The sequence below is a fragment of the Acinetobacter sp. ANC 4204 genome, from assembly GCF_002135205.1.
Classification (GTDB): domain Bacteria; phylum Pseudomonadota; class Gammaproteobacteria; order Pseudomonadales; family Moraxellaceae; genus Acinetobacter.
In genome coordinates, this window is sequence record NZ_NEFZ01000016.1 from 1 (window position 1) to 47,435 (window position 47,435).

Sequence of the window (47,435 nt, forward strand, 5' to 3'; positions counted from 1 at the left end):
GTAAGATGAGTATAGTTCATGATGCAACTTTGACTTTGGTCGGTCGGAAGCAAAATGCTAGCTCATCTTGCTTCTTTCCAATAATTTAATCTCTGTTGCACTTCATTTGAGAATCTAAGAAATATTTAAAGGTTTAAGTTCAACGGCTATTCGGAAAACCTTGCACCCTTCAAATAATTACAATGATAGGCTGATACATAAGATTCAGAAAATGGGACAGCATTTAGGCTATGACACCTTTGTGAGACAGTCTCTGCTGAATAGAAATGAGCAGGATACAACAAAAATTTTATGCCCCACTTTGATTATTTACAGTGAGCAAGACCAAATCCGTTCAGCAGATGAAGCCAACGAATTACATCAACAAATAAAGGGTTCCGACTTGGCTGTGATTGAAAATACGGGGCACATGATACCTATGGAACAGCCCAAAGCATTGACACAGGTTGTTTTGAAATGGCTCAATCGTGATTACCTTTCAAGTCAGTTCGAAAAATAATTGACCTATCAATATAATAGAGACTGAAAAGAGCCCTTTAGTAAAGTCTAAGACAATTCATCATCAGATAAAAAAGGCATATTGTGGAATATGCCTTTTTTATTTACTTAAACGTATTTCTTAAAAATTCACAGTCCATGAAAACTGCGCTGTACGTGGTGTGCCCAGAAATAAATAATCATCCCCGAAGAAGCTTCCTGCATCGCGCCAGTATTTTTTATTGAACAGGTTGTCCACGTTCAGACGCAGCATATTTTCATAACCATAAGCACGGAAGTTATAAGCTGCACCCGCATCGAATACGGTATAGCCTGAAACTTTAACCGTACCCGTTTTATTGGCGTATTTACTGCTGCTGTATTGCATACCTGCAAGTAAACGTAAGCCCTCGACTTGAGGCATTTGGTAAGACACATGACTGGCAAAACGTAGCTTTGGTACGTTTTGGGTCTGATGCCCTGCATATTCATTTGCTTGTACATCTTCTAAACGTGAACGGGTCAGTGCCAACGTCGATGTCATATCTAGATTCTCAGCAACACGACCTTGCAATCCCAATTCCAAACCTAAGTTGTGTTGTTCACCATCGGTGACATAATTACTAGCACTATTGGTATATTGATTGTCTTGTCTTAAATCGAATAATGCCGCTGTGAACAACATCGTTTGCCATTGCTGTTTAAGGCCCAACTCGTACTGAGTTGAATGTCTTGGCGCTAAGGTAGCATAAGCATTATTGGCATACCACGGCGCTTGACTACCATCGCTTATCCCTTTTGCATAAGAAGCATAAAGATGAGTATTTTGCCAAGGCTGGTACATCAGAGCGAGTTGCGGTAAGAAACGATTAAAGTCGGTCTCGCGAATATTGTTACCATCCGCAGCATAGGCACTTTCATTTAAATGTAAAAGCTTACCGCCCAACAAAACTGACCATGCATCATTCAATTTGATTTGATCTAGTAGGTTTAAAGCAGTTTGTTGACTATCCAATGATTTGTAATGATTACCTAAGGCTTTATCTGTAGGTGTATAGGTAATAGGATCATGATCAATATTTCCTGAACCTATCCATTCATTGATTGCATCATACTGAGTATGACGTTTGTAAGCATGTGACAACTCTAAACTCAGGCTATGTTGCCATGCTCCAGTGCTGAATTTTCCGTTCAAACCTGTTTTAAATTGATTGGTGAGATAACTGTCATCTGGGCTGCGGAAATCATAAATGTCATAGTTACCCTGTTGGTCAAAGGTATAGGCAAAAGCAGAGTAATCATCTACGATCACACGGCTTTGTGAAGCTGACAGATTGCTACTCCAGTTATCATTGATTTGATAACTATATTTAAGACTCGTATTTAGACTTTCATTGGTGATCGGTTTGCTCCAGCTTTGATAACCCAGCAAACGATCCCATTCCACTCCTGTCGGTACAGTTTCACCACCCAATAGCTGATAGCCCGGTACCGAACGCTGTTTTTGACGCTGTGATTCAATATCAAATTCGAGTTTTGAACGATCTGAAATTTTCCAGTCTAAAGCCAAGGAACCAAACAAACGTATACCGTCAGCATGTTCAACATAGGGATGAATGTCTTCATACGCTGCATTCACACGATAACCAAACTGTTGATTGTCTCCAAGCCATCCACCAAAGTCTGTTGCCACACGACTACCGCCATGACTATCTGCTTCAAGAGTTAAAGATTGGACATCTTTGGGGCGTTTACTTACATAATTCACGACTCCACCTGGGGTCGACATCCCACTTTGAATCGCGCTCATGCCTTTGAGTATTTCGACTTGCTCTTTATTTTCAAGCGCTACATTTTGCTCACCACGAAGCAAATTACCGTTCAGTAAATAACTTGATCCGGCATTTAGGCTAAATCCCCGCATTACAAAGTTTGCATAGTAGCCAATCGGTGCATAGCCATCACCAACAGATGCATCGTTTTTTACTACATCGCTGAGTGTTTTCGCATGTTGATCTGCTATCAGTTCAGCAGTAACGGTGTTAATAGATGCAGGAATGGCTGCAAGGTTTTGCTGGGCAAAACCAGACAAATTAACTTTGGGTTGATAATACGCAGCTGGTTCAGCTTGAGCAGTCGCTGTTATGGTTGCAAGTTGTGCCACATCACTGTCTTCTGCCGCATGTACCCATACCGAGTTCAGCCCTAGACATGAAAATGAACCAACCGCCAGTAATGCTTTTTGTAAACGAGAAAAAGGATACGTTTTCACAGTAGTTGCTAACCCCAAAAAATAATATTACAGCCCAAGTTTTGCGGCTTGAGTATTCACAATTTTCTTAGAATGAACAAGCACATTATTCAACATATCTCAGCTTTTTAAATAATTTTGAAATAACCTTAAAAATAAAAATCTCATACAGCTTTTAGTCTGGCCTTAAGGTCTACAAGAAATATACGACTTGACAACGTCATCTGTAATCTGAGTAAACCTGAATTTTGGCTCAGGCATTAAATAAATGGCTAAGAATGAAATGAAAAATTAAACCCATTTTTTTAATTGTGTCATGATGAATATTTATTTCTATACTTTTTGATTTATTTCATTTTTTTAGAGATTAAACCAATATTGCTAACACAAACCCAATAAAATGTTATAACATAACAATACAACATCTAAACTACGCTCCATCATGATGAATAAATTTACACTTCTTTCTTCCAGTTTATATTTAAGCCTATTAAGTTCTTTTACATGGGCTGAAACCTCTACAGAAGTACTCAAGACCATCCAATTGCAAGCCGAAACTGAAGATGAAAGCTTGCAACAAAGTACCGCAATGACTAAGTTTTCTCATGACATTTTAGACGTACCTTTCAGTCGAAGTTTGTTATCTAAAGCTCTAATTCAACAACAAGATGTACAGCGTATTGATGACGCACTAACACAAGTAAGTGGTGTTTATAATCAAACCAATTATGGTGGCGGATTTTGGGATAACTTCTCATTCAGAGGTTTTAGTACAGACCCAAATATTGGGGCACAAATTATAAGAAATGGCCTAAGTGTCAACCGTGGACTCAGTGCGCCGCGAGACATGGTGAATATTGAATCACTCGACTTTTTAAAAGGCCCTATGGCCGCTTTATATGGTCGCGGGGAAGCTGGTGGTTTACTCAATATCAACACCAAAAAACCGCAGTGGGAAAGCTCTTCAGAAGTTAATTTACGTGCTAACAGTTTAGAAAAGTATCGTGCCAGTTTTGAACATACTAGCCCAATAAATGATGCTGTGGCTTATCGTATTGCGGTAGCACATGAAGATAATCAAAGTTTTCGTGATCATGTGCACAGTGAGCGTTGGTTTTTCTCCCCTCAACTTACATGGAAAATTTCAGATTCGACCCAATTGGACTTTGATAGCGAATTTACCCGACAAGATGGAACTTTTGATCGTGGTGTGAGCAGTTATCAAAAACAATTTGTGATGGACCCAAAAACCTTTACAGGCGAACCTGATGATGGTGATCATATTCAAAAAGATCATTTTTATCAGCTTCGACTTGCGCATCAGTTTAATGATGACTGGAAAATGAATAATGCACTCAGCGTAAAAGATACTCAACTCAAAGGATTTTCCAGTGAACCTCGTCGTATTCAGAGTGATGGACGGACATTAGAACGTCAACGTCGCTATCGTGACAATAAAAGTGATGATGTTCTCTTTCAAACGGAGCTACTTGGGAAAATCCAACAAGGCTGGGCACGCCATGAAGTACTTTTGAGCACTGAACTTGGGCAAATGAAGTACCGTCAATTACAACTGCGTCGAAACCACAGCAGTAGCGTGCCAAATAGCATTGATATCTATGATCCAAATTATGGACAGTATTCGCCAGAGCTTCCACTTTTCATTAATACCGAAGAACAGCAACGCTATTTTGCACTGAATTTACAAGATCAAATTTTTCTGAATGATCAATGGAGTGTGCTGTTCGGTGCGCGTTTTGATCACATTAGCCAAGATTTTCAAAATAAACTTGCACATACATCCAACCAACAAGACTTGCAACAAACCAGTCCACGCTTGGGGTTGAATTACCGACTGAATGATCGTTGGTCATGGTACGCCAACTACGGAAAATCCTTTGCCCTCAACAGTGGAATGGACAAAAATGGCAATGTTTTTAATCCTGAAAAAGGCAAAAGCTATGAAATTGGTGGGAAATATCAAATAAACCCACAAAGTTTAATCAGTTTAGCCCTGTTTAAAATGGATAAAGAAAATGTACTGACTACCGATCCAACAGATAGTAGTTATCAGATCACCGCTGGAGAAGTATCTAGTAAAGGCTTAGAGTTCGATATTGAAACCCAACTGAGTGATCGACTCTCTGTCCGTGCAAATTATAGCTATACAGATGCACAAGTGGAAAAAGACCAGAGCCTTGTTAAAGGTTCGAGGTTGAGTAATGTGCCAAAACATAGTGGTTCTGTGAGTAGCAACTACGAATGGGATCTTGCCAATGCAGACAAAGTTGGAGTTGGCGCAACGGCAGTCTATGTTGGTAAACGTAGTGGACACAGTACAGATAATGGCTTCAACTTACCTGAATATACGTTACTCAACTTAAACGCTTACTATGCCCCATCAGATCAGCTACGTTATCAGCTCAATGTGCATAATCTTTTAGATGAAACTTACTATGTCGCAAGCTATAGCGATATGTGGATTCAACCAGGCGATCCTTTAAATGCATCGCTCTCGGTGCAATGGAGGTTTTAAGAGCCAAAACCAGACATGATCTATGCTAGATCATGTCTGGTTTCTCAGTCATTTTTATAGATTTGAGGCTAAATAAATTGATTCACTAAGCTGTAAAACCACCATCTACAGCATACTCAGCGCCAGTCACAAAACTGGCTTCATCTGATGCTAAAAATGCAACGACCGAAGCAACATCATCAGGTTGACCAAAATACCCCAACGGAATCATTTGGCTGACTTTATCAATATGGGCCTGAGATTCTTCAAAAGATAAATCCGCTTTTTCATAAATTGGGCTATCAATTGGGCCAACTGAAACAGCATTTACTCGAATTTTTTCTACAGCCAACTCTCTTGCCAAAGACTTTGTGATTGCTGAAAGTGCTGCCTTACTGGCCGAATATAGAGCCATGTTTGCAAGTGGTCGTTGGCTGACCGAAGAGCCAATATTGATGACGCTTCCTTTGGACTCCCGCAATAAATCTAAACTTTGACGAATAAACTCCACAGGACCACGAACATTGATATGAAAAATAGCATCAAAAGATAAAATATCTAAGTTTTCGATACTTGCAACGGGAGCAACACCTGCATTATTCACTAAAATATCCAAGCGACCAAAGCGGTGTTTAAGCTCAGCAATCGTGTTTGAAATGTCTTCCAAACATGCAATATCACCAACGACATAGTCAATATTTTGATGTTGACTTGTTTCAACTAAAGGCGCACGTGTTCGTCCCATAATCAAAACTTTTGCCCCTTCATTGGCTAAACGTTCAGCAATTTTTCGACCGATGCCAGAGCCGCCTCCCGTGACCAAAGCGACTTTATTCATTAGCTTCATTTTTATGTTCCATGGTATTATTTAAAAAGATGAAAATCTTTTGCAATTTTTAATGGAGAAAACTCTTCTATTTCATAGTTCGCACACCGATGTTTAACATAAGGGTCTAGTGCCTCAATCCGCTCTAATTCATCTTGATTTTCAGCTTGGGCAATAATAACCCCAGCACTGTTTTTTGAGAGATTTCGACCAAAAGTCAAAAAGACTTTATTGTCAAATTGCTGATTTAAAAATTCAATGTGTTGAGCATGGTATTGCTCGCTGATCTCACCGAGATCAACAGAAACATGGATTAAATACATTTGAACCATTTCCAAAAAATTAAAGCATAAGTATCAATTTAAAGTGCTGAGTAAAATCATGCCGTAAAGGCTGAATAACTGAATATTTACATCTCAATATAAGTTTTCAATTTGGCGCACTAAACGTTGTGCATGTTCCTGCGCGGCCATAGTCTGTTGCTGTAAACCATCTTCATCGCCACGTGCAAGATAGCTAACACCTGTTGTATAGACTGGTGCTTGTATGTCTAAATTGCATAATGCAGCAAGACTGTCGAAGGGTGCCAATAGCGTTTCAAGTGAGTGTTGCATGATTGCATTTGGCGCATAAGCAACTTCGGGAGCTCCCGTGGTAAAGGACAAAATCAATTGCTTACCGCCCAATTTCGCATTTGAGCCATGAGAAAAACCATGTAGAAAAACCTGATCTAGCCATTTTTTAAGCAGTGCTGGTAATGCATACCAATGAAATGGAAACTGCCACACAATGATGTCCGCAGCTAACAGTGCTTGTTGTTCAAGCTCAATATCGAAAACTTCATCTGGGTAAAGTTCATCTAACTTACGAATTTTTGCATGAGGGAGTGCAGTTGTTACGTGATTGAGAATGGCTGTATTCGCAACCGAATCTTGTAAATTGGGATGTCCTGAAATTACGAGTATTTTTTTCATCATATTTACCTTTAGAAAATTAAGCCTGCTGTTGAGACGCATACAATGCTTGTCTTAACCAGATTACCACTTAAGCCCACATCGGGTTGAACATGAATGAATGGTAGTCAGAAAAATTGTGATTGATAAGGTAGGTAATTGGTACTACATTAGTATCTAAAAGTTAATAGTTGTGCATTGATATGAATGGCTCAATTTATAATTATTTGGTTGTATTCCATGCCATCGTCAATGAGGGAAGTTTAGCTGCAGCTGCACGGCAGCTTGAAACTGCCCCACCTGCTGTCAGTAAGTCCTTAAAACTACTTGAGCAAACTATAGGCTTACCCTTATTTAATCGCACCACACGTCATTTGGAGCTTACAGAAGCGGGACAACATCTGTTTCAAAACACACAAGAACCAATTAAAGCGTTAACAATCGCGCTAGAAAGTGTTCAAGACTTAAAGAGTGAACCTGCTGGTATTGTGCGAATCACAACAGCTCGTTATGCCTATCTAAGTGTTTTACAGCCCTATTTAGGTGAGTTCTATCAACGATACCCACGTATTCAACTTGAAATTGCGATTAACGATGGAACGGTCAACGTTTCAAAAGAGGGCTATGATCTAGGTATTCGCTTTGGAAATAAAATTGAAGAACATGTGGTAGCACGTCAAATTTTACCCAAACAAACTCAAGGATTATTCGCATCAAAACATTATCTTGAACAGCATGGAGTTCCGCAAAAACCTGTAGATTTAAAACAACATCAGTTAATCGGCTATCGTTTTACAACAGCGAATACGCTTTCTCCATTGCTTTTACAAGAAGATGGAAAAGAAATTAGTGTTGAAATGCCTGTCTCTTTCATTGCTAATGATATAGAAGTCAATATGGATGCAATTCGGCAAGGTATCGGTATCGGTCGAATTTTTTTAATAAATTTAAAACAACAGCCTGATCAAGAAAACTTTATTCCTGTGCTCAAGCCATACTGGAGAACATTCCCTCCTGTTTATCTCTACTATTTACAAAATAGTCAAAAGTCTAAACGTGTAAGGACGCTCATTGATTTTTTACTGGAAAAAAATACCGCTTAAAAAAACGCTCTCCTTATCTGTGCTTTCGCTTTTTCATTATTTAAGTGTTCAACTAAGCCTCACTTTCAGATTCGGCATAGTATGTATTAAGTAGTCGGTGTGCATTTTCTTCGCAGCTTAAGTCTCGGGGCTTATTTTGTATCGAATCAATCAGGATCAGTAAGTTCTTTTTATTTTCAGCCAACATTTTTTGCATTTTTACAATTTCTTGTACTTTGTCCTTCAAGGTCTGAATCAATTTTTCATGATTCCAGTTAGCAATATTTGCAGGGATCAACGATTTGATCTCTTCTAAGGAAAAGCCAACTTGTTGTGCCTGCCTGATCAAATACAATTGTTTTAAATCCTCTTCTGAATATTGACGGTAACCATTCGATAAACGCTTAGGTTTAGGCAATAACTGGATTTGCTCATAATAGCGAATTGTAGGCGTACTCAACCCACTCAGTTTCGACAACTCACTAATATTCATACGAAATACCCTCTTTATATTCAAGTGAACTTGAAGCCTGTGATATACAAAAATCAATCATATTTAAGCATGCGGTAGAGAATAAAGAAAAATACCAGTGAGTTTATTCACGGACTGATATTTCTCACGATGATGACTTTTACACCCTCTTTTAGTCAGGACATAAGCAACTATTTTATGCTATGTGACGTTTGCTCTCTTAGACTTAAACCAAAGCTTTTGCACGGCGTTGCATACGATGACGATATTGCTTAGTACGTTTGCTCATTGCAAGTTGCTGTAAAATCAATGCCCAAAATGGTGATACTCTAGGGTTCGGTTTCTTACCTTGACTCAATTTGCGTAGCTGAAACTTTACAGTTGACAAGTTGGCAACCGAAGCGAGTGCCTTGTTTTCCCACTCTATTGGTTTGAGTTCAGGGGCAAGATTTTGACCTAGTTTCCACGCATTAGGTAAATTTGGCTCTAAGGCAAGCGCAGTCCCAATCCCCACCATTTCTACACCACTTTGTATGACCTGCTCAGCCACAGGCTGACGACGAATTCCCCCTGTGACCATAATCGGCATTCGAGCGATTTTACGAATTTCTGTAGCAAATTCTAAAAAGTAAGCTTCACGTGCAAGCGTTCTTCCATCACGGGCTTGGCCTTGCATTGCAGGGGCCTCGTAACTACCACCAGAAAGTTCAACCAAATCCACAGCAAGCTCATTCAACATTTCAACCACTTGCTTGGCATCGTCTGCACTAAAGCCACCACGCTGAAAGTCGGCCGAGTTAAGTTTTACCGCAACTGCAAATTGATCAGACACAACTGCACGTACCGCTTTCACAATTTCGAGTAAAATTCGAGCACGGTTTTCCAATGAACCACCCCACTGATCTTGGCGTTGGTTACTGAGTGGTGATAGAAATTGACTGAGTAAATAGCCATGTGCAGCATGAATTTCTACCCAAGTATGATAAAGATTAAATAAATCTTGTGATGGTGCTTGCTCTAAAGTTGCCATGTTCTCTTCCATTGCCGCTTTAGCAAGGCGGTTTGGAATCGTTGTCCCATTGGGTAGGGTTAATGCATCAAATATGTTCATCATGATCACCTCTTTTGATCTGATAACTACTTTAAGGTTAAAGTTAACTTTAATGTCAAGTGATTTTTATGCACTCTCAAAATAAAATGAGCAATCTTTAGGTCACCCATAGTTAAAGTGGATTTTGCATCTAGATACTAAATTTTTGGATTAGCTTTGCATAATGACCAATAATTCAAAGTCAAAGATTTCAGGATCACGGTCAACATTCCCTGAAAATACTTGAATACACGTTTAATCTCTCATTTTTATGGGCACAGCCATGTTATTTATTACATTTTGATGGGTAACGAATATCTAAGAATGTAATGCCTCCCTGTCTTACTGACATCATTGGCCTCTGCTTAAAGCAGTACTTAAGATCCAGCATATCTATTGTTAATGACATAGCATACTGTCAGAAAAAAGAAAGGTTATATTGAAATGTCAGCATGTGAAAATCTTTTCTAATGCTGTGATTCATGTAAAAGGTTGCGAATAAATAGCAATTTTATGTCTGTAAATATTTACACCTTTCCCGACTTGACATTCAAGTTCACTTAAAGCTTATAGTATTTATAGCAAACACAGGTGTACTACCGACCTTAAGCATGATTCCATGAGGAGTTTCTCCATGACGGCAATAAAAAACAAAAAATATGATTTGGTGGTATTTGGTGCAACCAGCTTCGTTGGACAAATTTTGACAACTTACCTAAGTGACTACCTCTCAATGCAAGGTGAGTCAGCTGAACAAATTCAGTGGGCAATCGCTGGCCGGTCATCAAGCAAACTCAATGCGTTAAAAAATAAGCTTGGTGAAAAAGCACAAAATTTGGACATTATGATTGCAGATGTCAATGATACTGACGCAATTCACACGCTATGTGAACAAACCCGTGTGGTTGTTTCAACCGTAGGTCCTTATGCACTTTACGGTGAACCGATGATCAAGGCCTGTGTTGAAACAGGTACAGACTATTGTGACCTTACGGGTGAAACACAATGGATTAAAAAAATGATCGACAAGTATCAAAGCCAAGCCGAACACTCTGGAGCACGGATTGTACATTGTTGCGGTTTTGATTCTGTCCCTTCTGATATGGGCGTGTATTTTTTACAACAGCAAGCACAGCAACTTTGGCATGCCCCAGCGACCAACGTCAAAATGCGAGTGAAAGTTTTAAAAGGCGGCGCTTCTGGCGGAACGGTGGCCAGTTTAATCAATGTCATACAAGAAGCCGCAGCTGATCCTGCACTACGCAAAGCTTTAGTGAACCCGTACCTCCTTGTGCCACAAAATCATACACTCAGTGCACGTCAACACTATGTAAAATCGGCTGAGTTTGACAGCGATTTTGATGCATGGATTGCCCCCTTTGTTATGTCTGCTGTTAATGAACGGGTTGTGCACCGTTCAAATGCACTTGCAAACAATGCCTATGGGGCAAACTTTAGCTATAACGAAGCCATGCTGACAGGCCAAGGTTGGAATGGTCGTGTCAAAGCTTATAGCTTGGTCGCAGGATTAGGTGCATTCATGCTTGCAGCGGTTACCAAGCCTGTCAGTAAATTGATGGAGCGCTATATGCTCCCAAAATCAGGCGAAGGCCCGACACCCGAGCAACAACGCTCTGGCCGTTTTGATTTACGATTTATTGGCAAGTCAGATGCAGGACAAAGTCTTCGAATCAAAGTCACAGGCGACCGTGATCCAGGTTATGGGTCAACAGGAAAAATGTTGGGGCAAGCAGCATTAAGTTTAGTTTTGGATCATCATAAAAATGGCGAGAAAACGGGACGAAATGGCGGTTTTTGGACCCCTGCAACGATGTTTGATGAGCGCTATGTTGAACGCTTAAAACAGCATGCAGGTATTGGCTTTGAAGTGATTTAAGTCTTTATCAACTCATTGATAGAAAAGTATGTAAGGCGCATCATGCATTTTAAATACACAGTGTTATGTATTTAGCTGATGATGATTAAAATGCAGACTACAAATAGAAAAGAATGAAGCAACACAGGCCTCATTCTTTTTTGTTGAATCTTAAAAAATATCTGTTTGAACATCATACAAAGCATTTTTTGTTGCGCCTTTGCATCGTGATGTTTAGCTTTACTTTAGAACATATTCCCAAATAATGAATCCGAGAAAAAATCCAAGAAATGAATATAAAGTAATGATAAAGAATACAAACCAAGCTTTATTTTTTTTCAGTAAAAAGTTCATTTCCAATACCTCAACGCTTTATCTATATTTGTTATTCTAAGGTTTAGGCTATAAATGGACAGATACAGTTCTTTATGAAAAAAATATAACAGACTATAACAGATTTGCCATTTTTAACTCCTAAATGCGATTAGGCTGATATCAAGTAGTATAAAAAAGCATGAGGGGTATATGTGCCTCCCCATGCTTCAGTTGATTAAAGAATTAAACTTCCGTTTCTTTCTTAGCATTCATCCAACGATACAACACTGGCAATAGTACCAAGGTCAATAACGTCGAAGAAATAATTCCACCAATTACCACGGTCGCCAGTGGACGTTGAACCTCTGCCCCTGTGCCCGTGGCAAGCGCCATAGGAACAAAACCTAAGGACGCCACACAAGCGGTCATTAAAACAGGCCTTAAGCGCAAAATCGCCCCCTGCCAAACAGCTTCATGTAAGTGGTATTGCCCTCTTAACTCTTTAATGAAGGTCAGCATGACCAAACCATTTAAGACGGCAACGCCAGACAAGGCAATGAAACCAATACCCGCCGACATCGACAAGGGAATGTCTCTTAACCATAAGAAAAGCACACCACCTGTTAAAGCAAATGGAACACCCGTGAACACCAGTAAGCTTTCTTTCATGTTATGGAAAACAGCCATCAGCAAAATAAAGATCGTCAATAATGCCAGTGGAATCACAATCTGCATTCGAGCCTGTGCCGAGGCCAGATTTTCAAACTGACCACCATATTCAATCCAATAGCCACTTGGTAGTGGATACTGCTTCAGTTGAGTTTGTACCTCTGTGACAAAAGAGCCCAAATCACGCCCTTCGACATTCGCAGTGACAATCACACGACGTTTGCCATTTTCACGGCTGACTTGGTTGATGCCATCCATCATTTTTACCGTGGCAATATCAGTGAGTAAAATACTGCCGCCATTTGGAAGTTGTATTGGCAGTTGCGCAATACCACTGACACTACGGTCTTGTTCACTGAGTCGAATCACAAAGTCAAAACGGCGGTCACCCTGTAAAATTTCACCGACATTTTGCCCACCAATGCTTGCTGACACATAGTCTTGTATGGTTTTAACACTTAGGCCATATTGCGCTGCCAAACTTTTATCAATTTCAACATTAAGCAAAGGTAAGCCCGATGTTTGTTCAACTTTAACTGCGGTACTGCCTGAAACTTGTTGAATCAATTTACTGATTTTTTCAGCTTCCGCATTTAATACTTGCATGTCATCACCAAAGATTTTGACACCGACATCACTACGTACACCCGATATTAACTCATTGAAACGCAGTTCAATTGGCTGAGAAAACTCACTGTTGTTACCGGGCAATGTCGCCAAATACGCCTGCATACGGCTACGCAGTTCATCCAATGTTTCTTTCGGGTTTGGCCACGCATCACGGGGTTTTAACATGACATAACCATCTGAAATATTCGGTGGCATTACATCGGTCGCTACCTCAGCAGTTCCTGTACGCGCAAAAATAGCGTGTATTTCAGGGAATTTTTTCAGGAGTAGCTTTTCCGTATTTTCCTGAATACGAAGTGATTCTTCTAAACCTGTGCTTGGGGAACGCAGTTGCTGTACAGCAAAGTCACCTTCACTCAGTTGCGGTGCAAACTCACTGCCGATCCGCGTTGCGAGTAAACCTGTTAATACCAATAAGCACAGTGCAAAAGTTAAAACTACCGCTTTGTACTGATAGGCACAGTCTAATACTCGCTGATATCGCTCTTTTAACCACAACATCCAACGGCTTTCCGTTTCTTTAATGTCACCTTTAACAAAAAGTGCAACAGCCGCAGGCACAAAGCTGATCGACAAAATAATGGCCGCAACCAGTGCAAGAACAACCGTCAAAGCCATTGGGTGGAACATTTTTGCTTCTACACCAGTCAATGCAAAAATCGGTAAATACACCACTAAAATAATCAGCTGACCAAAAATAAGTGGACGACGAGCTTGGCGCGCTGCTAAAAATACTTCCTTAAAGCGTTCCGACTGAGTTAACGGTCGTTTGAGCAGTTGTTGTGCATGGGCTAAACGGCGAATACAGTTTTCAACAATTACCACTGCACCGTCGACAATAATACCGAAATCCAATGCCCCTAAACTCATCAGGTTGGCACTGATGTTCTGTTGTGCCATGCCTGTTAAAGTAAACAGCATAGACAGTGGAATCACACAGGCTGTAATTAACGCAGCACGAATATTACCCAAGAATAAAAACAGGATCACAATCACCAAGATTGCGCCTTCAACCAAGTTCTTTTGCACCGTTTTAATGGCTTTTTCCACCAAAGTTGTGCGGTCATAAACTGTTTCGATTTTAACGCCTTGCGGTAAACTGCTTTGCACCTCTTGAATTTTGGCATCTACAGCTTTAGACACCGTTCGACTGTTTTCACCCATCATCATCATAGCGATGCCGAGTACAGTTTCTTCGCCGTTATAGGTTGCGCCTCCTGTTCTGAGGTCATGATCAATTGAAACCTGCGCAATATCCGCAACACGGATCGGGCTACCATTTGGGCTGGCAACTGTTGTATTTTCAATGTCTGCAAGACTGTTGAGTGTGCCAGGCACACGAACTGTGAGCTGCTGACCATTTTCCTCAATAAAACCTGCCCCACGATTTTCATTATTTTCCTGTAAAGCAGTTTGCAGTTGGCTCAAGGAAATATTTAACTGCTGCATACGGTTTAAGTCAGGAGCAACCACATAGGTTTTATTAAACCCGCCAATACTGTTGACCTCTGCAACCCCTGCAACACGTTGCAATTGTGGACGAACGATCCAATCTTGGATCTCCCGCAAGTCCATCGCGCTATAAGCTGTACCATCGGCTTTTTTGGCATTCGGTTCAGCTTTAATGACCCATTGATAAATTTCACCTAAACCCGTCGAAACTGGCGACATGGTTGGAGAAACATCACTGGGTAAATCCGCTTTGGCTTCTTGTACCCGCTGATTAATCTGCTGGCGTGCCCAATAGATGTCTGTACCATCCTTAAATACGATGGTGACTTGGGACAAACCATAGCGTGAAATAGAACGAGTCAACTGTAAATCTGGAATACCCGCCATTGCCGTTTCAATTGGATAGGTAATCCGCTGCTCAACCTCCAGTGCGGTAAAACCATTGGCTTGGGTATTAATTTGTACTTGCGTATTGGTAATATCGGGCACTGCATCAATCGGCAGTTTTTGATAGCTGTATACACCAACCGCAATCCAAGTGCAGACAAAGAGCATGACCCAAATGGCATTTTGAATAGAGAACTGAATAATTCGTTCAAACAAACCCTCAGGCTTGGGTAAATCATGATTAGTGTGCATGATCAGCCTCGCCTTTTTCGAGTTCAGATTTAAGAACAAAGCTGCCTTGACTGACATAGCGTTGTCCTGCTTTTATACCTGAAACGACTTCAATCCATTGACCATCATTTGACGCTTGTCCAAGTACAACAGGCTGTGCTTTCAAATGCACTTGCCCTTTTTGTTCAGCGTCGACCACAAATACTGACGTTTGACCTTCAATGTTTTGAATAGCACTTTTATGGACACGAAGCGCTGTTTTGGAACTGGTATTGTCTAAAAAGATATTCACCAAAACATTTGGACGTAATTCAGCCGCTTGGCTTTTTAATTTAGCGCGTACCACTAAGCGCCCCGTTTGGGCATCGGCCTGAGAGGTTAAGCTTTGGATGACGGCTTGATATTTTTGCTCAGAGGCATTTGGTTTGAACGTTACACTTTGATTGGTTTGTAATTGACTTGATAACTGTGCAGGCAGATTAAACTCAAGCCACAACTCTTTAAATTGTTCAATCACAAACAGTTGATCGGCCAATTGTACGTTTTCACCCACCACGATATCTTTTTGGCTAATCACCCCTGAGATGGGCGCTGTAATGGCAAAACGACCATTTATACCACCTGTTGCCCCCAGTGCATTTAAACGACTTTGCACGGATTGCACAGTAATCTGTGCCTGTCGGTAAGCATTTTCTGCCCGTTGGTAGTCTTGTTTAGCTGAAATGCCCTGTGACCATAACTGCTGTTCACGTTGATAATCTTGACGTGCCAAGTCCAAACTGGCTTGAGCCATCCGTAAATTGGCTTGTTGATCAATCAGTTCGGGAACGGACAGGACAGCTAAAGTTTGTCCTTTTTGTACGTTTTGACCAAGCTCCACGTTCACCCGCTCCACATGCCCACCAAAGTTTGGCGAAATGTGGGCTTGCTGATCGGTATTCACCACAAGCTTTCCAGGTAAAACAGTGACTTGAGACACCACGCCTTGTTGAGCCGAAGCGATTTGAATGCCTTGCTCTGTCAGTTGCTGCGCTGTCAGTTGAATTTCACCTTCCTCAGCATGTCCTTTTTCTGCCTCGGGCTCATCCGCATGTTCAGATTCTTCATGTTCCCCATGCTCATGTTCATCGGTGGTTTTATCTTTTGAGCTAAACCAAATTCCTATAGCAATCAGGAGCGTTGCTAGAAGCAAAAGCCCAATCATCAATGGCTGTGATATTTTTCCAAATTGGTTCTTCAGTTGCATATTATTGTGCTCCGCCAAGGATGAGGTCTTGTATTTGTGCGATTGAGTTTTTACTGATTTGGCTATAAGCATCTGAACTACTGATCTGTTCATAGCTGGTGCCGAGGCTAAGCGCTTCCGCGGTCAATGCGGTCTGCCACGCTTGACGTAATAACTGTAACTGCCCAAGGCGAATGCTTTGCAGTTGTAAGTTGGCTTGTTGAATGTCGGTAATGGATAGCTTTCCAGCTTTGAAACCTTGTAGTGTGCGTACTTGCACTTGTTCTGCCAAAGACGTTTGTTGACTGATCGCACCGAACTGCTGTTTTAGTCCTTTGAGCTCATGCATGGCATTGGCAATATCTAAAATTTGCTGCTTTAACTCGCGCTGCTGCTGCTGATTCAACAAGCTTTGCTGACGCTGGGCCATCGGAATGCTGTATTGCTGACGGTTAAAAATATTCAGTGGAATATCCACGCCGACACCTAATGTGGTATCGCTATTTTCATTCGGTGCTTGACTCCGTTTCATGCCGACATTTAAGGTCGGATTGGGACGGGCCTGCACTTTTAAACTTTCAATGTTTAAATTGGACTGTTGAATATTCAGGGCATACAGCTTTTCCAACCAACCTTCAGCAATATAACGCTGTACTGTGGCTTCACTTTGATCTGGCCATGGCATTGAGGTCGCATTGAGTTGAATATCGGCTTTGGTTTCGCCCCAAAGGTTTGAGAGTTGACGCTGTGCTACTTGTTCAGCCAGTATTGCTTGTTGATATAAACGTTGCATATCTAAGCTTTCGATTTGCGCACGTTCATAGTCAACCAAAGCAATACTGCCCGCCTGATAGCGCTTTTTGGCACTGTCTAAATTGTTTTGACTCACTTTGAGCTGTGCGGCATATAGCGATTTTTCAACTTGTGCTAAAGCCAACTGCGACCATGCAAATTTCACCACCAATTGGCTTTGTGCTGTCCACAGTTGTTGCTGTAATTGGCCTTGTTGGTGTGCTGTTTCTGCGAGTTTTTGATTGAGCTTACGCTGTCCAAAAACATCTAAAGGTTGGCTAATGGCAATGCTGAGCTCTTGATCGGTATTTGAACCAAAACCATCTTGATTGATATTTAAGCTAGGGTTTTGCCATAAACCACTGTTTTTGATGTTCAGCTCTGAAATGCTTTGACGCTGTTGCCCAATTTCACTTTGGTTTTGATAATGCTCTACTTTTACCAAAGCCTCATCCAAAGTCTTGACTGGTTCAGCAAAGCTCCATTGCATCGTAGCTGTTGTTATGCCCACAGCAAGAGCTTGGCGTATAAACGCCTTGAATTGATTCGACATGCTTTTTCCCACTAATTTTTAGAAGAAGTGGTGGGAAATATTTTAGGCTACCCCACCATTAGCGGGGAAAGTTCAGGGGGCGGATGTTGCCCCAGTAAATCAGGAGCTTGATAGGCATTATGCCAAAAAAATTGTGGCGGTTCTTTTATCTCAAGCGCGAGCGGCAGTTGATAGTTTTTTTCTTTCGGAATAATCAAATGTGCCATTGAGGGCAAATGATCTTGATGGTCTTCACCTAATTCAAACTGATCATTTGCCGTTTGAGTATGGTCATCAATACTACTTTGTTGATGTACTTTCGCATCCGATACACACAAAGTGGATTGATGATGCCCAAAATGAAAATTTTGTTGCGTCACGACTTGAGTTTTTTGTTCTTCATGGACGCAAAAAGCTGCCGCCACGTTCCAAAGACTTTGGAACATGAATAAAGCAACTAAGACGCTAATCCACGTGGTAGAACGCATAATGTCGTACTGAAAAAAACTGATGCTATTGTAAAGCCTAGACTAAGTCTAAGGTCAAGCCTTTTTTAATGACTATGTTCGTGTTGGTGTGGATGGCATTCATCATCTTCAATCTGTAAAGTCACTTGGGTAATGCCGTGCTCATGTCCTAATAACTCCACAGCTTGGTGGTATAAAGCTCTCTGATCTACATCAGGAGCGATCAAATGCGCGGTTAAATGCACATTTTTAGAGGTAATGGCCCAAACTTTAAGTTGATGAATCCCTTGTACACCGTCTAAAGCCAACAAGTCATTGCGTAGAGATTCGATATCAATTTCACTTGGTACACCTTCGAGCAAAATATTGATACTTTGCTTCAGTAGCACCCAAGTTCGAGGTAAGACCCAAAAGCCGATCAACACCGCAATAGCGGTATCTACCCACATCCAACCCGTGAAATAAATCACCAATGCGCCTATGATCACACCCACAGAGCCCAAGGCGTCACTCAGCACCTCAAGATAAGCCCCTTTCACATTTAAGCTGTCTTGACTGCTCGACACCAAAATTTTCATTGAAATTAGGTTAATGATTAAACCCAAAACAGCAACGACCAACATGCCCATACTTTGGATTTCGGGGGGCTGGCTAAAACGCTGATAGGCTTCATATAAAATGTAAATCGCTACCACAAACAACATCATGGCATTAAACAATGCTGCCAAGATTTCAAACCGTTGATAGCCAAAGGTACGTTTATCATCGGCAGGTTTTTGTCCAATTTTGATGGCGGCTAAGGCAATCGCCAAAGCAGCAGCATCAGTAAACATATGCGCCGCATCGGACAGTAAGGCTAAACTTTGTGTGATAAATCCAGCAATAACCTCAACAATTAAAAATGTCGTGGTCAAGGCAAGTGCAAGCGTTAATTTCTTGGCATTTTTTGCAGTCACTTCAACATGGCTATGATCATGGTTATGAGAACCACTCATGTAGGACTCCTTATCATTTTAATGGATGCAATGCTTTAACATTGAAATCGAAGCTTTTTTTGATTTGAAAAATTACTCGATTCAGCATACTCGGTTAAAACAATAAAATCATCCTTCAAGTTTGCCAGTCTTTATTTTTGACGCTTTTTCCCAGTCAAAAAGTTCATGGCTTGTGTATAACCTGTCGGTGTAATGCGTTGTACCAGATCCATAATTTTGGCATCTGTTCCAATTAAGACACGGCGCTCATTTTTTTCCACAGCCTTTAAAATGGACTGTGCTGCCACATCTGGCGGAGTTTTAAGCATTTTGTTGAAAGAACGGCTAGCACGCTCAGGGTTCATACCTAGCGTACGAATACTGTCACTCATTCGAGCACTATTGGCGATATTGGTTCGTATACCACCTGGGTGAACACAAGTCGCACTGACACCACAGTTTTCCAGGTCTAGTTCTTGACGTAGTGCTTCGGTAAAACCACGAACAGCAAATTTTGTCGCATTATAGGCACTCTGGGTAGGCTGTGCAGTGAGTCCAAATAAGCTTGAAATATTCACAATATGCCCAGCACCACTTTTCTTTAAGTAGGGTAAAAAAGCTTTGGTTCCATACACCACACCCCAAAAATTGATTTTAAAGATCCATTCCGCATCTTCATAGCTCAAGCCTTCAACAGTACTGGCTAAGGCAACACCTGCATTGTTGAAAATTAAATTGATCTGGCCAAAGTCTTGTTCACATTGTTTGGCCCAGTCTTCAACAGCTTTGCGGTCTGAAACATCTAGTTTTGTAAGTGTGACCGAAACAGGATAATCTTTGACAAGCTTTAATGTTTCTGCCAAACCTTGCTCATTGACATCACTGAGTGCTAAATGCGCACCTTGTTTGGCTAATTGAATAGCCAACTGCTGTCCGATACCAGAACCTGCACCTGTGATCGCAGCAACTTTATTCTCAAAATTTTTCATCATGCTCTCTAGCTATCATTTTAAACTTTATGCTTAGGTCAATTAGGCTAACTCTACACATACAAAGTACCACTGTATTTAATGTACAAAAATTTAGATCATGAATGAAATGGAATTCTCTCATGGTTCAGTATGTATCAAATTCATAGTGAATATTCTTTCACTTTTGCTTAACAAGCAATAATGAAAATCATAACAGTTCTATATATTTGCCAATACGCTGTTATATTTTTTTAATCATGTTCTGTATCTGTTTCATGCTGTCTGTGCTTTGCATAATGTACACATCACCTCAGTTGAGTGCAGTAACCATGAAAGATCTAGACCCTAAAAAACCAGCAAAATATGCGGATAGTTCTATTTCGGACAAAGCATTTAAAAACATGATTATCTGGTTTGCTATTTATTGTGGACTATTTTGCTTGGGCGTTATTTTTGTTATTGGAGCAGATAAAAACTATTTATCTTAAAGCAAAGCCATATAGTTGGAAAACATGTCTGTAGGCTAAGATGAGAGTTTCAAATCTACATTTTGACTTTAATCTATACTGGTACGAGCTTAAGCTACATATCCGTTTAAGCTCTTCACACGCAGATAGAATATGGGTTAATTCCGTATTCCATTTATTTGGTATAACCAATGTCATTACAAATAAATGACAAAGCTTTATTGATTAAGCCCAAATCACTAGAAAAGCAGCAATCACCACCAAAATAATGCCTAAATGTTCAGCTCGTGCCAGTTTTTCCTTAAAGAAAAAGGCAGAGATCAACATACTAAAAATGATCTCAACCTGCCCTAATGTTTTAACAATTGGAACAGACTGCATACTCATCGCGCTAAACCAGCCCAATGAAGCAAGGAAACTACATAAACTGACGCGAAATGTAAGTCCCACTCGCTGCCACATCGCCCATAAAGTAACACGACGAAATATACCTAAGTAAATTAAGAGCAATGAACACTGTGTACCAATCACACAGATAAGAACCCACGCCGCACGGTGAATAAACGGTAAATTAGTGAGTTCTAAACTGGCTTCACGTACCAAAAGCGATGTGATAGCAAAACATAAGCCACTACCGATACCTATACATAAGGTCTGTAATGAAAAATCGGAAAAGCCGCGACCTTTGGACATGAGGAATACTGCAAAACCGCCAATCACGACTCCTACCCAGCCTAAAATGCTCAAGTGATCAGATAAAAAGATAACTGCAACAATTGCTGCCAAAATGGCCTCACTTTTAGCAAGCCCAACACCAATTGCATAGTTTTTTTGTTTAAATAACTGAACCATTAATGCAGTTGCAGCAATTTGGCTAATTGCAGCAACAAAGATATAAGTGGCAAAACGTGGATTAAAATGAACAACTTCAACAATAGGTTGAAAATGATAAAGACTCACGATGTATATAAATGCCAAAGGTAAAGCAAAAATAAACCTTGCGAGTGTTACACCATATACATCGACAGTCGTACTGAGTTGCTTTTGGAAAGCATTTCGCCAAGCCTGCATAAATGCAGCCATAAGCGTAAAAAGAATCCATGTAACTCCCATCAAGCACCCAATATGTCATTACTTATAAAACATAATTTACCTGCTTAAAGGCAGAACATGTACTTTATTTTCATGACTTATTATTATGTGATGAATAACTTAAGTTCTCATCCAATTTCACGTTGTAACTCATTGACAGCATTCCCACGAAGACTAAGCCAATCTTCACGTCTTTTAAACAGTAATGGCGCTGCTCGATTCACCTGATCAATTAAATGCTGTAAGTCAGCATTCATTAGCTTGCCATTTTGTACGACTGTTTGACCTGCCACCATGGTCATGACAACATCTTGACCCTGAACTGCATGTACTAAATTATGATGTAAATTGAATAATTTCCCTTCACCAATTAAAGGGGTCATTCGTGGCGTTGCTGTTTTTATTGCAATAATATCTGCCTGCTTCCCTGTTTCAATAGAACCGATGCTTTCTTGCATACCTAAAGCTTTAGCCCCAAGAGTTGTCGCCATTTTACATACAGACCATGCATCTAGTGCGGAAGCATCTAAATTTGCAAATTTTGCCAACAATGATGCAGTTTTCATCTCTTCAAACATATCTAAATTATTATTTTCTTTTTCACCATCTGTTCCCAAACCAACCGCTACCCCTTTAGCTAACATTTCTCGAATAGGTGCTGCACCTGATGCTAATTTCATATTCGATATTGGATTATGTGCCACTCCCACCTGATAGTTTTTTAAGATGTCGATTTCTGTGGAGTTAGCCCATACACAATGCGCCAATAAGCATTGCGGTGCATCGAGTAAACCAAGTTGTTCTAAGGTTTGAATGGGGCGTTTGTTATAGCGTTTAAGGTTTTCTTCAACATCAAACTTACTTTCATTACTATGCGTATGAAAGCCTGTTTGGTAGTCCTGACATAAGTGTTGTATACGTTTTAATGCTTGCTCTTCTGCATAAAATAAATGCTCCAAACCCACCCAAACATTGATACGACCATTTGCACCTTGATGCCACTGCTGAATCAACACTTCATTGCTATGCAACGTTTCAAAATAATTATGATCAGGATGCTCTGCGACATAAGGCACCAGTACTGCACGAATACCTAGTTCCTTGGCAGCTTCAGCACTGCCATCCATAAACCGCCACATATCCACAATCGTTGTTGTGCCAGAAAGTAGCGCTTCCGCATAGCACAGATAAGATGCCATTTTCGCATCTTCAGGTAATAAAACCCGGTGCATTGGGTCGATAAACTGCTGTAACCAGTCCCATACAGGTAAACCTTCGGCAGTACCTCGCAGTAAACCTGAGTGACAGTGTGTATTCACAAGGCCTGGCATGAGCACAGCATCTGCATAATGTTCTACCACTAGATTAGGGAATTGAGCACGGATCTCTTCCAGTTTACCAACCTGCTGAATCAAAGTACCCTCTACAACAATGGCACCATTTTTGATGCAATCCAAATTTTGATTCATGGTGAGTACATAATCTGCACTTAATATTTTCATAGCTTTCTCAATGGATCCAATTTAAGGGGTAAATGTTTTGCCAAGTGATGCAGGTAAATTCAGCTTCAACAGTTTTTTATCTCGAGAAATCACCACCAAGACCACTATCGTTGCAACATATGGCAGCGCGGACAAAAGCTCATTGGGAATGCTTAAACCCAATGCTTGAGCATGAAACTGTAAAATTGTCACTCCACCAAAAAGATAAGCACCCAACATTAAACGTGCTGGTTTCCAAGCAGCAAAAACCACTAAAGCAATTGCAATCCACCCGCGCCCCGCAACCATGTTTTCAATCCACATTGGGGTATAAACAGTCGATAAAAATGCCCCCCCAATACCTGCCATTGCCCCACCAAATAAAACAGCACAGTAACGAATACCTAGAACGTTATAACCCATTGCATGTGCACTTTCAGGTGACTCCCCAACTGCTTTAAGTAACAGCCCTAAACGCGTCTTTGCCAAGACCCACCAAACAAATACAAAGGCCAAAATGGATAAATACACCACATAGTTTTGTTGAAATAAGATGGGGCCAATCAATGGAATATCTGACAACACAGGTATATTTAAATTTTGTAGTCCGGGTAAAGCCGTACTGACATAGTTCTGTCCAATAAATGCAGAAATACCGATACCAAAAATAGTAAGGGCTAAGCCACAAGCAGATTGATTGGTACTGAGTGAGAGTGTAAAAAATGCAAAAATCAAAGACATCAACATCCCAGCCAAAGCCCCGACTAACAATGCGCTGGCTACGCTGGCCTCATACTGGGCTGCAAAAGCAAAACCCGCAATTGCTCCGACCAACATCATGCCTTCGACACCTAAGTTAATTACCCCAGTACGTTCAGCAACTAACTCCCCCAAACCAGCAAAAACCAGAGGAGTTGCAGCTGCAATCGTACCTGCCAAAATAGCGGTTACTTCTATACTCATAATGAACTTTCCTCTCTAAGTTTACGCAACAGTTGGGTCAGTTTCTGACATCTTTGATTTGAGCTTCTTTTTTGCAAACCGATAACGTTTTTCTATCAACACATCTGAAGCTAATAAAAAGAACAGCAATAGACCTTGGAAAATCCCTGTAATAGCAACAGATAATTGCAGTTCCATTTGCGCCATTTCACCGCCCAAATAAAGTAAAGCCATTAAAAAACCAGAGAGTACAATTCCAATAGGATTTAAACGACCTAAATAAGCCACGATGATGGCTGCATAACCATAGCCTGGTGAAATATTTGGATTTAACTGTCCAATCGGTCCTGCAACCTCACAAAGACCTGCGATACCCGCCATAAAACCAGATAACCCTAAACTAAGCCAGACCGCTTTTTTTGATGAAAAGCCAGCATATTTTGCAGCCATCGGTGCTTGACCACTGACTTCTAACTTATAAGCACTCATGCTTTTTTTAATAAACACCCAAAAAATAACCACAGCAAGAAAGGTAATAAAAATCGAAGCATTCACACGAGTACCTTCAATGACAAAAGGCAAAGTCGCACTTTCATTGAACATGAATGATTGTGGAAAGTTCATACCATCTGGGTCTCGCCACGGCCCATTCACCAGATACAACAAAACAAAAAGCGCAACATAGTTCATCATTAAGGTCGTAAGGGTCTCTTCTGCATTAAAATGTGTTTTCAAAAATGCAGGAATCAGTCCCCAAAATGCACCACCAATGGCCCCCATGACCACCATTAAAGGGAGGATCCACCAACCTGTATGGTCATGAAATAAAATTGCAATTCCGCCACCAAAAATAGCCCCCATAGTCAGTTGACCTTCGGCACCGATATTGAATAGTTTTGCGCGAAAGCCAATCGCTAAGCCAAGTGCGATGAGAATTAATGGGCTGGCTTTAATGGTGAGCTCACTGAGGTTATATAGTGAAGTTAGCGGTTCAACAAAAAAGATATACAGTGCGCGCGCAGGATCTACCCCAAGCATCAGAAACAGTAAGCTACTGACCACTAGCATTGCACTTAGTGCAATAACAGGTGATAACCATTTCATGACTTGAGAAGGCTTTTCTCTAGGTTCTAATAAATACATGTGACCACCTTTAGATGAAATGATTAAGCTTGAACTTGTTGTGAATGAGCTAAATCTACAGTGTGTGCAACACTGGTAATCCCTGACATCAACAACCCAATTTGTTCTGCATTGGTACTACGGGTCTGCATAGGTTCGGATAGTTTTCCAGCAGCCAATACACAAATGTAATCACTAATTTCAAACAATTCTTCGAGCTCTTCAGAAATCACCAAAATCGCAACGCCTTGTCTAGATAAATCAATCAATGTTTGTCGAATAAACATTGATGCTCCTACGTCAACGCCCCAAGTGGGTTGAGAAATAATGAGAACTTTGGGCTGTTGTAAAATTTCTCGACCCACGATGAATTTTTGTAAGTTACCACCTGAAAGTGAGCGTGCTTCTGCTTGTGCACCAGAAGCCTTTACACTAAATTTTTCAATACATTTTTCTGCAAATAGTTTGGTTTTTTCAAAGTTAATCAGTCCAAATTTAGTCAAACCCTGCCTAAATGCAGTCAATAGCGCATTTTCAGACAGTGTCATATTGGGTACAGCACCTCGCCCTAAACGTTCTTCGGGGACAAAGCCTAAGCCCAAATCACGACGTGCACCTGCGGATATCTTGCCGACATTTTGCCCCTCTAGATAAATGCTGCCATTTGTGGTTATTTTCTCTCCAGAGATTAAAGACAAAAGTTCTGCTTGCCCATTGCCTGAAATGCCTGCAATACCGAGGATCTCTCCCGCTTTTAAGTTCAGGCTGATATTTTCTAGCGCAACACCGAAAGGATCATCTGTGGGTTGATTTAAACTCGAAACCTCAAACAATATTTGCTTCTCACCTAGATATTCATCGTGAATATACGTAGGTAACTCACGTCCAATCATTAAACGCGCCAGATCACTGGTACTATTTTCTTCTGGTCTAACATGGCCTGTAACTTTACCATTTCGTAAAATGGTTGCTTCATCACATAACTCTTTAATTTCATGAAGTTTATGACTGATATATAAAATAGAGACACCTTGTGAAGCGAGTAATTTCAATGTCTTAAATAATTGTTGAACCGCTTGTGGAGTAAGTACTGAGGTTGGTTCATCTAAAATAATGAGGGAGGGGCTTTGTAATAGACAGCGGATAATTTCCACACGTTGCCGTTCGCCCACTGAGAGTGAATACACTTCACGGCGCGGATCAACAGGTAAACCGTATTGTTCAGATACTGCAATGATTTTCTCATTGAGCGTTTTTATGTCAATTTTCTCATCGAGACCAAGTTGAATATTTTCTGCAACAGTTAAAGTCTCAAACAAAGAGAAATGCTGATAAACCATGCCAATGCCCAATTTTCTCGCTGTCGAAGGGCTATCTATTTTGACTTCTTTACCATTCCAAAGAATTTGGCCTTCATCGGCTTTGGTCGCACCATAAATAATTTTCATGAGTGTGCTTTTTCCAGCACCATTTTCGCCTAAGATGGCATGGATTTGACCCGCATGAACTTTGAGATGAATTTGATCATTTGCACGTAGCGAATTATAACTTTTGCAAATATTAATTAACTCTAAGCGAGTACTTGCTTGTTGAGGTTCTCTATGCATGACCTTAGTGATATGACTGTCTGGTGTATTCATGATTGTGATGCTCTTTCGAATCTCTGCATTGAATGTCCATTCAGCTCGTATCGTACTAAATGGACAAAACCGTGACGTCTCAAACGATGCGTTATTTCGGAAGTGAACCTTCTACACCTTTGACGTAATAGTTCATTTTGCTCAGCGTCGCATCATCTAAAGTTTTTCCTTTAGCAATCACCAAACTGCCATCTTGTTTATAAATCGGTCCTGAAAATGGGTGAAGTTTGCCTGAATGAATGTCATCACGTACTTTGAGTGCTGAGGCTTTAACATTGGCAGGAACAGAAGGTCCAAAATTTTCAATATTGACTGCACTTTGTTTGACGCCATACCAAGTTGCACTTGGTTTCCATGTTTTATTTGCCACTTGAGTCATGGTTGGAGTATAAATTTTTTCCCAATGCAAAACCGATGCAGCCAAGTGTGCTTTAGGACCAAATTTACTCATATCAGAGTCCCAGCCAAAGGCAAAAACACCCTTTTGTTGTGCCGCTTGTACAACTGCTGGCGAGTCAGTGTTTTGCATTAATACATCTGCTTTTTGTGAAATTAAGGCCAGTGCAGCATCACGTTCTTTACCTGGGTTAAACCAAGAGTTCACCCAAATGACTTTCGTTTTAACTTTTGGATTAACACTTTGTGCACCCAATGTGTAAGCATTGATATTGCGCACCACTTCGGGGATTGGGAACGAGGCAACTACACCGAGCACATTCGATTTGGTTTTTTGACCAGCGACGACTCCAAGCATATACGCCCCTTCATAAGTCCGCACATCATAGACCCCTAGGTTTTTACCCTGTTTGTAGCCAGTTGCATGCATAAATACAGTATTAGGGAACTGTTTCGACACTTTCTCCATGGCATTCATATAGCCAAAAGAAGTTGCAAAAATTACTTTATTACCTTGTTGTGCCAAATTACGAATCACACGTTCTGCATCAGCCGTTTCGGGTACATTTTCGATATAAGACGTCTTATATTTTCCAGCCAAGGCTTTTTCCGCCTTGATTCGTCCTTGATCATGTGAATATGTCCAACCATGATCGCTGGTCGGGCCAATATATACAAAAGCAGCTTTATCTACAGCAAATGCCTGTGTCGTCCCCATCAACCCCAATAGACTTGTGAGTACTATTTTTATAGCTGTTTTTTTCATCGAAAATTTATTTTCTAAACATTTTGACATCATTGGCTCCTTAGGTTTTAACCTAAAAATATATTGACTCGATATAAATGGATCTTTCATACCCTCTTTCTAATAATTAGCAATATTCGTTCCAACTATTTAGAAAAATAGAACTGCACCACTATAAATATATTTATTATTTTAATAATTTTTCAATAAAATAAAAAACCACCATTATTTATGGTGGTTTTTTTATTTTAAATACACATCAGTTATTATTTATATAAAATAAATTTTATAATAAAAAGTGAACATGAGGATTTTATTCATAAACAGGAATTTCTTGTGGTTTTACATCAAACGAACGTTGATACATCTCCTCCATATGTTCTCCTGCCGTACATGATGTGTAACTGGAGCGCTCTCCCTGTTGAATTGTTCCAGGAAGTGCATCAATTTGTGTGAAATAACTCGGACCATAGAAAAATGGAATGGAATAACGTGACTTTCCATTTGAATATAAGTTTCGAACTCGATGTGGATTGGACTTATATAAGCCATTGGTCCATCTTGGAATTAAATCACCCAAATTCACCACAAAGGTATCAGCAATCGGTGGTGCAGAAACCCAAACGCCATCAGGCATACAGACCTCTAAGCCGCCCAAATCATCTTGCGCTAAAATGGTGATTGAACCCCAATCTGTGTGCGCACCTGCACCAAAAGTATCAGCAGCGGCATCTTTCGGATGAGCGGGATAGCGTAGCATTCTTAGTGTTACCATTGGATCTATACAGCATTCATCAAAATAATGCTCTGGCAAATTTAATGATAAAGCCAAAAGCTGCATAATTCTCTCAGAGAGCCCCATCATGGCATCAATATATGCTTGGCAGAACGCCTCAGTTTCAGGCACTTCCGTATGCGGCCATTGATTTAAGCCATAATTTTGATATTTTGCGACCACAAAAGGATGATCTGGAGCATAGTTCTTACCACAATAAAATCCTTCTTTAATGTCGGCCTTAGCAGTAAAGTCGAGCTTTTGCGCTGCAATTTCCTCAAAACCTCTATGACTTGGACTATTATTTTGGTCATACTTTTTTTTGACACTTTGAGGTAAATCAAAAAGCTCCTTTGCAAGTTCAAACTGCCGTTGCACCAAAGCCAAATCTATCGAGTGATTTTTCACATAGAAAAAGCCTGAGCTCATTGCAGCAGTTCGGATTGATCGCACAATGTCATCTAACTGATTGGCATTTGGGTGGAAAGCATAGTGAAGATCTATAACAGGAATACTCATATTTAACCCTCATGTGTAAAGCCCAGAGTGTGCCATACAGCTCTAGGCGGTTATTTTTCGATTTAGTCATGACTATTTATTTAGGTAGTGAGCCGTCTACACCCCTGACGTAATAGTTCATCTTGCTGAGTTCTACATCTGTCAGCGTTTTGCCTTTGGCTATAATTAAACTGCCATCCTGTTTATACAACGGTCCTGAAAATGGGTGAATTGCCCCTGTTTTGAGTGAGTCTCGAACTGCTAGCGCTTTATTTTTTTCAGCGGTAGAAACTGCTACTCCAAAATTTTCAATATTCACTGCATTTTGTTTTACACCATACTTATAAACAGTTGATTTCCAAGTTTTATTCTGAACTTGTTTCATCACTGGCTCATAAATTTTTTCCCAGTGTAATACAGCTGCTGCCAAATGAGCTTTTGGTCCAAATTTGCTCATGTCTGAGTTCCAACCAAATGCATACACCCCTTTTTGCTGTGCAGCTTGCACAACAGCAGGAGAGTCTGTGTTTTGCATGAGCACATCTGCTTTTTGTGCAATGAGTGCCATTGCAGCATCACGCTCTTTTCCTGGATTAAACCATGTATTTGCCCAAATCACTTTGGTACTCACCTTTGGATTTACACTTTGTGCACCCAGTGTGTATGCATTGATGTTTCTAACAACTTCTGGAATAGGAAATGACGCAACAACTCCAATGATATTAGTCTTGGTTTTCTGTCCCGCTAGCACGCCCAACAAATAGGCCCCTTCATAAGTTCTAAGCTCATACACCCCTAAGTTTTTAGCTTGCTTATAGCCAGTTGCATGCATAAATACAGTATTAGGAAATTGCCTCGCAACTTTCTCCATAGCATTCATATAACCAAAAGACGTTCCGAATATGACTTTATTTCCTTGTTGTGCAAGATTACGAATCACCCGTTCTGCATCGGCTGTTTCGGGTACATTTTCGATATAAGACGTCTTAAATTTACCTGCCAATATTTTTTCTGCTTTGATCCGCCCTTGGTCATGTGAATATGACCAGCCATGATCACTGGTCGGTCCTAAATAAACAAAAGCGGCTTTATCCTGTGCATACACGGTATGACTCATCCATGTCCCAGCACTGACACAAAACAACATAACACTTTTTAATAATCTTCGTTTTAAATGCATTTTTGTTCCACCATAGATTATTTAACTAAGTAAAAATTATTATTAACTCCAAATTATTGCATTATAAAAAATCGACAATCAACTACATTTAAATAAATAATAATATTATCTATTGGCCCAAAAACTCATTTGCAGATCTACTGTTTCTTTTTCAAGTTCAAGAATTGGACCAATTAAATCAATATTTTTTTGCCCATGAGAAAATATATATTGTGAAGAAACATTCATGGTTGGGTTCTCATTATGATTACCTGTACACACTAAAAGTTTTTCCTCTGTCATGGCATAAACCACGCGTCCAATATTTGCCCAGTAAATCGTACCTGAGCACATGCAACATGGCTCTACAGCTGTATATAGTGTGCAGTTCCATAAATATTCTGGTGGATAATTGGTTGCAGCCACACGTGCTAAGGTCGACTCTGCATGATTTACAGTGTCAATATTGCACTGAGTTAACAGGACAGTCTCATGGTCAGGTGCAACCAATACTGCACCAAATGGGTGGTGCCCTAAACTGATTGCACGCCTTCCAACATCATTTGAAAGCTTTAAAAATCGAATAATCTGTTCATGGCTCGGCTGATTCACAATGATCTACTCCATTTCTAAAAACTAAACGATATAACGCTTACTTAAACCCCACTCCGCCAGAATACGACGATATGTGGTCGAAGAACGGTCTGCTTCAAAGTGCGCCTCCATACCAATATCAAGTGGTAGTTCTTCTGGTTTTTGGCTTTCAACCATGTCTTGATCTTCTGCAAAAATTTGTGCATTAAAGGCGTAAACAGCTTCTAAGTCTCCAGTGGTATCAAAGTTACGGGTCAGTGGTACAAATAAACGGGTTTTATTGTGCGAGACTGGGCAACAGGCGTTTAAAATTTTCAACACCCCATTTTCTGGGAAATATATGGTCAGGATCGCTGAAAATGGTGGATAAACATCAAATACCCGCTTCCATAAAAATCCTTCAGGTGCTAAATGCTGCATGCCATGTGGGTAATTGCTGACATCACTGACATATTCCGTATGTAAACCATAGTCTGTTCTTACTGTTGAATACTTTTGCACCACAGGATTATCGGCATCAGCAAAGGAAGCACTGTGTACCCAAGCAAAATGAGCGACATCAATAAAACCTTCAAGTTGACGTCCACTTGAACCACCGATATCTACATATGGCGGTAAAATTGCTTGATGTTCACCATGATCCCATGTATCTAAATTTGGGAAATTCGCATCTGTTTCATTGCGACCAAATAAACTGGTCCAGATCAGACCATACCTTAGAACCACAGGAAATTTAGTTAGAGAAAAACGGTCTGAAATTTGGGTTAATTCAGGTTGCGCAGGAATTTTGACGCACTTGCCATCAGTATTGTAGTGTAAGCCATGATATGGACAGACCAAGTCTTCGCCTTTAACCCAGCCTTTAGTCAAAGGTACACCTCGATGTGGACAGATATCTCGAACTAAATGAATACTGCCACTTTCCGTTTTATACAACGCCATCTTGACGTCTAAAAGAATGACTTGTTGCGGTTTATCTGTAACATCCTGAATGCGCGCTACTGGATACCAATGCTGCGCTAAAATATTCCAATCCGTTGGATCAAAGTTGCTGCCATGTGGTTGACTAAAGAGATTAAGCACTGGAATTGCATTCATATTTAACTCACAAAAGGTTCTTTATTTCATCAATTTATCTATCAACAAGCTATGTTTTCCTCGTTGATGAAACCGTTGTATTTGATTAAAAAATAAAGATTTTTATAACATTCTGTCTATTAGAATGTTTCGTACATTTCATTCTAAAAATAAGAACACCTTTTGTTTGTACATAGCGCATAACTCTGAGATTTTGCAGTTTTTGGCATGGAAATCGCTTAATTCTTATCATTGTTCCGGTCTAGGAAAATGCTCAATCATTTTCTACCTTGCTTTTAAACATACTTGGGGTATATCCATTTGACGATTAGCACTCCATTTTCACGTTTTTCAGACTATTTCATTGCTGTTGCCAGAACAGGAAGTCTAAGAAAAGCCGCAGATCAACTTTATATTTCAGTGTCTGCAGTCCATCGCCAAATTGCTCTTGCTGAAGAAGAGCTGGGAGTACCATTATTTGAACGCTTGCCCAATGGCCTAAAACTCACGCTTGCAGGTGAAATGTTATATGCTGACCTTTTAAAGTGGCAAAAAGAATTCCAAATGACACGAGTCAGGTTTGATGAAATTCAGGGCTTGTCACGAGGGAATATTGAGTTAGGATTAATTTCAGCATTAAGTGATGGTTTCGTGCTTGACTCTATTGAGTATATTTACCAGCAATATCCTTGGATCAATTTTAATATTCAAATTCAAGACAGTGATCAAGTTGCAAAAATGATTGCCAATGCCGAAATTGATTTTGGTATTTTGCTGAATCCCAAAGAACATCATCATCTAGATGTTTTGGCATTTATCGAAATCCCACTCGGATTTGTCATGTCCAAACAACATCCATTAGCTAAAGCCCCAAAAATCAATTTTTCAGATACAGTTAGCTTTAAGCATTTAATTCCGTGCGCACCACTCATTATTCATGACTATGCCAACGCATTGTATAAGCACCATAAATTTACGCCATCGCAGAAAACAGAGTGCAATGATATCCATATGTTGACATCACTGTTAAAACGTAATTTGGGCATTGGCTTACTGTCGTATATTGATGCATATCCCCTCATCCAAAATGAAAAGCTAATTTTTAGCCCAATCCATGAAAAGGGTCTATATCCTCTCACTATTGCACTTTGTGTTGCGCCTAAAAGACAAATTTCACGCATTTCTCAGGTCATGATTAAGCATTTAGTTGAGCAAATGGAGAAAGTCAAAAACAGTATGACGCTACTCTAATTTTTTGTGTTGATAAATTATAAGCTTGGTATAAAAGTTGCTGTAGTTCTATCAAATAAAATATTTAGGTTGATCTATGGCTTCAATATGGATTAAAAACCCAATGGCTATTTATACTGCAAATGCATTTGATGCGCGTGGGGGACTACTGATTTCAGATGGGAAAATCACTGAGCTGATTGCTCTAGGAGCCAGCCCTACTCAACCCTTTGAAGAAATATTTGATGCCAAAAATCTTGTCATTACGCCAGGGCTTATTAATAGCCATCATCATTTTTATCAAACTCTAACTCGGGCTTGGGCTCCTGTTGTAAATGCGCCACTTTTTCCTTGGCTGAAAACCCTTTATCCAGTTTGGGCTAAGCTTAATCCAGAACAACTGCATTTAGCGACACAAGTAGCTTTGGCAGAACTTGTGCTTTCAGGTTGTACCTTCGCAGCCGACCACCATTATTTATTTCCAGAACAATTAACTGACGCGATTGATATTCAAGTACAAGCTGCACAACAAATTGGTTTACGAGTTATGCTCACTCGCGGTTCAATGAGCTTAGGTTCAGATGCAGGTGGTTTACCACCACAACATACTGTTCAAGAAATAGATACTATTTTAAAAGACTCTGAGCGTCTGGTTCAGCGCTATCATCAGCGTAGTGAAGACGCCATGGTGAATATTGCACTTGCACCTTGCTCTCCTTTTTCTGTGACACAAGATATTATGCGCGAAAGCGCTAAACTGGCGGATTTTTACGATGTTCGTCTACATACCCATTTAGCAGAAACCCTTGACGAAGAAAACTTTTGCATGCATATGTTTGGTATGCGAACCGTTGATTATTTAGAAAGCGTAGGCTGGCTCAATAGCAGAACATGGCTGGCTCACGGTATTCATTTTAATGCCGAGGAAATTACACGCTTAGGACAAGCCCATGTCGGAATTTGTCATTGTCCGCATTCTAATATGCGTCTAGCTTCAGGTATTTGCCCAACCTTTGATCTCATACAAGCAGGTGTTCCTATTGGACTTGGTGTGGATGGTTCTGCTTCTGGCGATGCTTCTAATTTGATACTTGAGACGCGTCAAGCTATGTATTTACAGCGTTTAAAATACGGTGCCGAAACCATCACGCCTGAGCTAGCTCTTGGCTGGGCAACAAAAGGGTCAGCACAACTGTTGGGGCGTGAACAGCATTTAGGGCAAATTGCTGTTGGCTATCAGGCAGATCTTGCTTTTTATAGTCTAGATGAACTTCGTTTTTCAGGTGCACATGATCCACTTGCTGCACTATTACTTTGTGGCGCTGATCGTGCAGAACATGTAATGATCAAAGGTCAATGGATCGTAAAAAATCAAAACCTAGTCTCGGTAGATTTAGAACGCTTACAAGCTGAACATCGTATTGCAGCTAAACAGTTATTAGCCGCTTAAAAACCGAAACATTGAATAAAAAAATAAGAACTGAAGGGTTATTCCTTCAGTTCTTATGCGCGAAGTTTCATGTCAAAGACTAAAAGTTATAAATCGCAACCAAGTTCACACGGTTGTCTTCACCTTTCTTACTGCCATTTGCCGCAGGTGCAAACGCCTCACGCTCACCGTAGACATACTCAATCCCAAGACTAACAGGCTGAACAGGGCTATAGAATAAATTCCCCCATGCCTGCCATAAGTTTTTATTGATTTTGGTATCATCAGCGACAGCATCAAGATAGTCCTGATTTTTATCAAAAGTCATATAACCATAAGCTAACGTGCCGCGTAACTTGTCATTAAACTTCTGCGTTAAACCGACAGTAATTGAGTCAAACTCACTTTGTTCAATACTTGTACCCGTTGAAACAACACCCGAGTTGGTAAAGGATACAAAGCTGCTATCGCCTTTGACATGATAATAATCGGCTTTTACCGAAGTGACTGGAGAGATGTCAAATTTGGCACCAACACCTACGCCATACGCCCACTTTTCTTCATTTTGAATGCGTTTTTCATGCGCCATTGCACGTCCACTGACTGATAATGCATCATTAAACTTATGGTTCACTCGTCCGGTAAATGCAGGCATACGTTGGCTAATGCTACTATCTTTTGGATCTTCCACGGCTGCAACTAAGTTGGTATTTGGCGTGAATTTATGAGTATAACGCACTTGAGGGGTACGTTTAATTGAAGCACCCACATAAGCCAAAGCATCAATCGTTTCAGGGATATAGTCTGGGGTTGCAAAGTTTGACCAGGTTTGACCAATTAACCAGTTCCCATAATTTAAATACGCATGACGAATACGTAAATTATCAAGGTTTGTACCGCCTAAAAAGTCAACCTCAATTTTAGCATTTAAGTTCTGATCGGCCATGGGTGCCTTAAAATCCAAACCTAATCGTGTTGCTGAAAGTGTTGATCTTAAACGATCGCTATTTTCAGCATTACCCTCTAAAGGCACACTATTGATCTGATTATAGGGCATATCACGAGCACCACCTTCAGCCTGATACGATGCGTCCATACGAACATTACCGTATAAATTGAACTCTGCCCCACCTTTGGTTAAACCCAAACCCGTTTTTTCAACCGTCTTAGGCGCTGTTGACACTTGTCGCTCAACAGCACTCAGTTGAACAGCTTGCTGCTGTTGTTGCTGAGTGTACTGTTGAAGCATTTGTCTTAACGCATTTACTTCATTTCTCAGTTGTTCAACTTCTGTCGTAGTATTGCTTTGCGCATGTAATGTAGCGCTACTGAACATAGATAGTGTGACAACTAAAGCATTCTTCTTAAATTGTTTCATTTAACACGGGTCCTGTGTATATAAGTCTGTCCTGACTTTTACTCTTAATATTTTGGATCTCTTTTTCACTGCTGTTATTCAACGCAATGCAATTTTTTTAATACTTTAAAATTAATCTTTTATCGCATTAAAACTGCGTTAAAAACAACTTATAAAAAAGCATATTGATTCTAACAGTTCGTTCAGTTTTTAACATGAGCCTACTACTAATGCACTAGACTCATGGGTTCAATATTATTTAATTGGCCGTGGATTTAGCTGCATCAAACACTTGTTTTGATTTAGCTTTTTCACCATCAACAGATACTTTTAAATTCACCATAAATACGGCTAAAGCCGCAATCACACCAGGTATCGCAATCACGAGAAAATTCATTTGATGTGGCAATTCAAAAGTTAACAGTGCACCTGTCAGTACAGGTCCGACAATTGCGCCAATCCGTCCTATGCCTGAAGCCCAGCCCATACCTGTAGAGCGCACCGCAGTTGGATAGAATTGTGCAACAAAGGTATACAGTAAAATTTGTGAGCCAATAGTCGCTGCACCTGCAATCGCAATCAAGGTATACAGCACCATTTGCGGGCTATTGAAGCCAAGTAGAATCAGTGCAATAGCACCTACAGTGAACATCGTCGTTAAAACTGGTTTTAAGTGGAAACGGTCTGCGAGCGCACCACCGCCAATCGCGCCAACCATACCGCCAATATTTAAAGCAAATAAGAAAATCATACTTGCACCAAGCGAATAGCCTGCTTGAATCATGAGTTTTGGTAACCAGCTTCCAAGCGCATAGACCATGAGCAGGCACATAAAGAATGCCACCCAAAACATCATGGTGCTAAAGGTTCGACCTTGTTGGAACAATGCTTTTAATGGTGCATCATCACCTGCAACCGCATCATTCAATTTAAAAGTGGTCTCTAGTTGAATGTCTTGTTCAGGTGAAATTTTTCGCACAATTTCACGGACTTTTTCAGTTTCGCCTTTTTTAGTCAGGAACATTAAAGATTCAGGTAAAAACTTCCAAAGAATCGGTAAAGCCAGAAATGGAATGATGGCGATATAGAACATGATTTTCCAACCATAGTCTGTTACCAACCATGCACCCAATAAAGCTGAGGTCATCCCGCCAATGGCATAACCACTGAACATAACCGCAACAAGTGTGCTACGAATGCGCTTTGGGGCATATTCAGTCATGAGTGCGACCACGTTTGGCATCACTCCCCCAATGCCGAGCCCTGCAAGAAAACGTAAAATACCAAACTCAATAGGATTGCTTGCAAATGCGCCTAGAAAAGTGAAGCCACTAAAAATAGCCACACAAATCATAATGGTCTTTTTACGGCCCAATTTGTCAGACAACGTACCAAAGCTCATCGCACCGAACATCATGCCAAACAATGCTGTACTCGCAAGTAAACCTGCTTGTACTGCACTGAGTCCCCACTCTTGCATCAGAAGTGGCAATGCCACACCGTAGATGACTAAATCGTAACCATCAAAAATAATAATCAGTAGACACCAAATGAGCACACTCCAATGAAAGGGCGTAAATTTGGCTTCATCGACCACCGTGTTGATATTAACTGGATTTGTATTCACTTTAAGCCTCCTGCTTGCGAATGTTCTGTTGCTGTGCACATTGCAGTAAAAGTGACTTTCTTGTCCAAAACCGAATAACTCTATATTTATACCTTTAAGGTCGGTTACCCATTTTATTGTTTATAATTAAATATATATATAAATGATTGAGAATAAATCGGTTAGAAATAATCTTCTTTGGCCGACAAAATGCCATAAAAAAAGCCACCTGCTTAGATGGCTTAAATCACATATTTTTAAATATATGCATAGTTTTAACAGTTAAATTTGAAACTCAAATTTTAAATAAAAGCACGGTCATATTTGATCGCTTCGAGGTCATAAACCTGATAAATACAATCAAATAGCGAGCGAATATCCTCACTTTCATCCATAGAGCGAATCGCAAGAAAAATTGGGCTTCTTGCTGCATCATCTAAGATTGGAATGTAGTTCAAATGCGGGAGTTGAATGGTTCTTGCACTTTCTGGAACTACACAAATCCCTTCTCCAGCGGCGACCAAACCCAGTGCTAACTGTATTTCACGAACCTCTTTTAAATGTTTCGGTTCGAGCCCATATTCTGAAAATAGACTTTGTACCTGAGTCGAAAAATTTGGCTTGGGATGACTTGGATAAAGAAATAAATTTTCATCAACCAAGTCAGACAGGTAGACACCCTGCTTGTGTGCCGTTAAAGGGTGACTAGAATGTGCCGCTAACATTAACGGTTCTTCACGCAGTAAAACCCGACGCACAGCAGGATCGGAAATGCGTAAACGTCCAAAACCAACATCAATACGCCCTTCTTTTAAGGCTTGAATTTGGTCTTTGGTACTCATTTCAATCAATTCTATTTTTAAATGCGGCTGTTGCTGGCGAAATAAATACACAATTTTAGGCAATAACCCATATAACAAAGAACCCACAAAGCCCATCGTTACCGTTTTTTCCACCAAACCCACCCGCTGAGTCATGGTTTTTACTTCTTCGGCATTAGACAAAAGTTTAACCGCATGTTGATAGAAGAATTGCCCTGCTTCTGTGGTCTTGAGTGGGCGGCTACCACGTTCAAATAATTGCACTCCTAACTCAGCTTCCAGATTCTGTATCTGACGGCTAAGCGGGGGCTGCGCTATGAATAATTTTTCAGCAGCTTTGGTAAAGCTCTGCTCTTCTACAACAGCTACATAGTAGCGGAGGTGTCTCAATTCCATGACCTTTGATACCTTTAAGATATATTAAAATGCTAATTTGATCTTCGACAGTTCATATTTATTCTTTTAAGGTATATCACATCAGGTACACAACGCAAGGCTGCGCAGAGTTAAGATGTATAAATCTATAGAAACCTTACTCGTCGAAATCCCCACTATTCGCCCGCACAAAATGGCGGTAGCGACTATGCAAACGCAAACGCTTGTTTTGGTGAAAGTTAGCACTGAAGATGGCTTTGTCGGCTGGGGTGAAGCAACAACGATTGGCGGACTGGGCTACGGTGAAGAAAGCCCTGAAAGTATTAAGACCAATATTGAAACTTATTTTGCACCTTTATTGAAGTCCCTTAAAGCTCCAAACATCGCACAAACCATGCGTGCTTTGAAAAAGAACATTAATGGTAACCGTTTTGCCAAATGCGCAATTCAAACCGCCCTGCTAGATATCCAAGCACAACGTTTAGATTTACCCTTGTCTGAAGTATTGGGCGGGCGTTTGCGTGACAGCTTATCTGTGCTCTGGGTGTTGGCATCTGGTGATACTGAAAAAGATATTGCTGAAGCTCAAAAAATGATTGAGGCGAAACGCCATAATATTTTCAAACTTAAAATTGGCTCACGTCGTGTAGAAGAAGATGTTGAACATGTTCTTGCGATTAAACAAGCATTGGGTTCAGACATTTCCATCCGTGTTGATGTGAACCGTGCCTGGTCTGAGCTAGATGCGATTAAAGGCATTCAACTGCTACAAAATGGTGGTGTTGACCTGATTGAACAGCCTTGTGCAATCGACAACATTGATGCGATGCAGCGTTTAACACGACGTTTTGATCTTGCCATTATGGCGGATGAATCGCTCATGGGGCCGAGCTCAGCCTACCGTTTAGCCAAAACCAATGCAGCCTCTGTTTTTGCAGTCAAAGTAGCTCAGTCTGGTGGACTAATCGAAGGTCATGAAGTCGCAAAGATTGCCAACTTAGCAGGAATTGACCTATACGGTGGCACCATGCTTGAAGGTGCAGTCGGCACGATTGCTTCGGCACATTTGTTTTCGACCTTTGAAAATTTAGCTTATGGCACCGAGTTATTCGGCCCACTGTTGTTAACCCAAGATATTTTAAAAACCCCACTTCAATACACGGACTTCGCCTTACATCTGCCCCAAGGCAAAGGACTCGGTATTGAGTTAGATGAAAACAAGATTGATCAGCTGCGCCGCGCTTAAGCGACGTCTTAACCGTTTAGGAGTTACACATGCTTTTTCACGTACGTATGGATGTAAACATTCCACTGGATATGCCTGCTGAAACTGCCAGTGAAATTAAAGCAGTCGAAAAAGCATATTCGCAAGAGCTACAAGCTCAGGGCAAATGGCGACATATTTGGCGCATTACAGGTCAGTACTCAAACATCAGTATTTTTGATGTAGACAGCAATGAAGAGCTACACAACATTTTGCAAGGTTTACCCCTGTACCCGTATATGAACATTGAAGTGATGCCTTTGAACCGACATCCATCGTCTATTCGCGAAGATGATCGCTAATTTAAAAAGATTTAATGCAGTTTAATCACTGGAACGTAATGAGTAATCCAGTGAAAGAAATTAACAAGGAGCGTGGCAGCTAGCTTTTCAACCTATTCATAAAGCCAGCCACCACACAGCAAACATACTTAAGGAGCAATAGTATGAATCGTCAACAGATTGATGCACTAGTCAAAACAATGAATGTGGATACAGCAACAGGCCCTGTAGACGCACGTACTCAACAAATTGTGGTTCGCCTATTGGGTGACTTATTCCAAGCGATCGAAGACTTAGATTTGAGTCAAACTGAAGTTTGGAAAGGCCTAGAATACTTTACGGATGCAGGCCAAGCCAACGAACTTGGTTTACTTGCGGCTGGTCTTGGTCTTGAGCACTACCTCGACTTACGTGCAGATGAAGCCGATGCCAAAGCAGGCATTACAGGCGGAACACCACGTACCATCGAAGGTCCTTTATACGTAGCAGGTGCACCTGAGTCGGTCGGTTTTGCACGTATGGATGATGGTTCTGAAGAAGGCAAAATTCCGACTTTAATTATTGAAGGGACAGTGACTGACACTGATGGTCAGATTATTGAAGGTGCAAAAGTTGAAGTTTGGCATGCCAACAGCTTAGGTAATTACTCTTTCTTCGATAAGTCCCAATCAGACTTCAATCTACGTCGTTCAATCATTAGCGATCAAGATGGTAAATACACAGCTTTAACCACGATGCCTGTCGGTTACGGTTGCCCACCAGAAGGAACAACTCAATTTGTATTGAACAAGTTAGGCCGTCACGGTAACCGCCCTTCGCACGTACATTACTTTGTATCTGCGCCAGGCTACCGCAAGTTAACCACTCAATTCAACATTGAGGGTGACCAATACCTGTGGGATGACTTTGCATTTGCAACCCGTGAAGGCTTAGTGGCTACCGCTGTCGATATTACCGATGAAGCTGAAATTGCGCGCCGTGGTTTAACAGGTCCATTCAAACACATTCAATTCAATGTTGAACTGGTGAAAGACCAAGCGGCTGCACCATCAACTGAAGTTGAACGTCGTCGCGCTAGCGCTTAATTACCCTTGGAACCGAAATAGCCACTGCAAAGTCGCATTTCGGGGACTTCCTCACTTTTGGAAAGTCGGAGAACGGACATGCCACGTATCCCAGTTATTAATACTAGCCATCTCGATCGTATCGACGAATTACTTGTCGACAACTTTGAAACAGGCGAATTCAAACTTCATCGTTCAGTCTTTACTGATCAAGCCCTTTTTGACCTAGAAATGAAGTATATCTTCGAGGGTAACTGGGTTTACTTGGCACACGAAAGCCAAATTCCAAATAACAACGACTATTACACGACGTATATTGGCCGTCAGCCTATTCTGATTGCACGTAACCGTAATGGTGAACTCAATGCCATGATTAATGCCTGTTCACACCGTGGTGCACAGCTTTGTCGTAATAAACGTGGCAATAAAGCAACCTATACTTGCCCTTTCCATGGTTGGACATTTAACAACTCTGGCAAACTTTTAAAAGTTAAAGATCCAGCAGATGCAGGTTATTCAGACTGTTTTAACCACGAAGGCTCACACGATCTGAAAAAAGTTGCACGTTTTGGCAACTATAAAGGTTTCTTATTCGGTAGTTTAAATCCGGATGTTCCCTCTTTAGAAGAATACTTAGGCGAAACCAGCAAAATCATTGACATGATTGTGGATCAGTCTGAGCAAGGTCTCGAAGTTTTACGTGGTGCTTCTACTTACACCTATGAAGGCAACTGGAAACTCACTGCAGAAAATGGCGCAGATGGTTATCACGTTTCTGCGGTGCACTGGAACTATGCAGCGACCACTCAACAACGTAAAGAAAAACAAGCGGGTGACAACATCCGTGCCATGAGCGCAGGTGCTTGGGGTAAACAAGGCGGTGGCTCATACGGTTTTGACAATGGCCACATGCTGCTTTGGACACAATGGGCGAATCCAGAAGACCGTCCAAACTTCCCGAAAGCCGACGAATACTCTGAAAAATTTGGTGAAGCAATGTCGAAGTGGATGATTGAGCGTTCACGTAACCTTTGTCTTTATCCAAACGTCTATTTGATGGATCAGTTCGGTTCACAAATTCGTGTACTCCGCCCGATTTCAGTCAATAAAACCGAAGTGACGATTTACTGTATCGCGCCTGTTGGTGAAGACACAGAAGCACGTACGCGCCGTATTCGCCAATATGAAGACTTCTTTAATGCCTCAGGCATGGCAACACCTGATGATTTGGAAGAATTCCGTGCATGCCAAGCGGGCTACGCAGGCATTGAACTGGAATGGAACGATATGTGCCGCGGTTCAAAACACTGGATTCAGGGCCCGGATGATGCTGCCAATGAAATTGGCCTAAAACCAAAACTTTCAGGTGTCAAAACTGAGGATGAAGGCCTCTATCTTGCACAGCACCAACATTGGTTAGACATGATGAAAATTGCAATTGCCAATGAAAAAGCACTGGCTGTTGAAACTGCAAATGAACAAGGAGAAGTGGCATGAATGCTCCGACAACACTCAATACCGTTAGCATCGAACAAATTAGTCAGTTTTTGTATCAAGAAGCACGTTTTTTAGATGATGAGCAATGGGACGATTGGCTTGCATGTTATGCCCCTTCTGCATCATTTTGGATGCCTGCATGGGATGATGACGATACCTTGACCACCGACCCACAATCTGAAATTTCACTGATTTACTACCCAGACCGCCAAGGTTTAGAAGACCGTGTGTTCCGCATTAAAACTGAGCGCTCTTCTGCAACCATGCCAGACACACGTACTTGTCACAATGTGAACAACATCGAAATGATTGAGCGTGATGGCGACAAAGTTACCGTCCGTTTTAACTGGAATACGCTGAGCTTCCGCTACAAAACCAGTTATAGCTACTTTGGTATGTCGCGTTATGAAATCGACTTTTCAGGTGGAAAACCACAAATTTTAAGCAAATACGTGGTACTGAAAAACGACTATATCAACCAAGTGATTGATGTTTATCACCTCTAAGTTAGCCACACATCCTTAGTATGCTTTCAGCCAAATGGAGTTTTGGCTGAAAGTTCCAAGTTTCAAAGTTTTTAAAGGATATTCAGCCATGTCAAACCACAATGTTGCACTTCAATTTGAAGATGGCGTAACGCGTTTTATTACCGTGACTCAAGGTGAGTCTTTATCAGATGCCGCTTACCGCCAAAAAATTAACATTCCGCTAGACTGCCGTGATGGTGCATGTGGAACTTGCCGCGCTTTTTGCGAATCTGGTAGTTATGACATGCCTGAAGAGACGTATATTGAAGATGCGTTAACACCAGAAGAAGCGGAACAAGGCTATATTCTGGCTTGCCAATGTCGCCCAACCTCGGATGCTGTATTCCAAATTCAAGCGTCATCTGAAGTGTGTAAAACCGAAATCCACCAGTACCAAGGCACTTTAGTCTCTGTCGAAAATTTATCAGAATCGACCATTACTTTTGATATTCAGCTCGATGAAGGCCAACCTGACATTCACTTCCTTGCTGGTCAATATGTCAACGTCGGCATTCCAGAGACAGCAGAAACGCGTTCATATTCATTTAGCTCGAAACCGGGCAACCGTTTAACTGGTTTCGTGGTCCGTAATGTGCCGAATGGCAAAATGAGTAGCTTTTTAAGTGGTGCTGCCAAAGCGGGCGACAAAATGACGTTTACTGGTCCATTTGGTAGCTTCTACTTGCGTAATGTGGTTCGTCCTGTGGTTATGCTTGCAGGCGGTACTGGTATTGCACCCTTTATGTCTATGTTACAAACATTAGAAGAAAAAGGCGCTGAACACCCTGTTCGTTTAGTGTTTGGTGTTACCAATGATTTCGACTTAGTGGCTTTAGAACAGCTCAATGCCCTCCAAGCTAAACTTCCATGGTTTGAATACCGTACCGTGGTTGCAAGTCCAGACTCTGCACATGAGCGTAAAGGTTATGTGACTGGGCATATTGACAATGAATGGCTCAATGGCGGTGATGTTGATGTCTACCTCTGTGGTCCTGTACCTATGGTCGATGCTGTTCGTGGTTGGTTAGATAGCGAAGGTGTAAAGCCTGCAAACTTCCTGTTTGAAAAATTCTCTGCAAACTAATAGATCACCCAATATTTAAGCCATAGAAAAAATGATACGCGAAAACGTCATTCGCAATTGTTCGAGGCCAAACTGCTTGGTAAAAAAGCCTTTTCTGCGAGAAAGATATCAAGTAATCGGTTTCTGACGAGTTTTGCAGTGTTGCTTACTTTTCCCAAAAGGAAAGTAAGTCCAACCAAAGGTTAATCCGGTAAGTGATATTCAAATGTTAGGACGCCGGCGTGCCAAATTTATAAATTTAGAAAATCATCTTTATATCGGATGATGAGCGAGTTAAAAAATGGCGTTAAATCAAAGATTTTTAAACAAAGTCGTGATTGTGACTGGTGCCGCTCAAGGCATTGGTCGCGGTGTTGCACTCCAAGTGGCTGATGAAGGTGCACAGGTTGTTTTAGCCGACTTATCTGATTATGTCGATGAAACATTAGCCGAAATTGAAGCAAAACAAGGTGATGCAATAACAGTCAAAGCCAACCTTGAAACCTTCGCAGGCGCACAAAGCGTTGTAGACAAAGCACTTGAGGTTTATGGACGTGTCGATGTGCTCATCAACAACGTCGGTGGTGCAATTTGGATGAAACCCTTTGAAGAGTTCTCTGAAGAAGAAATCATCAAAGAAGTGAATCGCTCATTATTTCCAACGCTGTGGTGTTGTCGCGCAGTTCTACCTGAAATGATTAAAAATCAGAAAGGTACGATTGTAAATGTGTCTTCTATTGCGACTCGTGGCATCAACCGTGTGCCGTACTCGGCATCCAAAGGTGGGGTCAATGCTCTCACTGCATCACTCGCTTTTGAACATGCCAAAGATGGCATCCGAGTGAATGCAGTTGCGACAGGTGGAACCGAGGCACCGCCACGTAAAGTGCCACGTAATGCAAATCCATTGTCTGAAAATGAAAAAACGTGGATGCAACAAGTGGTCGATCAAACCATTGATCGTAGTTTTATGAACCGTTATGGCACGATTCAGGAACAAGTCAATGCGATTGTATTCCTTGCTTCAGATGATTCGTCATATATGACAGGTACAGTGGTTCCTGTAGGCGGTGGCGATCAAGGCTAATTGATCGTCACAAAACTTTATATACAGGATCATGTCTGCATGGAGGCAAATGAATGGCTACCCTGTTTAAAACTTTGAAAGAGGATTGGTCTATTTCAGCCACTGTCGCAGGATTTTTGGCAGTGCTGATTTCCTATTCAGGACCACTCATTATCTTCTTTCAGGCTGCGCAACAAGCTCAAGTTTCCCCGACCATGATGATTTCGTGGATTTGGGGTATTTCTATTGGGGCAGCCGTGGCAGGGATCTTTCTTTCCATTAAATTTAAAGTCCCTGTGATTACCGCATGGTCTGCACCGGGTACAGCGTTATTGGTCACGCTGTTCCCAAACATTAGTTTAAATGAAGCTGTAGCCGCTTATATCACCTCGGCTGTGGTGATTTTCCTGATTGGGATCAGTGGTTACTTCGATAAATTATTGAAATGGATTCCGCAATCGGTAGCCGCTGGGATGATGGCAGGTATCCTATTTCAGTTTGGTTTAGGTCTTTTTAGCGCAACTAACAGTATGCCGATTATTGTGTTTAGCATGCTGTTTGTCTTTTTAGTCGCAAAACGAATTTCACCACGCTATAGCATGCTTTGGGTACTGCTTTCAGGTGTGGCCTTGAGCTTTGGGCTTGGTGAAATGAATGCGGTAAGTTTAAATTTTCAACTTGCTATTCCTCAGTTCATCAGCCCTGAATGGACTTGGCACTCAACCTTAAACCTTGCCCTGCCTTTGATTTTAGTCAGCCTGACAGGACAGTTTTTACCAGGCATGGCCATTATGAAACTGAGCGGTTATGACATGCCTGCCAAGCCGATTATTACCACTACCAGTATTGCTTCTTTAGCTGTTGCATGTGTCGGCGGTATCACCATCGTTTTGGCGTCCATTACCGCTGCACTGTGTATGGGCAAAGATGCGCATGAGTTAAAAGAAAAACGCTATATCGCAGGCGTTGCTAACGGCATTTTCTATATTTTAGGTGGTTTGTTCGCAGGCAGTATCGTTCTGCTCTTCAGTTTGCTACCGAAAGAGCTTGTTGCTGCTTTGGCTGGCTTGGCTTTATTGGGTGCGATTTCAACCAATATCGCTGTAGCCATGAAAGATGAATCTCAACGCGATTCTGCACTCATTACCTTTTTAGCTACAGCTTCAGGTATGCATTTTTTAGGCCTAAGTTCAGTTTTTTGGGGCATCGTCATTGGTTTAACTGCGCATCTGATTTTGACCAAACGTAGTCCTGAAGTTTCAGCTTTAGCTTCACGCTCCAATTCAAGTTCTAAAAGTTAATAGGTACGCTGTACCTAGGACAATATTATGATTGATAAAAGTTCAGCTTCTTTAACAGAAGCACTTTCGCAAATAAAGGATGGCTCAACCATCATGATTGGTGGTTTTGGCACAGCAGGACAACCTGCTGAACTGATTGATGGCTTAATTCAACTCGGCATTAAAGACCTCACCATCGTCAGTAACAATGCTGGCAATGGCGACTATGGTTTAGCCAAGCTCCTCAAAGCGGGTGCTGTGAAAAAAGTCATTTGTTCGTTCCCGCGTCAGTCCGACTCTTGGGTCTTCGATGAACTCTATCGTGCAGGCAAAATCGAATTGGAACTGGTGCCTCAAGGTAACTTGGCCTGTCGTATTCAAGCCGCAGGTATGGGACTGG

General features: G+C 41.0%; 42 protein-coding genes. 16 read left to right on the forward strand and 26 right to left on the reverse strand.

Going from position 1 to position 47,435, the window contains the following annotated elements; all coding sequences use genetic code 11:
* Positions 1–211 precede the first annotated feature (211 nt).
* Positions 212–499, forward strand: coding sequence for an alpha/beta fold hydrolase (locus B9T36_RS18580; RefSeq protein WP_416202569.1), 288 nt, complete (start codon positions 212–214; stop codon positions 497–499).
* A gap of 120 nt (positions 500–619) precedes the next feature.
* Here B9T36_RS18580 and B9T36_RS18585 read toward each other — a convergent pair whose 3' ends face one another.
* The gene (locus tag B9T36_RS18585; RefSeq protein WP_086210906.1) at positions 620–2,749 is read right to left on the reverse strand and encodes a TonB-dependent siderophore receptor; all 2,130 of its coding nucleotides are present in this window, start codon (positions 2,747–2,749) and stop codon (positions 620–622) included.
* A 421-nt stretch (positions 2,750–3,170) separates the two neighbouring features.
* On the opposite strand from B9T36_RS18585, the gene B9T36_RS18590 reads away from it, so the two are divergent.
* Positions 3,171–5,264, forward strand: coding sequence for a TonB-dependent siderophore receptor (locus B9T36_RS18590; RefSeq protein WP_086210907.1), 2,094 nt, complete (start codon positions 3,171–3,173; stop codon positions 5,262–5,264).
* Positions 5,265–5,349: 85 nt separating this feature from the next.
* Here the strand turns inward: B9T36_RS18590 and B9T36_RS18595 are convergent, their stop codons facing one another.
* The 3 genes from B9T36_RS18595 to B9T36_RS18605 all read right to left on the reverse strand — a co-directional run bounded on the left by B9T36_RS18595 (position 5,350) and on the right by B9T36_RS18605 (position 7,043).
* On the reverse strand, positions 5,350–6,090 hold the full coding sequence (locus tag B9T36_RS18595; RefSeq protein ID WP_086210908.1) for an SDR family NAD(P)-dependent oxidoreductase: 741 nt from the start codon (positions 6,088–6,090) through the stop codon (positions 5,350–5,352).
* Positions 6,091–6,107: 17 nt separating this feature from the next.
* A complete protein-coding gene (locus B9T36_RS18600; RefSeq protein WP_162900280.1) occupies positions 6,108–6,392 on the reverse strand; it encodes a YciI family protein in 285 nt (94 codons plus the stop codon).
* A 93-nt stretch (positions 6,393–6,485) separates the two neighbouring features.
* A complete protein-coding gene (locus B9T36_RS18605) occupies positions 6,486–7,043 on the reverse strand; it encodes an NAD(P)H-dependent oxidoreductase (protein WP_086210910.1) in 558 nt (185 codons plus the stop codon).
* Between the two features lie 182 nt (positions 7,044–7,225).
* Here B9T36_RS18605 and B9T36_RS18610 point away from each other — a divergent pair, with 182 nt between their 5' ends.
* Positions 7,226–8,125 carry a LysR family transcriptional regulator gene (locus tag B9T36_RS18610; protein WP_086210911.1) on the forward strand — a complete coding sequence of 300 codons (900 nt, stop codon included), beginning with the start codon at positions 7,226–7,228 and terminating at the stop codon, positions 8,123–8,125.
* A 52-nt stretch (positions 8,126–8,177) separates the two neighbouring features.
* Here B9T36_RS18610 and B9T36_RS18615 read toward each other — a convergent pair whose 3' ends face one another.
* Both B9T36_RS18615 and B9T36_RS18620 read right to left on the reverse strand, forming a co-directional pair.
* A complete protein-coding gene (locus B9T36_RS18615; protein WP_086210912.1) occupies positions 8,178–8,597 on the reverse strand; it encodes a MerR family transcriptional regulator in 420 nt (139 codons plus the stop codon).
* 205 nt (positions 8,598–8,802) lie between these two features.
* Positions 8,803–9,687 (reverse strand): hypothetical protein, encoded by an 885-nt coding sequence (locus B9T36_RS18620; protein ID WP_086210939.1) that lies wholly within the window; start codon positions 9,685–9,687, stop codon positions 8,803–8,805.
* 622 nt (positions 9,688–10,309) lie between these two features.
* Here B9T36_RS18620 and B9T36_RS18625 point away from each other — a divergent pair.
* Complete coding sequence (locus B9T36_RS18625) at positions 10,310–11,563, forward strand: saccharopine dehydrogenase family protein (protein ID WP_416202570.1); 1,254 nt, start codon at positions 10,310–10,312, stop codon at positions 11,561–11,563.
* 219 nt (positions 11,564–11,782) lie between these two features.
* Here B9T36_RS18625 and B9T36_RS18630 read toward each other — a convergent pair whose 3' ends face one another.
* The 7 genes from B9T36_RS18630 to B9T36_RS18660 all read right to left on the reverse strand — a co-directional run bounded on the left by B9T36_RS18630 (position 11,783) and on the right by B9T36_RS18660 (position 20,205).
* Entirely contained in the window at positions 11,783–11,896 is a 114-nt protein-coding gene (locus B9T36_RS18630; RefSeq protein ID WP_086210914.1) for a hypothetical protein, read from the reverse strand.
* Positions 11,897–12,100: 204 nt separating this feature from the next.
* Complete coding sequence (locus tag B9T36_RS18635) at positions 12,101–15,247, reverse strand: efflux RND transporter permease subunit (protein ID WP_086210915.1); 3,147 nt, start codon at positions 15,245–15,247, stop codon at positions 12,101–12,103.
* Positions 15,237–16,472 carry an efflux RND transporter periplasmic adaptor subunit gene (locus B9T36_RS18640; RefSeq protein WP_086210916.1) on the reverse strand — a complete coding sequence of 412 codons (1,236 nt, stop codon included), beginning with the start codon at positions 16,470–16,472 and terminating at the stop codon, positions 15,237–15,239. Before B9T36_RS18640 ends, B9T36_RS18635 begins: the two co-directional genes overlap by 11 nt.
* Position 16,473: 1 nt before the next feature.
* Complete coding sequence (locus B9T36_RS18645; RefSeq protein WP_086210917.1) at positions 16,474–17,796, reverse strand: TolC family protein; 1,323 nt, start codon at positions 17,794–17,796, stop codon at positions 16,474–16,476.
* A gap of 47 nt (positions 17,797–17,843) precedes the next feature.
* On the reverse strand, positions 17,844–18,263 hold the full coding sequence (locus tag B9T36_RS18650) for a cation efflux protein, CzcI-like (RefSeq protein WP_086210918.1): 420 nt from the start codon (positions 18,261–18,263) through the stop codon (positions 17,844–17,846).
* A 65-nt stretch (positions 18,264–18,328) separates the two neighbouring features.
* Positions 18,329–19,237, reverse strand: a complete 909-nt coding sequence (locus B9T36_RS18655) for a cation diffusion facilitator family transporter (protein ID WP_086210919.1) — start codon at positions 19,235–19,237, stop codon at positions 18,329–18,331.
* 131 nt (positions 19,238–19,368) lie between these two features.
* Complete coding sequence (locus B9T36_RS18660; protein WP_086210940.1) at positions 19,369–20,205, reverse strand: SDR family NAD(P)-dependent oxidoreductase; 837 nt, start codon at positions 20,203–20,205, stop codon at positions 19,369–19,371.
* A gap of 311 nt (positions 20,206–20,516) precedes the next feature.
* Between B9T36_RS18660 and B9T36_RS19145 the strand changes: the two genes are divergently transcribed.
* Positions 20,517–20,675 carry a hypothetical protein gene (locus B9T36_RS19145; RefSeq protein WP_162900279.1) on the forward strand — a complete coding sequence of 53 codons (159 nt, stop codon included), beginning with the start codon at positions 20,517–20,519 and terminating at the stop codon, positions 20,673–20,675.
* A gap of 204 nt (positions 20,676–20,879) precedes the next feature.
* On the opposite strand, the gene B9T36_RS18665 is transcribed toward B9T36_RS19145, so the two are convergent.
* From B9T36_RS18665 to B9T36_RS18710, 10 genes are all read right to left on the reverse strand, one after another.
* Positions 20,880–21,767: a DMT family transporter gene (locus B9T36_RS18665; protein ID WP_086210920.1), complete on the reverse strand. Its 888-nt coding sequence runs from the start codon at positions 21,765–21,767 to the stop codon at positions 20,880–20,882.
* Positions 21,768–21,874: 107 nt separating this feature from the next.
* Positions 21,875–23,248, reverse strand: a complete 1,374-nt coding sequence (locus tag B9T36_RS18670) for an amidohydrolase family protein (RefSeq protein ID WP_086210921.1) — start codon at positions 23,246–23,248, stop codon at positions 21,875–21,877.
* 21 nt (positions 23,249–23,269) lie between these two features.
* The gene (locus tag B9T36_RS18675; protein ID WP_086210922.1) at positions 23,270–24,190 is read right to left on the reverse strand and encodes an ABC transporter permease; all 921 of its coding nucleotides are present in this window, start codon (positions 24,188–24,190) and stop codon (positions 23,270–23,272) included.
* Positions 24,191–24,211: 21 nt separating this feature from the next.
* Positions 24,212–25,312 carry an ABC transporter permease gene (locus B9T36_RS18680; RefSeq protein WP_086210923.1) on the reverse strand — a complete coding sequence of 367 codons (1,101 nt, stop codon included), beginning with the start codon at positions 25,310–25,312 and terminating at the stop codon, positions 24,212–24,214.
* A gap of 23 nt (positions 25,313–25,335) precedes the next feature.
* A complete protein-coding gene (locus B9T36_RS18685) occupies positions 25,336–26,898 on the reverse strand; it encodes an ABC transporter ATP-binding protein (protein ID WP_228147031.1) in 1,563 nt (520 codons plus the stop codon).
* A 124-nt stretch (positions 26,899–27,022) separates the two neighbouring features.
* Positions 27,023–28,045 carry a BMP family ABC transporter substrate-binding protein gene (locus B9T36_RS18690; RefSeq protein ID WP_228147032.1) on the reverse strand — a complete coding sequence of 341 codons (1,023 nt, stop codon included), beginning with the start codon at positions 28,043–28,045 and terminating at the stop codon, positions 27,023–27,025.
* Between the two features lie 340 nt (positions 28,046–28,385).
* Positions 28,386–29,366, reverse strand: coding sequence for an isopenicillin N synthase family dioxygenase (locus B9T36_RS18695; protein WP_086210925.1), 981 nt, complete (start codon positions 29,364–29,366; stop codon positions 28,386–28,388).
* Between the two features lie 76 nt (positions 29,367–29,442).
* Positions 29,443–30,492, reverse strand: coding sequence for a BMP family ABC transporter substrate-binding protein (locus tag B9T36_RS18700; RefSeq protein WP_228147033.1), 1,050 nt, complete (start codon positions 30,490–30,492; stop codon positions 29,443–29,445).
* 138 nt (positions 30,493–30,630) lie between these two features.
* On the reverse strand, positions 30,631–31,116 hold the full coding sequence (locus B9T36_RS18705) for a nucleoside deaminase (protein ID WP_086210927.1): 486 nt from the start codon (positions 31,114–31,116) through the stop codon (positions 30,631–30,633).
* A 24-nt stretch (positions 31,117–31,140) separates the two neighbouring features.
* Positions 31,141–32,196 (reverse strand): aromatic ring-hydroxylating oxygenase subunit alpha, encoded by a 1,056-nt coding sequence (locus B9T36_RS18710; protein ID WP_086210928.1) that lies wholly within the window; start codon positions 32,194–32,196, stop codon positions 31,141–31,143.
* A gap of 306 nt (positions 32,197–32,502) precedes the next feature.
* Here B9T36_RS18710 and B9T36_RS18715 point away from each other — a divergent pair, with 306 nt between their 5' ends.
* Together B9T36_RS18715 and B9T36_RS18720 are read left to right on the forward strand one after the other, a co-directional pair.
* Positions 32,503–33,426, forward strand: a complete 924-nt coding sequence (locus B9T36_RS18715; protein ID WP_086210942.1) for a LysR family transcriptional regulator — start codon at positions 32,503–32,505, stop codon at positions 33,424–33,426.
* 76 nt (positions 33,427–33,502) lie between these two features.
* Entirely contained in the window at positions 33,503–34,855 is a 1,353-nt protein-coding gene (locus B9T36_RS18720; RefSeq protein ID WP_086210929.1) for an 8-oxoguanine deaminase, read from the forward strand.
* Between the two features lie 79 nt (positions 34,856–34,934).
* On the opposite strand, the gene B9T36_RS18725 is transcribed toward B9T36_RS18720, so the two are convergent.
* The 3 genes from B9T36_RS18725 to B9T36_RS18735 all read right to left on the reverse strand — a co-directional run bounded on the left by B9T36_RS18725 (position 34,935) and on the right by B9T36_RS18735 (position 39,014).
* A complete protein-coding gene (locus tag B9T36_RS18725) occupies positions 34,935–36,212 on the reverse strand; it encodes a DcaP family trimeric outer membrane transporter (RefSeq protein WP_086210930.1) in 1,278 nt (425 codons plus the stop codon).
* 238 nt (positions 36,213–36,450) lie between these two features.
* Entirely contained in the window at positions 36,451–37,818 is a 1,368-nt protein-coding gene (locus B9T36_RS18730) for an MFS transporter (RefSeq protein WP_086210931.1), read from the reverse strand.
* Between the two features lie 281 nt (positions 37,819–38,099).
* On the reverse strand, positions 38,100–39,014 hold the full coding sequence (locus B9T36_RS18735) for a LysR family transcriptional regulator (RefSeq protein ID WP_086210932.1): 915 nt from the start codon (positions 39,012–39,014) through the stop codon (positions 38,100–38,102).
* 115 nt (positions 39,015–39,129) lie between these two features.
* On the opposite strand from B9T36_RS18735, the gene B9T36_RS18740 reads away from it, so the two are divergent.
* The 9 genes from B9T36_RS18740 to B9T36_RS18780 all read left to right on the forward strand — a co-directional run.
* Complete coding sequence (locus B9T36_RS18740; RefSeq protein ID WP_086210933.1) at positions 39,130–40,239, forward strand: muconate/chloromuconate family cycloisomerase; 1,110 nt, start codon at positions 39,130–39,132, stop codon at positions 40,237–40,239.
* A 29-nt stretch (positions 40,240–40,268) separates the two neighbouring features.
* Complete coding sequence (catC, locus tag B9T36_RS18745) at positions 40,269–40,559, forward strand: muconolactone Delta-isomerase (protein WP_005399484.1); 291 nt, start codon at positions 40,269–40,271, stop codon at positions 40,557–40,559.
* Between the two features lie 143 nt (positions 40,560–40,702).
* The gene (gene catA, locus B9T36_RS18750; protein WP_086210934.1) at positions 40,703–41,623 is read left to right on the forward strand and encodes a catechol 1,2-dioxygenase; all 921 of its coding nucleotides are present in this window, start codon (positions 40,703–40,705) and stop codon (positions 41,621–41,623) included.
* A 78-nt stretch (positions 41,624–41,701) separates the two neighbouring features.
* Positions 41,702–43,099 carry a benzoate 1,2-dioxygenase large subunit gene (benA, locus tag B9T36_RS18755; protein WP_086210935.1) on the forward strand — a complete coding sequence of 466 codons (1,398 nt, stop codon included), beginning with the start codon at positions 41,702–41,704 and terminating at the stop codon, positions 43,097–43,099.
* Positions 43,096–43,605: a benzoate 1,2-dioxygenase small subunit gene (benB, locus tag B9T36_RS18760; protein WP_086210936.1), complete on the forward strand. Its 510-nt coding sequence runs from the start codon at positions 43,096–43,098 to the stop codon at positions 43,603–43,605. The genes benA and benB overlap by 4 nt, the downstream gene beginning before the upstream one ends.
* A gap of 88 nt (positions 43,606–43,693) precedes the next feature.
* Positions 43,694–44,710, forward strand: coding sequence for a benzoate 1,2-dioxygenase electron transfer component BenC (gene benC, locus B9T36_RS18765; RefSeq protein ID WP_086210943.1), 1,017 nt, complete (start codon positions 43,694–43,696; stop codon positions 44,708–44,710).
* 280 nt (positions 44,711–44,990) lie between these two features.
* Positions 44,991–45,776, forward strand: coding sequence for a benzoate diol dehydrogenase BenD (gene benD / locus B9T36_RS18770; RefSeq protein WP_086210937.1), 786 nt, complete (start codon positions 44,991–44,993; stop codon positions 45,774–45,776).
* Between the two features lie 53 nt (positions 45,777–45,829).
* Positions 45,830–47,056 (forward strand): benzoate/H(+) symporter BenE, encoded by a 1,227-nt coding sequence (gene benE / locus B9T36_RS18775; protein ID WP_086210938.1) that lies wholly within the window; start codon positions 45,830–45,832, stop codon positions 47,054–47,056.
* Between the two features lie 27 nt (positions 47,057–47,083).
* Positions 47,084–47,435 (forward strand): 3-oxoacid CoA-transferase subunit A (locus tag B9T36_RS18780; RefSeq protein WP_139841377.1); only part of this gene is annotated, 352 nt, incomplete at its 3' end.

Excerpts from the sequence above, each read along its gene's own strand:
- B9T36_RS18665 (WP_086210920.1), bottom strand. The coding sequence starts at position 21,767 with ATGGGAGTTACATGGATTCTTTTTACGCTTATGGCTGCATTTATGCAG.
- benC (WP_086210943.1), top strand. The coding sequence starts at position 43,694 with ATGTCAAACCACAATGTTGCACTTCAATTTGAAGATGGCGTAACGCGT.
- benA (WP_086210935.1), top strand. The coding sequence starts at position 41,702 with ATGCCACGTATCCCAGTTATTAATACTAGCCATCTCGATCGTATCGAC.
- B9T36_RS18700 (WP_228147033.1), bottom strand. The coding sequence starts at position 30,492 with ATGTTGTTTTGTGTCAGTGCTGGGACATGGATGAGTCATACCGTGTAT.
- benD (WP_086210937.1), top strand. The coding sequence starts at position 44,991 with ATGGCGTTAAATCAAAGATTTTTAAACAAAGTCGTGATTGTGACTGGT.
- B9T36_RS18590 (WP_086210907.1), top strand. The coding sequence starts at position 3,171 with ATGATGAATAAATTTACACTTCTTTCTTCCAGTTTATATTTAAGCCTA.
- B9T36_RS18680 (WP_086210923.1), bottom strand. The coding sequence starts at position 25,312 with ATGTATTTATTAGAACCTAGAGAAAAGCCTTCTCAAGTCATGAAATGG.
- benB (WP_086210936.1), top strand. The coding sequence starts at position 43,096 with ATGAATGCTCCGACAACACTCAATACCGTTAGCATCGAACAAATTAGT.
- B9T36_RS18735 (WP_086210932.1), bottom strand. The coding sequence starts at position 39,014 with ATGGAATTGAGACACCTCCGCTACTATGTAGCTGTTGTAGAAGAGCAG.
- B9T36_RS18675 (WP_086210922.1), bottom strand. The coding sequence starts at position 24,190 with ATGAGTATAGAAGTAACCGCTATTTTGGCAGGTACGATTGCAGCTGCA.
- B9T36_RS18670 (WP_086210921.1), bottom strand. The coding sequence starts at position 23,248 with ATGAAAATATTAAGTGCAGATTATGTACTCACCATGAATCAAAATTTG.
- B9T36_RS18605 (WP_086210910.1), bottom strand. The coding sequence starts at position 7,043 with ATGAAAAAAATACTCGTAATTTCAGGACATCCCAATTTACAAGATTCG.
- B9T36_RS18685 (WP_228147031.1), bottom strand. The coding sequence starts at position 26,898 with ATGCATAGAGAACCTCAACAAGCAAGTACTCGCTTAGAGTTAATTAAT.
- B9T36_RS18635 (WP_086210915.1), bottom strand. The coding sequence starts at position 15,247 with ATGCACACTAATCATGATTTACCCAAGCCTGAGGGTTTGTTTGAACGA.
- B9T36_RS18695 (WP_086210925.1), bottom strand. The coding sequence starts at position 29,366 with ATGAGTATTCCTGTTATAGATCTTCACTATGCTTTCCACCCAAATGCC.
- B9T36_RS18615 (WP_086210912.1), bottom strand. The coding sequence starts at position 8,597 with ATGAATATTAGTGAGTTGTCGAAACTGAGTGGGTTGAGTACGCCTACA.
- B9T36_RS18645 (WP_086210917.1), bottom strand. The coding sequence starts at position 17,796 with ATGTCGAATCAATTCAAGGCGTTTATACGCCAAGCTCTTGCTGTGGGC.
- B9T36_RS18720 (WP_086210929.1), top strand. The coding sequence starts at position 33,503 with ATGGCTTCAATATGGATTAAAAACCCAATGGCTATTTATACTGCAAAT.
- B9T36_RS18725 (WP_086210930.1), bottom strand. The coding sequence starts at position 36,212 with ATGAAACAATTTAAGAAGAATGCTTTAGTTGTCACACTATCTATGTTC.
- B9T36_RS18630 (WP_086210914.1), bottom strand. The coding sequence starts at position 11,896 with ATGAACTTTTTACTGAAAAAAAATAAAGCTTGGTTTGTATTCTTTATC.
- B9T36_RS18620 (WP_086210939.1), bottom strand. The coding sequence starts at position 9,687 with ATGAACATATTTGATGCATTAACCCTACCCAATGGGACAACGATTCCA.
- B9T36_RS18710 (WP_086210928.1), bottom strand. The coding sequence starts at position 32,196 with ATGAATGCAATTCCAGTGCTTAATCTCTTTAGTCAACCACATGGCAGC.
- B9T36_RS18595 (WP_086210908.1), bottom strand. The coding sequence starts at position 6,090 with ATGAAGCTAATGAATAAAGTCGCTTTGGTCACGGGAGGCGGCTCTGGC.
- catC (WP_005399484.1), top strand. The coding sequence starts at position 40,269 with ATGCTTTTTCACGTACGTATGGATGTAAACATTCCACTGGATATGCCT.
- B9T36_RS19145 (WP_162900279.1), top strand. The coding sequence starts at position 20,517 with ATGAAAGATCTAGACCCTAAAAAACCAGCAAAATATGCGGATAGTTCT.
- B9T36_RS18610 (WP_086210911.1), top strand. The coding sequence starts at position 7,226 with ATGAATGGCTCAATTTATAATTATTTGGTTGTATTCCATGCCATCGTC.
- B9T36_RS18660 (WP_086210940.1), bottom strand. The coding sequence starts at position 20,205 with ATGAAAAATTTTGAGAATAAAGTTGCTGCGATCACAGGTGCAGGTTCT.
- B9T36_RS18580 (WP_416202569.1), top strand. The coding sequence starts at position 212 with ATGGGACAGCATTTAGGCTATGACACCTTTGTGAGACAGTCTCTGCTG.
- benE (WP_086210938.1), top strand. The coding sequence starts at position 45,830 with ATGGCTACCCTGTTTAAAACTTTGAAAGAGGATTGGTCTATTTCAGCC.
- B9T36_RS18690 (WP_228147032.1), bottom strand. The coding sequence starts at position 28,045 with ATGGGGACGACACAGGCATTTGCTGTAGATAAAGCTGCTTTTGTATAT.
- B9T36_RS18650 (WP_086210918.1), bottom strand. The coding sequence starts at position 18,263 with ATGCGTTCTACCACGTGGATTAGCGTCTTAGTTGCTTTATTCATGTTC.
- B9T36_RS18600 (WP_162900280.1), bottom strand. The coding sequence starts at position 6,392 with ATGTATTTAATCCATGTTTCTGTTGATCTCGGTGAGATCAGCGAGCAA.
- B9T36_RS18740 (WP_086210933.1), top strand. The coding sequence starts at position 39,130 with ATGTATAAATCTATAGAAACCTTACTCGTCGAAATCCCCACTATTCGC.
- B9T36_RS18655 (WP_086210919.1), bottom strand. The coding sequence starts at position 19,237 with ATGAGTGGTTCTCATAACCATGATCATAGCCATGTTGAAGTGACTGCA.
- B9T36_RS18640 (WP_086210916.1), bottom strand. The coding sequence starts at position 16,472 with ATGCAACTGAAGAACCAATTTGGAAAAATATCACAGCCATTGATGATT.
- catA (WP_086210934.1), top strand. The coding sequence starts at position 40,703 with ATGAATCGTCAACAGATTGATGCACTAGTCAAAACAATGAATGTGGAT.